This is a genomic window from Flavobacterium sp. (assembly GCF_043722275.1).
Taxonomy (GTDB): Bacteria; Bacteroidota; Bacteroidia; order Flavobacteriales; family Flavobacteriaceae; genus Flavobacterium.
Map to the genome: position 1 here is coordinate 1 of NZ_JAYSPC010000148.1, position 41,128 is coordinate 41,128.

The 41,128-nt window shown below is 33.1% G+C and carries 33 protein-coding genes; 26 read left to right on the forward strand and 7 right to left on the reverse strand.

From position 1 onward, the window contains the following. Nucleotides 1-436: 436 nt before the first annotated feature. The 19 genes from ACHZDT_RS17675 to ACHZDT_RS17765 all read left to right on the forward strand — a co-directional run bounded on the left by ACHZDT_RS17675 (nt 437) and on the right by ACHZDT_RS17765 (nt 24,261). On the forward strand, nt 437-625 hold the full coding sequence (locus tag ACHZDT_RS17675) for a hypothetical protein (protein ID WP_394775979.1): 189 nt from the start codon (nt 437-439) through the stop codon (nt 623-625). A gap of 771 nt (nt 626-1,396) precedes the next feature. Then, complete coding sequence (locus tag ACHZDT_RS17680; RefSeq protein ID WP_394775980.1) at nt 1,397-3,163, forward strand: Ig-like domain-containing protein; 1,767 nt, start codon at nt 1,397-1,399, stop codon at nt 3,161-3,163. 75 nt (nt 3,164-3,238) lie between these two features. Further along, complete coding sequence (locus tag ACHZDT_RS17685) at nt 3,239-4,030, forward strand: outer membrane beta-barrel protein (protein ID WP_394775981.1); 792 nt, start codon at nt 3,239-3,241, stop codon at nt 4,028-4,030. A gap of 777 nt (nt 4,031-4,807) precedes the next feature. Beyond that, nucleotides 4,808-6,361 (forward strand): sensor histidine kinase, encoded by a 1,554-nt coding sequence (locus ACHZDT_RS17690; protein WP_394775982.1) that lies wholly within the window; start codon nt 4,808-4,810, stop codon nt 6,359-6,361. Between the two features lies 1 nt (nt 6,362). Next, a complete protein-coding gene (locus ACHZDT_RS17695; RefSeq protein WP_394775983.1) occupies nt 6,363-8,312 on the forward strand; it encodes a sigma 54-interacting transcriptional regulator in 1,950 nt (649 codons plus the stop codon). A 178-nt stretch (nt 8,313-8,490) separates the two neighbouring features. Then, nucleotides 8,491-9,279: an alpha/beta hydrolase gene (locus ACHZDT_RS17700; RefSeq protein WP_394775984.1), complete on the forward strand. Its 789-nt coding sequence runs from the start codon at nt 8,491-8,493 to the stop codon at nt 9,277-9,279. 47 nt (nt 9,280-9,326) lie between these two features. Beyond that, a complete protein-coding gene (locus ACHZDT_RS17705; protein ID WP_394775985.1) occupies nt 9,327-10,331 on the forward strand; it encodes an alpha/beta fold hydrolase in 1,005 nt (334 codons plus the stop codon). Between the two features lie 33 nt (nt 10,332-10,364). Continuing rightward, a complete protein-coding gene (locus ACHZDT_RS17710; protein WP_394775986.1) occupies nt 10,365-12,134 on the forward strand; it encodes an amidohydrolase in 1,770 nt (589 codons plus the stop codon). Between the two features lie 247 nt (nt 12,135-12,381). Next, complete coding sequence (locus ACHZDT_RS17715; protein WP_394775987.1) at nt 12,382-13,401, forward strand: MBL fold metallo-hydrolase; 1,020 nt, start codon at nt 12,382-12,384, stop codon at nt 13,399-13,401. Between the two features lie 82 nt (nt 13,402-13,483). Next, nucleotides 13,484-14,857 (forward strand): alginate export family protein, encoded by a 1,374-nt coding sequence (locus tag ACHZDT_RS17720; protein ID WP_394775989.1) that lies wholly within the window; start codon nt 13,484-13,486, stop codon nt 14,855-14,857. Nucleotides 14,858-14,898: 41 nt separating this feature from the next. Beyond that, the gene (locus ACHZDT_RS17725) at nt 14,899-15,396 is read left to right on the forward strand and encodes a nuclear transport factor 2 family protein (RefSeq protein WP_394775990.1); all 498 of its coding nucleotides are present in this window, start codon (nt 14,899-14,901) and stop codon (nt 15,394-15,396) included. Between the two features lie 66 nt (nt 15,397-15,462). Continuing rightward, a complete protein-coding gene (locus ACHZDT_RS17730) occupies nt 15,463-16,143 on the forward strand; it encodes a hydrolase (RefSeq protein WP_394775992.1) in 681 nt (226 codons plus the stop codon). 52 nt (nt 16,144-16,195) lie between these two features. Next, nucleotides 16,196-17,152, forward strand: a complete 957-nt coding sequence (locus ACHZDT_RS17735) for a polysaccharide deacetylase family protein (RefSeq protein ID WP_394775994.1) — start codon at nt 16,196-16,198, stop codon at nt 17,150-17,152. 38 nt (nt 17,153-17,190) lie between these two features. After that, nucleotides 17,191-18,036: an oxidoreductase gene (locus ACHZDT_RS17740; protein WP_394775996.1), complete on the forward strand. Its 846-nt coding sequence runs from the start codon at nt 17,191-17,193 to the stop codon at nt 18,034-18,036. Between the two features lie 1,465 nt (nt 18,037-19,501). Next, nucleotides 19,502-20,248 (forward strand): hypothetical protein, encoded by a 747-nt coding sequence (locus ACHZDT_RS17745; RefSeq protein ID WP_394775997.1) that lies wholly within the window; start codon nt 19,502-19,504, stop codon nt 20,246-20,248. Between the two features lie 152 nt (nt 20,249-20,400). Beyond that, a complete protein-coding gene (locus tag ACHZDT_RS17750) occupies nt 20,401-20,796 on the forward strand; it encodes a DKNYY domain-containing protein (RefSeq protein ID WP_394775998.1) in 396 nt (131 codons plus the stop codon). A gap of 64 nt (nt 20,797-20,860) precedes the next feature. Next, nucleotides 20,861-21,952 (forward strand): hypothetical protein, encoded by a 1,092-nt coding sequence (locus tag ACHZDT_RS17755; RefSeq protein ID WP_394775999.1) that lies wholly within the window; start codon nt 20,861-20,863, stop codon nt 21,950-21,952. A gap of 800 nt (nt 21,953-22,752) precedes the next feature. Further along, the gene (locus ACHZDT_RS17760) at nt 22,753-23,592 is read left to right on the forward strand and encodes a DUF6585 family protein (RefSeq protein WP_394776000.1); all 840 of its coding nucleotides are present in this window, start codon (nt 22,753-22,755) and stop codon (nt 23,590-23,592) included. A gap of 333 nt (nt 23,593-23,925) precedes the next feature. After that, nucleotides 23,926-24,261, forward strand: a complete 336-nt coding sequence (locus ACHZDT_RS17765) for an SDR family NAD(P)-dependent oxidoreductase (RefSeq protein WP_394776002.1) — start codon at nt 23,926-23,928, stop codon at nt 24,259-24,261. Here the strand turns inward: ACHZDT_RS17765 and ACHZDT_RS17770 are convergent. Next, nucleotides 24,234-24,440, reverse strand: a complete 207-nt coding sequence (locus tag ACHZDT_RS17770; RefSeq protein WP_394776003.1) for a hypothetical protein — start codon at nt 24,438-24,440, stop codon at nt 24,234-24,236. The two genes, ACHZDT_RS17765 and ACHZDT_RS17770, sit on opposite strands and share 28 nt — an antisense overlap. 164 nt (nt 24,441-24,604) lie before the next feature. On the opposite strand from ACHZDT_RS17770, the gene ACHZDT_RS17775 reads away from it, so the two are divergent. The 4 genes from ACHZDT_RS17775 to ACHZDT_RS17790 all read left to right on the forward strand — a co-directional run bounded on the left by ACHZDT_RS17775 (nt 24,605) and on the right by ACHZDT_RS17790 (nt 27,506). Then, nucleotides 24,605-25,447 carry a DUF6892 domain-containing protein gene (locus ACHZDT_RS17775; RefSeq protein WP_394776004.1) on the forward strand — a complete coding sequence of 281 codons (843 nt, stop codon included), beginning with the start codon at nt 24,605-24,607 and terminating at the stop codon, nt 25,445-25,447. A gap of 443 nt (nt 25,448-25,890) precedes the next feature. Beyond that, entirely contained in the window at nt 25,891-26,601 is a 711-nt protein-coding gene (locus ACHZDT_RS17780; RefSeq protein ID WP_394776005.1) for a M949_RS01915 family surface polysaccharide biosynthesis protein, read from the forward strand. Nucleotides 26,602-27,036: 435 nt separating this feature from the next. Then, a complete protein-coding gene (locus ACHZDT_RS17785) occupies nt 27,037-27,267 on the forward strand; it encodes an ElyC/SanA/YdcF family protein (protein ID WP_394776006.1) in 231 nt (76 codons plus the stop codon). Nucleotides 27,268-27,269: 2 nt separating this feature from the next. Beyond that, on the forward strand, nt 27,270-27,506 hold the full coding sequence (locus ACHZDT_RS17790; protein ID WP_394776016.1) for an ElyC/SanA/YdcF family protein: 237 nt from the start codon (nt 27,270-27,272) through the stop codon (nt 27,504-27,506). A gap of 636 nt (nt 27,507-28,142) precedes the next feature. Here ACHZDT_RS17790 and ACHZDT_RS17795 read toward each other — a convergent pair. Next, complete coding sequence (locus ACHZDT_RS17795) at nt 28,143-28,367, reverse strand: hypothetical protein (RefSeq protein WP_394776007.1); 225 nt, start codon at nt 28,365-28,367, stop codon at nt 28,143-28,145. 663 nt (nt 28,368-29,030) lie between these two features. Here ACHZDT_RS17795 and ACHZDT_RS17800 point away from each other — a divergent pair. Next, nucleotides 29,031-29,234 (forward strand): hypothetical protein, encoded by a 204-nt coding sequence (locus tag ACHZDT_RS17800; protein ID WP_394776008.1) that lies wholly within the window; start codon nt 29,031-29,033, stop codon nt 29,232-29,234. A gap of 100 nt (nt 29,235-29,334) precedes the next feature. Here the strand turns inward: ACHZDT_RS17800 and ACHZDT_RS17805 are convergent, their stop codons facing one another. The 5 genes from ACHZDT_RS17805 to ACHZDT_RS17825 form a co-directional block, all read right to left on the reverse strand. Next, a complete protein-coding gene (locus ACHZDT_RS17805) occupies nt 29,335-29,820 on the reverse strand; it encodes a hypothetical protein (protein WP_394776009.1) in 486 nt (161 codons plus the stop codon). A 451-nt stretch (nt 29,821-30,271) separates the two neighbouring features. After that, on the reverse strand, nt 30,272-31,009 hold the full coding sequence (locus ACHZDT_RS17810; RefSeq protein WP_394776010.1) for a protein phosphatase 2C domain-containing protein: 738 nt from the start codon (nt 31,007-31,009) through the stop codon (nt 30,272-30,274). Between the two features lie 181 nt (nt 31,010-31,190). Further along, entirely contained in the window at nt 31,191-31,589 is a 399-nt protein-coding gene (locus ACHZDT_RS17815; RefSeq protein ID WP_394776011.1) for a DUF6896 domain-containing protein, read from the reverse strand. A gap of 6 nt (nt 31,590-31,595) precedes the next feature. Continuing rightward, nucleotides 31,596-38,225 (reverse strand): FG-GAP-like repeat-containing protein, encoded by a 6,630-nt coding sequence (locus ACHZDT_RS17820; protein WP_394776012.1) that lies wholly within the window; start codon nt 38,223-38,225, stop codon nt 31,596-31,598. A 3-nt stretch (nt 38,226-38,228) separates the two neighbouring features. Next, on the reverse strand, nt 38,229-38,681 hold the full coding sequence (locus tag ACHZDT_RS17825; RefSeq protein ID WP_394776013.1) for a T9SS type A sorting domain-containing protein: 453 nt from the start codon (nt 38,679-38,681) through the stop codon (nt 38,229-38,231). A gap of 850 nt (nt 38,682-39,531) precedes the next feature. Between ACHZDT_RS17825 and ACHZDT_RS17830 the strand changes: the two genes are divergently transcribed. Together ACHZDT_RS17830 and ACHZDT_RS17835 are read left to right on the forward strand one after the other, a co-directional pair. Then, the gene (locus ACHZDT_RS17830; RefSeq protein ID WP_394776014.1) at nt 39,532-40,044 is read left to right on the forward strand and encodes a hypothetical protein; all 513 of its coding nucleotides are present in this window, start codon (nt 39,532-39,534) and stop codon (nt 40,042-40,044) included. Between the two features lie 677 nt (nt 40,045-40,721). Then, the gene (locus tag ACHZDT_RS17835) at nt 40,722-41,003 is read left to right on the forward strand and encodes an RICIN domain-containing protein (RefSeq protein WP_394776015.1); all 282 of its coding nucleotides are present in this window, start codon (nt 40,722-40,724) and stop codon (nt 41,001-41,003) included. Nucleotides 41,004-41,128 lie beyond the last annotated feature (125 nt).

Sequence of the window (41,128 nt, forward strand, 5' to 3'; positions counted from 1 at the left end):
CACTTTTTAGCAGTAATACCTATCAAAAATCCGGAAGCTAAACTGTTCTATGCTAATCAGGTAAGCGACCAGTTAATAAGCGTTAGGGATTTGCGCAAGCAATAGCGGCAAAAACTTTTGAACGTACCGTAATAGCCAATATCAAACAACATCATCCCCCATATAATTTACAGTACTAATATAAAAATCCTCTTTTATTGGATTTTCTAAATTTAGGAAATGCCTATTTGGAAAAAGATTTAAAGCAGGCAATATCGCATGAGTTAGAAAAATTCATCTTGAGCTAGGGAAGGGATTGACATTTATGGAACGCCAAAAAAGAATGATTATAGATGGTGAAGATTTTAATTTATCATCGTATATTAAAAAGACTAGTCGCAATTGAACTTAAAATTAGGGAAATTCTAAGCTAACACAAAGGACAAATGGAGTTATATTGCGATGGTTGGACAAGTATGAAAAGCATGAAGATGAAAAAACACCAATTGGATTAATACTCTTCGCAGAAAGCAGTCGTGAACAAATAGAATTACTTGAAATGCACAAAGATGGGATAATAGTTACTGAATACTGGACCGATTTACCACCTAAAAAGCAGTTTGAAGAAAAATTCATTCATTACTAACTGACACAAGAAAAATAGAAAGAAAATACCTTTCGGAATAAATTTCAAATCCAATTATGCATTATAGTTGACACGATTGAAATTAAAGGACAATAAATTTTTAAATGACCTTTAAAATAAAAAAAACTATTGGTAAATTACTTTCATAATATTACCCTTTTAGTCGTCAACTGAGCATTCGAACCCTAATTTTGTCAGTACAGTTTTTTTTAGTAGCAGTTTCCGTTTCTTTTAGGTTTGCGTCAGCGAAAATACTCCCGACAGATATACCAGTGCAGCTAGAGTTAAGAACATTTTGTTTTTCATAATTTAAATTTTTATGTTAATACTTATAAAGACGTATCAACTTAAAAAATGATGGAATGTTATTAGCAATTTCCTCCGCTACAATTCTTTTTTGATATAACAGTCATTACTTTTCCACGGCAGTCCAATTCAATGCTACAGCAATCTATAAGCATTTCTTTTAACTGTATTCTCCTCTTTGAACACATAAACGGATAGAAGGGTAGGCAAGATTATATTTTTGTATAAGGTCTTTTTTTTCTAATACCATGTATTTCGCTATCTATAATATTATTACGGTATTCTTCGGATAGTCGTAGTATGAAATTTTGAAGACAACAAACTAAACCTTTCGTATCATCGAAATATTTTCATGACGGATTCATCCAAGATGTTAATCATACAACTATTTAGTCATAATAGTATAATGTTTAAGTACCATTCGGCATCACCTTTACCAAATCAAAATAACCTAATTTAAATAAAATGAAAATTAAAATTTTACTGTTAACCTTTGTAATAATATGTTTTGCATTAATTACAGGATGTCAAAATGATGACTTTGAAGAAGTAGTTGGAGTATGCCCTACAGTCGAGTCGACGACACCTTTGAGTAATGCGTTAAATGTCCCACTTGGACAGGTTATTTCAGCTACGTTTAATGAGGAGATGGATCAAAGTTCAATTACTTCCACTTCCTTTATTGTAGCCGGAACGTTGCCTATTGCTGGAACAATTACTTATTCTGGAAAAACAGCTTCATTCACTCCACAAACTTTGCTTGCAGAGAATACAACATATACAGCAAAAATTACAACAAAAGCAAAAGACCTTAAAGGTAATTTTTTGCAACTTGAATATGTATGGGTATTTTCAACAGGGACACTCTTAAGACCTGTAGTTATTACTGCAGATCCTATCAATAATGCTACTGCAGTGCCGTTAAATCAAAAAATTTCGGCAACATTTAATATGCCTATGAATTCAGCCACATTAAACAATGCCACTTTTAAGGTTAATCAGGGCGTTAATGCAGTAACCGGAACAATTTCATATATAGGATCAACAGTATCTTTTGTTCCTACAACTGCTTTATTAACTAATAAAGTTTATACTGTAACAATAACAACTGGTGCCAAAAATTCACTAGATACAGCAATGGTAACAGATTATACGTGGAGTTTTACAACAGATATGGTACCGACAGTGGCTACTACAGATCCTATGGATAATGCCATTAATGTAGCTTTGAATCAAACTGTAACCGCAAATTTCAGTATGGTAATGGACCCAGCATCAATTACTGCAGCTGCAACATTTACTTTAAAACAAGGCACAACAACAGTTCCAGGGACAGTTTCTTACTCTGGTACTACAGCTTCATTTAATCCGACAAATTCACTGGTATTAGGTAAAGTCTACACGGCAACAATAACTAAGGGGGCAAAAAGTGCATCAGGAACTCCATTAGCTAACGACTATGTTTGGAATTTCACTACTATACTGTTACCTCCTGCACCTATAATCGTAGATCTTGGTACTGCTGCTATGTTTGGAGCTTTTGGTGGAAATGCCGGAATCACCAACCAAGGATTAAATACAGTGATAAACAATGGAAGTATAAGTACCACTGCTGCCTCAACCCTTGTTACAGGATTTCATGATGACCTTATTGTATACACCGAAACACCTCTGAATGTTGGAAATGTTACAGGTGATATCTTTACTGCACCGCCAGTTCCTGGAACAGCCACTTCATTGGCAATTGCACAAAAAGGACTATTAGACGCAAATGCAGCATATTTAAGTATTTCACCAGCAGCAAAACCAGGTGGGTCAGATCCAAATGCTGGAGAATTAGGTGGCTTGACATTAGCTCCCGGTGTTTACAAATCAGCAAGCGGTACTTTCAAAATCAGCAATGGCAACCTAACGCTTGACGCTCAGGGTGATCCCAATGCGACCTGGATTTTTCAAACTGCTTCAGGACTAACGGTCGGAATTGCAGGACCAACAGGTGCCAAAAGTGTAATAATGATAAATGGCGGACTACCTAAAAACGTTTTTTGGTATGTAGGTAGTGCGGCTACTATTAACAGTGCCGGTGGCGGAACTATGGTGGGGACTATAATTGCTAATTCGGGGGTTACTTTTTCTACTGCAGGAAATACAAATCAAACAGTGCTAAACGGAAGAGCGATATCTTTAGTCGCATCTGTTACCATGGTCAATACAACTATTAATGTTCCATAAATAACATTTACTAATATTATATCCCGTTTTTGGACGGGATTTTTCTTCATAAAAACAATAACTAAATAAAAGTAAATGAAAACTAACATTAGTTTTAAAACAAAATTACATAAAACCAATACTTCCGATAAAACTTTATTAAATAAATTTTTGCTATTAACTTTATTATGTCTCGGTGTTCAAACAACGCTTCAGGCGCAAGAAGTCTATTATACTAAGCCTTCTTGGTTCTTTGGTGTTGCAGGCGCTACGAACTATAGTTTTTACCGTGGTTCCACCCATCAGCTTAACTCAAATATAACTCCTCCGGTCACCTTTCATAATGGCGAAGGTGCAGGTCTTTATTTGGCTCCACTTGTTGAATTTCACAAACCCGATATGAGGTTGGGATTCATGTTTCAGGCTGGTTATGATAGTAGGAAGGGTTCTTTTGATCAGAAAATGACTGCATGTAATTGCCCAGCAGATTTATCTACAGATTTGAGTTATATTACTGTAGAACCAAGCATTCGTTTTGCACCTTTTAAATCAAATTTTTATTTGTACGGAGGACCACGTCTGGCCTTTAATTTAGATAAAGCATTTAAATATTCATTAGCAACTAATACGGCTTATCCTGATCCAGAAGCAACTACTGATGTACGAGGTGATTTTGATGCCATAAACAAAACGATTATTTCGATGCAGATTGGAGCTGGTTTTGATATTCCATTATCATCACAATATCATAAAACGCAATTTATTTTATCTCCTTTTATAAATTTTCAGCCTTATTTTGGACAACATCCCCGATCAACCGAGACTTGGAGTGTAACGGCTCTTAGAGTTGGTATGGCTCTTAAATTTGGAAAAGGAAATGCAATTTAAACTCATGTTGGAGTTACAGCATCAAAAAGGTCTCTAAATGAACCTGAAAATTTCCCGCAACTTAGCCTACTTGAGGTATTTTCTTTAAGAATTATGTTTTTACGATCTTAATTTAAATAATTATAGTACTTGTAAAATAGGACTAAATTCGACAGTATAATAATTATTTTGTAAGTAAACATAAATTGAAGATTATGTTTATTATGGACGCCCGTTCACACTTAACAGCATGTGGCGGGTTTTTCCATTAAGGCCTGCCAAGGTTTAAAAGAAAGCATTTAATTTTATAAATTTAGAGTATTAACATCACTAAAAATCGGTTATTATTAATAGTTTATGACTTGAGCTCTAAATATTGATATTTTTAAGATCAATCTGTATTTGGAAAATTTTTTAAGCAAACGCGAACTTGTCACAAATTGAATATAGAGAAAAATCAATTAGATTTAAACTTTCAATCTTCTTAAAATACGCCATTTCGACGAACTATCGGATGAAATGGTCGACTTTATGCCTTCTATTTAACGGAATTTGTGAATTAAAACTTTATATCTGTTACTTTATAACGAAACAATCGTTATGTTATATTTTATTAAAATATAACACCAGCAAAGCAACGATATATCGTTGGCAGTCAATTATCAAATATTTTAAATTTAAATAAATAATTATCGATACCTTCGTTGAGTTTATTAAATTTCTAAGAAAATGCTCTCAAAGCACTACAGAATAATTCTGTTTCTCCTTGTGTGGTTTACATTTGGAGAGGTACATGCATTGGCTAATTTTAACAGCATAACGCAGGACGGAATAGCGGAAAAAAATATCTCCGTTCTCAAAAATGATTCAGATCAAGAACTCGCTTATAACGAACAGCAGGTAAAAAAAGCAGAGGAATTGCTTATTACAGTACCTGAAAGCATAAAGAAAGTCAAAATTTTATTAAAAGTAAGTGACTGGTATGAAGTGTCTTATAACAACCCTAAAACATTGCAAAAGGCATTTCAATATGCTGAGGAAGCCCTTCGTATAAGCCAGACTCTTCATTCTAATATATATTCTGGTAAATGTTATCTACAACTTTCCATGGTGCAGGAATTGAGAAATAACAATTCAATGATAGAAGTCAACGCCAGAAAAGCAATAGAAAAATTAGCCAAAACAAATCAAACAAAAGATTTGGGAGAAGCGTGGGTAATGGTCTGGTCAGCTAAAATGCGTACTAATGCACCAATAGCAGAGAGATTAGATCCAATTTTTAAAGCCGCATCTCTATTTGAAAAGTGCAGAAACAATAAGAGAAGCGGTGACTGCTACAAAGAAATCAGTGAATTGTATTTTTCAATCTCAGATTTTCACAACTCGCTAAATTCGTTAAAAAAAGCTATATTTTTCTATAAAGCAGCTAATCTTACAGAAAATGATATTTATCCTATTTCCTCCAGACTGAATATTATTTATGAAACAGAAAAGAAAAGCATGGATATTATCAAACTTAAAAATAAAACCTTGTTGCAGCAAAGCAAACTTAAAAACGAGGTATTTTTACGTAATTCCATGGTAACTTTTGTTGTCCTTTTGCTTATAATACTGGGGTTACTTTATAAAAGCTTTATGTTTAAGAAGAAAACAAACAGGCTTTTGGAAGTGAAACAAGAGGAGATCAATCAAAAAAATCTAACACTTCAAAATATGTTGATTGAAAAAGAATGGCTTTTGCGTGAAATTCATCACAGAGTAAAAAATAATTTACATATGGTGGTAGGTTTGCTTGCAAGTCAGGCTGAATTTTTAAAAAATGCAGAGGCTGTTGAGGCGATTAACAGTAGTCAGAACAGAATTCATGCAATGTCTTTAATTCATCAAAAATTATATCAGTCAGAGAATTTATCAATAATTGATATGCCATCTTACATATATGAATTAACAGAATACTTAAAAGATTCATTCGAAATCAGGAAATCAATCCGGTTTGTAATTGATATTGACAGTTTTAATCTGCCATTGTCTCATTCAATACCAATTGGACTAATTTTTAACGAAGCAGTTACAAATGCGATTAAATATGCTTTTCCAAATCATAAAAATGCAGTGATTACTATTTCGCTTAAAACAAATGACAATAAAAGTTATGTTTTAATCATTCAGGATAACGGTATAGGACTTCCGGGTGATTTTGATCCTTATGAAAGTCCTTCATTAGGCATAAAATTAATGTATGGACTTTCAGATGACATCAAAGGAAAGTTTCAAATCTCTAGTGAAAATGGCACCAAAATAACTTTGGAATTTACTATTAACGAAAACAACTTCATTAATTTAATTCTTTAAAATGGCAAAACCACTAAAAATACTTATTGTTGAAGATCAGTTTGTTGAGGCAAATCATTTGCGGCTAATGCTCAAAAAAGCCGGACATTCTGTTATAGGAATGGCGCGTTCAGTATCAGATGCCAAATATTATATTGCACAGGAAAAGCCGGAATTGGTATTGTTAGATATCTTCCTTTCGGGAAAAGAAACCGGTATTGATCTTGCTGAAATATTGAAAGAAGATGATATTCCATTTATTTATCTTTCTGCCAATTCTAATGAAGAAGTGCTGAATAAAGCTAAACTTACCCATCCTCATGGCTTTTTGGTTAAACCATTTCGAGAAAAAGATTTATTAATTACCATTGAAATTGCCGAATATCATCAGCATCACGGCATAGAATCTTCCATTAGAAAAGAGCTTTTGTTTCAGAAGCAATTAAAAGCTATAGTCACAAAAAGTGGTACTTGGGATGACCGGGTTCTAAACATTATTAGTGCATTGCAGTCCCTTATTTCTTTTGACCTGGTAATGGCAGTTTTTTATTTAGACAATAAATTATCCAGCAGAGTTTTGGGTTATGCAAGGACGGGCTTACACGAATACCAACGCATAGGAATTGAAGAATTACAAAATATTACAGGCTTAAAGCAGGCTGAAATTACCGAATTACGAAACAAAAGTAAGGTTGAGACCGAAGCCACTTTTTATAATGGAGAGGATTTTATAAAAATATGCCATAAAACTCCAATCAAAAAAATGATCGCTTCCTCAATGAATATGTATTCGAATCTCATGCTGCCCGTTCCTTTATCAATCAGTGATAATGGCGGACTATATTTGTCTTTTTTCAGTAGACAGGCAGACAATTATAACAAAAATCATTTAACGCTATGCGAAAGGCTTCAGGAACCTTTAATTTTTGCAATTGAAAACTTAATCAGTCATGACAAGAAATTAGACAAAATAAATACGTCTTCTGAAAATCCTGTTACCTCTAAGAATATTAAAAATTCAGGTTTTGAATCGATCGTTGGAAAAAGTCCGGTGCTGCTAAAAATATTTGATCATATTTTACAAGTGGCTCCCGCTGATACAACAGTTTTAATTACTGGAGAAAGCGGTACAGGAAAAGAGAGCATTGCGCATAGTATCAAGGAGCTTTCGAAAAGAAAGAATCAGCCTTTTGTTAAAATTAATTGTTCTGCGTTGCCGCCAAGCCTCATAGAATCGGAGTTATTCGGACATGAAAAAGGATCTTTTACAGGCGCAGCAGAAAGACGGATTGGCAAATTTGAACAAGCAGATAATGGTACTTTATTTCTGGACGAAATTGGTGATATGCCATTAGAAATGCAGGCAAAATTGCTGAGGGCCATTCAGGAAAAAGAAATTGAACGTGTTGGAGGAAATGTTTCCATAAAAGTAAATGTTAGAATTATTGCGGCTACAAATTGTAATCTCGAAAAAGAAGTTGCCGATGGACGTTTCAGACTTGATTTGTATTATCGGTTAAATGTATTTCCTATTCAGCTGCCGCCATTACGGGAGCGAAAAGAAGATATTGGTCTTCTTGCCCGTCATTTTATTGCTGTCTATAGTTCTAAAACGGGAAAAAATGTAACCGAAATAGCAGAAAGCGCTTTAAAAAGCCTTTTAGCGTATCAATGGCCGGGAAATATTCGTGAACTTGAAAATCTTATTGAAAGAAGTATTCTTTTAGCAAAAACAGATACCATTGAACATATCCCGCTTCCGGCTTTCGACGAAGTTAAAATAAATAACAAGTCAAATGAATGGTATTTTAAAACCATTCAGGAAAATGAAAGAGAACATATTATAAATGTTTTGGAAAAATGCAACGGAAGAATTAGAGGAACCGGCGGAGCATCAGAAATATTGGGACTTCCGCCAACAACACTGGCTTCAAGAATGCAGAAATTAGGCATAAAGAGAAGTCACTTCTAAAATGTTGATTATCAGCTTAAATGGTTGAACGAACGATATTAAGTTGCTTTATTTTCGTTTTCCGACGAAATATAGTCGTTCAAAATTTAAATTTTAAATATAAATAACTGATAATTAGTTAGTTGCAAAAAAGGTTCAGTTTTAGTTTACACTTTGGCATAACATTAAAATATGTATTATGCTAACTGAAAACCCTACTACAATACTTTTTATTACAGGTGCATTTGTAAGCAATAATTGCTGGGACGAATGGATCGTTTTTTTTGAAAGTAAAGGCTTTAAAACTCTTGCTCCGGCGTGGCCTTACAAAGACGCCCCAGCCGCTGTTTTACGCGATCGCCATCCGGATTCTCAGGTTGCAGGTCTGCGATTAACCCAATTAATCGAATACTTTGATGATGTGGCCAAAAACCTTCCTCAAAAACCTATTATTATCGGTCACTCTATTGGCGGACTTATCGCTCAGATACTTTTACAGCGTAATTTGGCATCAGCCGCAATTGCCATACATTCGGTTCCGCCACAGGGAATTATGACTTTTAAATTTTCATTTTTAAAAGCCGGCTGGGGACCACTTGGGTTTTTTACTTCTGCAAAAAAAACTTTCCTAATGAATTTTAGTCAGTGGCAGTATGCGTTTACTAACGGAATGCCCGAAGAATGGCAGGAAAAATCATATTTCGAATCTGTTATTCCGGAGTCTAAATTAATTGTTCGCGATACTATTACTTCAGTTGCAAAAGTAGATTTTCATGCTGCTCATAATCCATTACTACTAATTGCAGGATCAACGGATCATACTATTCCGGAATCGCTCAATTATTCGAACTACAAAAAATATACTCATAAAAATTCGATCACAGATTTTAAGGTTTTCCCCGACAGAAATCATTTTGTTTTAAACCAACCCGGCTGGCAGGAAATTGCAGTTTATATACATGAATGGATAATGAAACTGCCCGCATAAAAATTATAATAACCAATTTATTTAATAACCAATTTAAAATTTTAATTATGAAAACGAATTTATTAAACACCAAAAACAGAGCAGTCCAGCTTTTATCCTTCGGACTTTTATTATTGATTTTAATCTCCTGTAATAAAAAAACAGAAGAAACTCCGGTAACAGAAACAAAACCAGCGACCGCAACCGAAACGCCTCAGGCAGAACCTGCAAATCCACCTGCGAATTTTAAACATGCCACTGCGTTGGTAAATGGCGTAAACATTCATTACGTTATTGGCGGTAAAGGAGATCCACTTGTATTGGTTCATGGTTTTGGACAAAATTGGTATATGTGGAATCGCTTATTACCTGAATTGTCGAAACATTTTACAGTAATCGCGCCTGATTTAAGAGGAGTCGGCGAATCTGACAAACCTGAAGGCGGTTACGATAAAAAAACAATGGCAACAGATATTCACGAACTGGTAAAAAAATTGGGATACAATTCAGTTAATCTGGCTGGCCATGATATCGGACTTATGGTAGCTTATGCGTATGCAGCTCAATATGGCAGCGAAGTCAAAAAATTAGCACTGATGGATGCACTGCTTCCGGGTATTGAACCGGTTTGGTCTCAGGTTTCGGCTTCAGCATGGTGGTTTGGATTTTTTGCCTGGCCGGCTTCCGGAGATATTGTAAAAGGAAAAGAAAAAGAATTCCTAACTAATTTCTGGCCAATGGTAGGACATGTAAAAGATCCTTTTACGGCAGAAGAAACAGCTGAATTTGTTAGAGCATATTCGGTTAAAGATGCTGCAAAATCAAGTTTTAAATGGTTTGGGAATTTTCCGCAGGACGGAAAAGATAATCTGGTTTTTGCAAAAACAAAACTTAAAATGCCTTTACTGGCAATGGGCGGAGAATATTTTGCGGCAGCTTTCCTAAAAGAGCATTCTAAATTAGTTGCCGAAAATGTAACCGAATCAAAAATTGCAGGTTCCGGACACTGGCTGGTTCAGGAAAATACCGCTCAGGTACAAAAAGATTTGCTGGCTTTTTTCCTTGCAAAATAAAGTAACAGAAACTGACCAATTAAATCTAAAAAAATGAAACAACTATTTGTATTACTATTATTTTTCTTTGGTCTGTTGGTACAGTCTCAGGAAAAAGCAGATCTGATTATTTACAACGGAAAAATTGCCACGATGCAAAAATCCGGCAAATTTGTTCAGGCTCTGGCGGTAAAAGACGGAATTATTTTGGCAACGGGAACTTCAAAAAGCATTTTAGATAATTATAAAACAACAGCAACCAAAAGCATCGATGCAAAAGGCAAAACCGTTGTTCCGGGTTTAAACGACAGTCATATTCACGTGATTCGGGAAGGGCTGAATTACAACTCAGAATTGCGTTGGGATGGCGTAAAAACTTTAAAGAGAGCGATGGAAATGCTTAAAGAGCAAGCAGCCAGAACACCGCCCGGAGTTTGGATTAAAGTGATTGGAGGCTGGAATGAATTTGGTTTTGAAGAAAAAAGACAGCCAACGATTGATGAAATAAACGCGGCAGTTCCTGACAAACCTGTTTTTATTACCTATTTGTATGGTAAAGCATTTTTGAACAAAAAAGGAATCGAAGTTTTAGGTTATACCAAAGATACGCACTACGAAGGAAGCATTTTGGAACAAGACAAAAACGGAAATTTAACCGGATTAATGTTTGCAAAAGAAACACCAAAAGCCATTTATACCACATTGGGATTAACCACAAAACTAACTCCCGAAGAAAGAATCAACAGTTCGCTTCAGTTTAATCGTGAACTCAATCGTTTTGGATTAACATCCGTGATTGATGCTGCGGGAGGGTCTCAGAACTTCCCGGCAGATTATGAGACTTCGATGGAATTGGCGAAACAAGGAAAACTGAACCTGAGGATTTCCTATTATCTCTTTGCCCAGCAAAAAGGAAAAGAACTTCAGGATTACGAAAAATGGGTTGCTGAAACTGTTATCAATAAAAACGATAATCTTTTAGTAGCAAATGGTTATACCGAAGAAGGCGCCGGAGAAAATATTGTTGCTTCGGCTGCAGATTTTGAAAATTTTCTGGAACCAAGAATTGTCCTTTCGGATGAAATGGAAAAAGATCTTGAACCCATTATCCGACTGCTCGTAAAAAACAAATGGCCGTTTCGATTGCATGCAACTTATGGTGAATCGATTGACAGAATGCTGAATGTTTTTGAGAAAGTAAATAAAGAAATTCCGTTTAACGGATTGCGCTGGTTTTTTGATCATGCCGAAACCATTACGCCTCAGGAATTAGAAAGAGTGAAAGCGCTAAATGGCGGAATCGCAGTTCAATTCAGAATGTATTTTCAGGGCGAATTGTATGAAAAATTATATGGCGTTCCAAAAACACAATTGCCTCCCATCAAAAAAATTTTGGCAATGGGAATTCCTGTCGGCATGGGAACGGATGCGACCCGAATCTCAACCTACAATCCTTGGATGGCGCTGCATTGGCTCATTACAGGAAAAACATTGGGAGGAATGCAGTTTTGGACAAAAGATCAGGTTTTGGATAAATTCACAGCACTTCAATTGTATACTTCCGGAAGTGCGTGGTTTTCGGGAGAAGAAAAAGAAAAAGGAGAATTGATAAAAGGAATGTATGCTGATTTATCAATTTTATCAGAGGATTATTTTACAATTTCAGATGATAAAGTTCGAAATATCGAATCGGATTTAACGATTGTAAACGGAAAAATTGTGTATGGCGCGAGAGATTTTAAGTCACTCGATCCTGAAATTGCTCCGGTAATTCCGGATTGGTCGCCAGTGAAATACTTTGGCGGTTATGCTAAAAAACTTTAATCATAAATAAATTCGTTTGGTGTAATTAGTTTTAATATATAAAACGCAGACTTTAAAATAAATGCCACAGATTAAAGGATTAAATAGATTAAAAAAATCTGCTTAATCTGCCACCCGAGCGATAGCGAACAGGCGAAGTAAATCTGCGTGAAAAACTTTCTCATAGATTTTAAAATCAGCATTTATCTATGTGTTAAAATTATTTATATCGAAATGATTTAATAACAAAATATATAAAATTCAGATCATGAAAATTCAAAAAATAATTTCGGGATTGGCGATCATCATATGTTGTGTGTTCTCCAATACAGCAGTTTATGCACAATTTCCAATGCCCGATCATGTGCCCATTTGGGATGCTAACAAAGTGACTTTAAAATTGCATAAAATTTCAGATAATGTTTATGCTGTTTCACCAAGTACAACTGAAGCCGAAACCACAAAAGGTATTGCACAGGCAACTTCGGCAGGATTTATCGTGGGCGAAAAAGGCGTTTTACTCATTGAAACCATGCTGAGCAAAAGATTGTACGACCAGCTTTATAAATTGATACGATCTGTTACGCCAAAACCTATTGTTTACGCTATAAATACGAGCGATCACGGCGATCATTGTTTTGGGAATTATCTGCTTCCGAAAGAAACAATTGTAATTCAGAACGAATTCTGCAAAGAAAACCTTTCTAAAAATTACGATAATATCAAACAGTTTATGATTATGCTTTTTGGTAAAGGAAGAGGAATTGAAGAGAGCTTTTATCGTGCTGCCGACATTACAATAGCCATCAACCAAACCATGAAAATTGATATGGGAAAAGGCAATATTGTTGAGGTTATCAATGTAGGAACCGCGCAATCTCCGGCAGATCTTTTTGTATATCTCAAATCGCCTTCGGGAAATGTATTGTGGGCTGGAAATCCTTTTATTGCCGAAAGTCCAACGATTCCGTGGTTATTTGACGGTTATTTTTTAGAGCCGGTTCAGAACCTGAACAAAATTTACAACATGATTTCTGATAAGGATATTGTAGTTCCGGGACACGGACGCATTACCAATAAAGCCGGAATTAAATATACCATCGATTATGTGACCGCTTTGCAGACCAATGTTGAAAATGCCGTCAAAAAAGGGCTCACTTTAGAAGAAACCAAAGCTGCCGTAACCATGAAAGAATTTGATAAAGGGTATGAACTTTTTAACTGGCTTCATTTTAATTTCAATGTGCCAAATGCGTACAAGGATATTAAACAAAATGGAAGTAAGTAATTAAAAATTGAGAATTAAAAATTAAAAATATTTAGAAATCGCATACAATGTTTCTAGATGTTTAAAATTTAAAAATTGAATTATGAAAAACAAGATCCTATTAGTGGTTTTATTGCTTTCATTTTCTGGTTTTGCACAGCAGTATCCGGAGTTTAAATCCCTTCGGTTTGATGAGAATTACAGTGTTTTGGAAAATGATACCGTTACTAATAATTGGTATAAAAAAATGAAATTCCTTCCTCTTTCTTCTTCAAAAAAAACATATATCAGTTTTGGAGGCGATATACGGTTTCAGTACTTCTATGCTAAAAATGAAAATTGGGGCGATGGTCCTCAGGATAACGATGGTTATGTTTTAGGAAGATATTTGTTTCATGCTGATTTTCATGCCGGAAAGTACTTCAGAATCTTTGTTCAGGCGCAAAGCAGTATGGCTGACGGAAGAATTGATCCCAATCCTGTGGAACAAAATCCGCTTGAAGCACATCAGGCTTTTGGTGATTTAAATCTTATAAATGAAGGAAATAAAAGGCTGATTTTGAGAGTAGGAAGGCAGGAACTCAGCTATGGATCACAGCGTTTAGTTGCCGTTCGGGAAGGCCCTAATAACCGGCAATCTTTTGATGGTGTAAAGGCGATAATAGCAAAACAAGATTTTACAGCTGATTTATTTTACACTCATTATGTAGTGGCGCACGACGGTATATTTGACGATGCATCGAATAAAGGCAGACAGCTATGGGGAAGTTATCTGGTTTTTAATAAAATACCGATCATCAAAAATATTGATGTTTATTATTTGGGTTATCAAAGAGCAAATGCAGCATTTAATGATGCCGAAGGGAAAGAAAAACGACATTCAGTAGGAACGCGTATTTGGGGAAAAACGGGAAACTGGCGTTACGATGGCGAAGCGGTTTACCAGTTTGGTGATGTTGCCGAAAAAAGTATCAATGCGTGGACGGCTTCTATTAATGCCGGATATCGTTTTAATGAGGTAAAGTTTCGTCCGGAATTTGGCTTTAAAGCCGAAGTAATTAGCGGAGACAAAAATGTTGGCGACAATAGTTTGCAGACTTTCAATCCGCTTTTTCCAAGAGGCGCTTATTTTGGATTGGCTTCCGTAATCGGACCTTCTAATTTGATTGATTTTCATCCTTCACTAAGTTTGGAAATCGCCAAAAACATCGATTGGATTATTGATTATGATATGTTTTGGAGATACAGCGGCAACGACGGCATTTATGCGCCAAATACAACACTGATTTATCCCGGAGATACAACAACAGAAAAGAAAATTGGAAATCAGTTTGAAAGCGAAATCGTCTGGGAGCCCAATCAATATTTATATTTCAGGCTTGAAGCAACTTGGTTTGAAGCGGAAGATTATATAAAAGCATCCGGAACAGGTAAAAATATATTCTTTACAGGAATTACAATGCAGCTTCACTTTTAAATTTCAAACTAAAATCACAGGAAAAATTTAAAAAGATAATTATGGAAACAGTAATGCAATCAAAAATGAAAAATGTAAAATTAATAGCAATATTGCTGTTGGTTAGTTTTTCAATACAGGCACAGGTATATTCTGATGAAGAAACCAATACCAAACAAACTGTAGATAAATTCTTTGGATATGTTGGCGCCAAAAACCCCGAAAAAATTGCCTCGATGGTTTCTCAAAATGTCGACTGGTACATTTTCGAATCAAAATATATGCCCTGGACGGGACACCGTTCTAAGCGGGAAGAAATTTCAGAATTATTCAAAACCCTGTTCAGTTATTTTATTGATGGAAGCGAAAAGCTCGAAGCCCAATCCTTTTTGCTGCGTGGGAATGAAGTGGCGGTATTTGGAACTGTAGAACGAACGGTAAAGAAAACCGATAAACATTTCAAGATGCCTTTGGCGATACATATTACGGTGGAAAACAATTTGATAACCAAATTTTCCTTGTACGAAGAAACATTAATTATAGAAAAAGCGCTTCAATAAAAATAAAAATTGAAATTATTTTTCCATTCAAAAACCAAAATCAATACTAACTTTAATTTATTCACCATGAAAAATTTACTATCTGCAGTACTAATTTTAGTTACTGTTACAGGATTTTGCCAAAAACCGGGTCCTGCATTGTTAAACCCTACAAATCATGCATTAGTACTAATAGATTATGAAGGTCAGATGGCTTTTGCAACCAGCAGTATTAGTATAGACCAATTACGAAATCATGTTGCACTTGTGGCCGGAGCATCTAAAATATTTGATATTCCGACTGTGGTTACTACCGTTGCCGAAAAATCTTTCAGCGGACCAATGTTTCCTGAAATTCTGGAATTATACCCGGAATCTACCTATATCGATCGTACTACGATGAACACTTGGGAAGATGTAAACGCCTACAAAGCCATTGTGGGTAAAAACAAGAAAAAACTGGTTTTCGGCGGATTATGGACGAGCGTATGTATTGTTGGTCCTGCTTTGTCAGCCATTAGCGAAGGTTATGATGTTTATGTGATTACCGATGCATGCGGAGACGTAAGTAAGGAATCTCACGATCAGGCAATTACGCGCATGGTTCAGGCAGGCGCACACCCAATAACTTCTCTTCAGTATCTATTAGAACTTCAAAGAGACTGGTCAAGACAGGCAACTTATAAACCGGTAAATGATCTTGTGGTTAAATATGCGGGAGGTTATGGAGTAGGGGTACAATATGCTCGTCAGATGGTTAAACATTAATAACCGGGAGCAAAGATGTCGTAAATAATTTATAAATTCTAAAGAAACAACTATGAAGGACAGACGGACATTTCTTAAACAAGCAAGCCTTGTTGGGCTTGCAGGATTGCTGCCAACGAATACTTTACTTGCAGGCGATTTAGAAGCAAATGTACAAACCAATGAAGAAGTTTCTGCTACCAAATGGGCGGACGGATCGCGTTTGGTTGTATCTGTATCGATGCAGTTTGAAGCGGGCGGTCAGCCTGTAAATGCTGAAAGTCCATTTCCGCAAAACATGCAAAAAGGATTTATTGATCTTCCGGGTGATAGTTGGTATCAATATGGGTACAAAGAAGGAATTCCGAGGATGCTCGATAATTGGGATAAACTAGGAATCAAAGTTACCTCGCACATGGTGGGATCGGCGGTATTAAAGAATCCGGATCTTGCCAAAGAAATTGTAGCAAGAGGACATGAAGCCGCCGCTCACGGAATGGACTGGGCAACGCAATATTCTATGCCCTATGAAACTGAAAAAAAGTTCATTAAAGATGGTGCAGACGCTATTAAAAAAACAACCGGTTTTGAACCTGTTGGCTATAATGCAAATTGGTTAAGGCGTGGTACAAATACACTGGAAATTTTGCAGGAACTTGGTTTTAAGTACCATATTGACGACTTAAGCCGTGATGAGCCGTTTTTAGTAAAGGTAAAAGGAAATGATTTTGCAGTGGTTCCATACACAATTCGCTGTAACGATATTGTTTTGATAGAAGGAAAAAATTTTAGTTCAGATCAGTTTGTGCGTCAGGTTATACTGGAATTTGACCAGCTTTACAAAGAATCTGAAAACAAGCGCAGACAAATGTCAATAAGTTTTCATGATCGTATAGGAGGCACTCCGCAAATGGTTGCCGCAACTACAGAAATCATTAGTTATATTCAAAAACATAAAGGGGTTAGTTTTAAGCGAAAAGACGAAATTGCCCGAATGGCTTATGAAGATAAAAGCATCATACGTGAATAATTCAGCTTATTCTCAATATAAATTTTAAAAAAACAGCTATGAAAAATGAAAATAAAACCTGGTTTATTACAGGAACTTCCCAAGGAATTGGTCTTGTTTTAGTGAAACAATTATTGGCACAAGGATTTAATGTTGTTGCCACTGCCCGAAACAAAGAAACGCTTAAAACTGCAGTTGGCATTTCGTCTGATAAGTTCTTGCCTTTACAGGTAAATTTAATTGACGAAGAAAGTGTAAAAAACGCAGTAAGGAATGCTATAGAACATTTTGGTTCGATAGATTTTGTTGTTAATAACGCCGGTTATGGTTTAATTGGAGGAATTGAAGAAAGCTCTGATGCCGAAGTTCGTGCCAATTTTGATGTAAATGTATTTGGTTTATTGAATGTTACCAGAGCAGTTTTGCCTCATATGCGAGCGGCAAAATTTGGTCACATTATTAATCTTTCGTCAGTTTTTGGTTTAATTGCCGGAGCAGGTTGGGGAGTTTACTGTGGAACTAAATTTGCCGTCGAAGGGATTTCTGAAGCACTTGCACAAGAGGTAAAACCTTTCGGAATTAATGTTACTCTTATAGAACCAGGTTATGTACGTACAAACTTTTTAAATAGCTCATCCTTAATTGCTTCTAAAAACCCTATTGAAGATTATACAAGTATTCGTGAAGGTGTAAATGCACATCAAAATGATCTACCAGGTAAACAACTTGGCGATCCAGAGAAAGTAGCTGATTTAATTATAAAAGTTACTCAAAATCCCCAGCCGCCGCTTCGTTTACTTACAGGATCAGATGCTTATGGTTTCGCAAATTATAAGATTGATTCGCTAAAAACTGAAATGGAAGTCAATAAAGAACTTACTTTTTCAACCGATTTTGCATTGTGAAGGATTGTTTACTTACTATATTTTTACTTAAAAAAAGCTGATTTCAAAACAGTAATTGGAATGAGATTTTTTTTGCATTGCGACAAAAGAAAAGTCAATTGAAGTAATGCTTGCAAATTTTAAATATTAAATCTCAACGTATTTATTAAATAGGTTTAATGGGACATTCGCTTTGTATTTTAATATTTTATAAATCCGGGTGAACCTATCGATTGTCTGTTTTTTTTTTTGTTTAGAAAGTAAGATATTTATAAACAGCAGTTTATTGAATTTTATTCGCATTTGCTCATTTTTTATATTATTAGGTATATAATGATCTATAAATTTGTATCTTATATGTGCCTTAAATTCATATGTATTTACGGAATACTTTAGATCTAATTTCTGGAAGTGAAATTAGCATTTGGTGAGTAATTCATATTTTTATGTTTGATAGATAGTTTCTATTGATTCAAAAGAGAAAAGTTTAGGGTTTTAATATATTCGAACCTAAATCCGCTAACCATAGATCTTATGGGGCTTCTGTTTTTCTAAATTTCCATGTGCCACGATTCTGCCAAAACTTAGAAAGGTAAAATATCGTTACAGACCAAGCATGAACATAATATATAGATAGTTGGAAATTATATATTAATATACAACTTTCACGAGTAAAATCAGAGCTATTCTGTTCATTAGCTTTCAAAACATTGTTCAAATTCATGCTTTAATATTCATAATCAGGGTCTTGTTGTGCATTGCATTTTCCAAACCGGCGACACGTTTTTCTTCATCAGCTAGAATACAATTTAGCAAATTGTGATTTGATCTTTATTAAGTCCAAGGAATTGCCAACCATATGAATATTGATACGCAAGTACGCAAATGGCCCCTTACTTAATCAAACAATACTAAATCTTAACTTTGAAACTGATTTAGATTATATAAGACATCAGTTCAATAAAATCAATCTTCAAACGTTTTATTATTCAAAACAGCAGTTTATTGTAGATATAAAATAGATATATAAATGATTGTTGTAGATAGTTAGTATATATCATAAATTGATTTTTTACAGATTCTATGATTAGGTTTGGCTTTAATTTTAAAATCCAAAAACATTAGCAAAAAGGCCCTTTCAATTATTTCGTACATTAGATTATTTCAGCTTCAATAAATTAACAGTAAACATTCTTTCACCAGATTTCATTTAAACAAGGATTTGGAATCGCAATTTTTAGGAATTATAATTTCAGTTACATTAAAGATTGTCGCATTAGTACTACAAACTTTGGCAAACATTTTAGGTTTGGTAAATCTTCGGATTTAGGATTATGGGAATCATTAATACTAAAAGAACGAAATGTTGACTTGGTGTATTAAAGATGAAAATCATGAGAGTACATTTATAACCTGAATGATTGGTATAATATATAAATAAGCAGCTAAATAGTAAAAAAACACAAGTAAAAAATAAATCTATTTAATGAAAAATAAAACAATTTTAATCGTTGCAGTGCTTGCAGGAATTCTTTTAAGCGCAGGAATTTGTAAAATTTACTTTGCAAATAAAGACAGGGCTGTAAAAAATGAAAAGAGCAAAAATGCTGTTGTTGGCGATACAAAAAGCGCTCATGAAATAACGGATTCCAGGGAGTTAAAAACCAAAACAGGAAAAACAATTATTCTTACCGAAACGCATCCTACTGGGCCCATGATATCGACCATCACCATAATTACAAAAGGATTCAAAGACGACCAATCGATTGAATTAGAAGATATTGATCCAATTGAAAAAATACAGCTAAAAGATCTTGACAATGACGGTTTTGAGGAAATATATCTATTTACAAGATCCTCAGGATCTGGAGCCGGAGGTGATTTGTATGTATACGCCTCGGACAAAGATGAAAGACTGTTAAAATGTGAAAAAGAGGAATTATATAAAAAGGAATATTTACAAGGGGGATTGTTAGAAGGTTTCATGGGCGGTAATACTTATTCTTTTGATAAAAATATGATAGTAATGGAGTTTCCAATTTATTCAGATGATGATTTGGAAGAAATCCCTACCGTAGAGACAAAAAAAATATTTTATTCTTTAAATCAGTCAAAATTAGAAATTATTAAAATTGAGGCAAACGGTGCCATATATGTAAAAGATGAAGAGGGTGAATTTACTCGTAGTGACGAAAAAGAAGATAATCAAAACGTGATTTCAAAAGAAATTTAAAAACCAAAAGAGCAAAAAACAATTGTGGTTAACGAAACAATCCTTCAGGATCGATTGTATTTAACGCAACAAATAGATACTAGAGGATTTTATTGATTTAGAATTCGCTTAAGACTAGCTATTTATATTGTTACGCAGTCAAAAACTAAATAATGAAAAAAACACTATTTATTCTACTTGCATCATTATTTATCACCAGTTGCGGTGACGGTTACATTATAGATAAAAACAATGTTTATTATATAATAAAACCAACATCTTTTGCGGAACACGGCGGACATGGTTGTAAAATCTTACTTAAAAATGCTGATGCTGATAGTTTTGAAGAACTCGAGGTAGGTTACGGTAAAGATAAAAGCAATGTCTATTTAAAAGGTAAATTAATTAAGAATGCCGATCCTGAAACATTTGAAATTATAGATTTTGTAAACGAAAATTCATATGGAGACAAAAACTATTCAAAAGATAAAAATTATGTCTTTTTTTACGGGAAACAAATTCAAAATGCAAATGCAAAAACGTTTCAGATTCCAAAAGAAAAACAGTGATACTAAAGACAATAATATCTATATAGTTTTTTAATGAGTTTCCAACTTTAAATAATATATCCTGATGAAAAAAATCTTCTCTAATTTGTTTGGTGGAAATAATGATCCAAAATCAATTGTTTCTTTTGATGTTCTCGATTTAATTTATAAATATTTATACCGTGAATCGAATAGTATTGAATTTGAAATGAAAAATGTCCATAAACCTATTACTGTAAATTTATTAACTTTTCCGGATTCATTTGATAATTATGAGACAGCCCGGAAAGAGCTTGAGGAAAGTGGTTATAAAAACTCTTTTGAAATTTTGAATGAGCTTTATAAAAAGATCAATATTAACCCAATTACTCAGGATCAAATTAGTCAGGGTTTAGAATTTGATTATATTCATGTTCAATTTTATACCAAGCCACCTGAGAGGCTAAAAAAGAATTTCAAACACATTTTTCATAATTTCATGATCTTTTTTTGCTGTACTAACGGCCCGGTAGCCAATGATTTCAAGGTTTTATATACCAATAACTGGTTTTTAAATTATGTAAAGGGAGTCCTCGCTGCGGAAGCTGTTGAGTTTACTGATCCTAAAAACGATGTTCAGGAAATAGGGTTTGAAGAATTTAAAATAATTTTACAGGGAATTTGCCAATATCTGGATATTGAAATTCCTGAAGGAACAGAACTTCCTTGCGACGGAAATTTATTAGTCCAGGAAGAAGTTACTGCAGCAACTTTCGAAGAATTTATTAATCTGGTTTCAAGAGGAGATGTGGATGAAAAGTTCGTTAAGAAACAATCCAAAAAACTTTTAAAGAATTTTAAAAAAGGATTTGACAATTACGAGGAGGTGATTGAGGGGCATTGGGTTTTTTTTGAGAGTGTTGACAGCTGGCACAGTGACTGGAAATTTGATCCTGAAGATGCTGAGTATTTTATTTCACAGATGATTGGTCAAGATTTAAATTTTGAATATCCTCAGGAATCTTATAGTCATAATTTGTTTCCTTATATTCAATCGGCTTTAGAAAAATTGGATTTGGAATTAATGACTTATGATAGCCATGGAGATAGTTATTTGTTTTTTCTTGCCAATAAAAATGATGTTGCGAGGATTTTAGAATTATCAGAACTAACGAAGATTGAGGTTAACAAGTTGTAGCCCATGATCGTCATTGAGTGGTTTATATAGATTAAAAAGTGTATCAAAAAACACTGCGTAAGTCTAGGAAAAATGGTTGTTTTTATTCATTCATATTTCCCAGGAGTTCTTTCACAGCAAAAACACCAATAGAATTGTAACTAAAAAAGCATACTCTCAGTACACAACTGACGCTATGAATATTGAGATGGAAGACGGTCTTCCTTTAACGGTGTTTGAAAGAAATGGGATGGAAAATTTGACATCAAACCTTCCGGATTTAGTACATTTATATTTCAGGAGCAAGACTGTGGCTGCACAGGAGTAAATTCCAATATTCTTATAGTAACGGCAAGGATTTTGGATTTATTTGCAGAACTGTACGCAAAGATACCGCGCGTAAGCGTAGTTACAAAATGGATATTAAATTGATTTTATCTGGAAGATCTTTTTTGATAGCAGATGTACTTTTATAATTTGCTTACATTTAATATGGATAAATAATAAAGAAATAAATGACAGTAAAAATTAAATTTTTCTTTTTAACGATGCTGTTCACGTTGCTGCAGTCCTGCCATCGCTTGATTTATTTGAAATTGTAAAGAAAAATACAAAACTGATTACCTTAAAATAGCCGGATTAATGAAAAAAAGCACCGAGAGAAGAAATTGATAAAGCTCTTACTGAAAAGGAACAGACTACTTTTCCGGTTTTTGATAAGAAATATAAAAAATTGTGGAATCTTGCCAAGCCTTATGTCAAAAAGCACGGCATCGAAGTACAAACATTCTAAATACATTTATCCTTAAAAAAATTACATCATGAAATCAAATCCAGAGTTAGGTACATTTGTTAGAAAAAGTGCAGTATCAAAAGCATTTCTTTATTTTTCCTACGGGATACTTGTTTTATTTACCAGCTTAAGTATTTTTATTTATTTTAAACTAATTGTACCTGTTACTGAAGGCGCAATGAATTTTTCAGGTGATATTAGCATCGTATATTACTCCATAGTTTTTATTATGGGACTCGCTTTACTGATATTTGCTATAGCGCGTTATTTGTCAGGAGGACTAACTTTTTATCTGTACGAAAATGGTATAGTAACAGACAAGAAAGGCATTATGGAAACTTTATATTTTAAAGAGATTCAGGATGTTTATTTGTTTACTTCGGGCAAGCGCCTGTTCGGCGTTAATAATATTGCGGTTCGTAAAAACAGTACAGCTGACTGGTATCCAATTTCTGCAAGATATTCCGGTATTTTCAAGGTAATTGAATTTATACGCTCGAGGCATGTTGCTGTTTATGTACCCCTACTATTGAAAAAACTGGAAGAGGACCAGAGCGTAAATTTCAATTTTGTAGATTTTAAAAATTTAGCGATGAAACAATTTACCGCTATAAATACCAATTCTTATTTGAATGTAAGTACTAAAACCATGCAAGTATTCAAAGACAGGTTAGTGGTAGAATCACAGACTATTTATTTTAAAGAAGTCCTTAGTTTTTCTGTTACGGATTGGACCAATCAAATGCAACTTATGAATAAAGATGAAAAAATAGTTTTCAAGAAAGCATTTACTTCCGTTTTTAGCGGCGATATTTTTATAGCCTTGCTTGATGAACTAGTCAATAAGAATAAATTCCTAAATCAATAGAACTTACACATGTGTTTGTCTGTTGATTATCATAAACTAGCCTGAAAAAAATCATATGATATCGCAAATGATAAATTGAAAACATCATAGTTTTAGCCATATATTAAAACTAATATTATCAATGTTCCAGATTTTTTTAGGAACTAAATCAAATAATTAAATGAAAAAAATATCAAATTCAGTTGTGTTAAATGTTCATTGCAAATACAGGACGTCGATCCTCATAAACAATGCTGCGGTAGAACTAAAGTCATCATTTTTACAAGAAAGTGCCGCTCAAAAAGCCTTGTTTGAGATGAAGGTTAATTATATTGGCTTGATTAATATGATTAATTGTTTTGTTCCAATTCTGGAAAAAACACGAAACCTTTAATTGTTAATATTCTTTCAATTGGAAGCACTGCTTTTATTAAACGCTTGGGCACATATTGTGCGTCGAAAGCAGCTGCACATCTTTTAACTCAATCCATAAAACAAGATTTAGAAGAAAAAGGCATAAAAGTTATAGGCGTTTATCCCGGTTACGTAAATACTGAAATGTCACAAGATGTTACACATGTTGAAAAAGCATCTCCGGAATCCGTTGCAACTAGTATCTGCCAAGGCATTGAAGCGGGAGATCAAATATACCTTCATCAAAATCATATATTTGCTGGCCATAAGATATAATCCAAATCTCTTTTAATAGAAATGGAATAAAAATCAAAAGCAGCACTTACATTATTTTCCGGTAAATGGATTTTCGAATAATCTATGATACTAATTACGGGATTTTCAGGTAACGGAATTCCCGCTTGCCTGTGAAATTCCGTTATGGATTTTATGTGAAATAATTTTGACTGTGCCATCTTTTACAACTGTTTTCTTTTTGCCTAGTGTCAGAATTTCTTTGAGTAACGAAAAATTTCCGGGAAAATCTGTTAAGTAATTAATCCGAAAAAAAATCAAAAAAAATAAAAACCTCAATTCTCTAATTTTGAAAAAGATACTAATATTTTAATACTTTACTACATTGAAAAAACCTGAAAATTTAGAATTAGAAATAGATATTACAGATAAAGGAGTGAAAATTAATTCAGAACTATTTACATTTCCGATAGATTTAAGCAAATTAAATTTAATTTTTGGAGAGCCTTATTTTTTTAAAATGAAGTATAATAATATTTATACCTGGCATGAAATTGGAATTGTGGCGTATTCAAAAAAGAAGAAACAAATTGAAACACTTGAAATTTATTTATCAAATCAAAAAGATCTAAAATTTAGTCCTCGGAAATTATTTAATCAGGTACTTAAAATAAATGGGGAATCTTATCAGGAAATTAAATTTAAAAAAAATAAAAAATCAGACTTTGTTGAAAAACAAATAGGGAACAATTCTTTATATATGGAGTTCAACGAAAAGGATAATCAATACTCTACTATAAGTATCACTGACTTTAAAGAGCCTCCAATCTTACAAGATCCCGATAGATATGACTATAGACCTGTAGCAGGAGAAAAAATGGAGTTTGCTGATTTCAATTTTAAACTTACTATTATCCAGATTCTGATGTATGAAAAAGAATTGCTCCGGCCTAAATTTGATCTATATGAATTTGTAGAGCGTCATAAAGACAGAGAAATTGATGTTGACGAAGAAGGATATGATTTAATAGCAGAAGTAACAGCTTATTTTGAAAAACTGGAAATCGATAAAAAATTTGCCATCGAAATAACAGAAATTTACCAGGACGGCGGTGATGATATATACCTGAATATGCTGTGTTTTTGGGACGGAGAAGATGATGTTTTCAATATAAATACATTTACAGATGTAGAAGTTTTCCAATTTAAAAACGTTGTCTTTATTTAGTGACACTCAGTTTAAAGAAATGGAATACCTGAAAAGTAAGGGAATAGGAGTACAACATATTACATACGATAGAAAAGAGTTATAATTTTTTGAGGAAATGTTTTTACAGAATTTAAATCCTTTTAAAGATAGAGGTTGTCAGAAAAGTAAATAATAAATAAAATCGATGATAGCGGAGAGTCATTCAAAAAAGAAGTGCTGTTGTATTCCAGAGTCTGAGCATGCATATATTTAATATCTACAACTGTGATTCGAATATCTATTTTATATCTACACTTTTTATGACGGTACTTATGAGTATTTTTTTTGTTTGTGTAAAATGATGATTTTTAATATTTTACACCCTTATGATGTGTAAATGTTTCATAATCACACAAAAGTCAGCAATTCTAAATTAAAAAGAAATAAGTATGTTTGCAGACTAAAATATACCTTAAACTAATATGAAAAATATTGCCGTTTTTCTCTTATCTGCTGTTCTTTTATCTGCCTGTAAACAAGAAAAAAGCAAAGGTTCAGATGATGGAGCTAAAGTTTTAAGTGCAACAAAAGATCTTTCTTTTAAAGTAAATAAAATTGATACTACAAATTTACCTGCCGCCTTAAAATATGAAGGCAATATTAAAAATGCTGTTCGTTGGCAAGATAATACGGGTGACAATATTGTAATCACAACCGAGACAGGTCATTATATCAATCCAAAATTTAAGCATGAAAATGAAGATAGTTCTGATGCAGAATTGTTTGCGTATCATTATATAATTTCAGGTGATGAGGCTAAACAAACATGGAAAGTTTATGATTATATCTCGGATTGCCCTGTTGAAATTGCAGCATATTTTGTTAAAAACACTTTTAATATTACAGATTTGAATAAAAATGGAATTGCAGAGATATGGTTAATGTACAAAACCACTTGTCATGGAGATGTAAGTCCGTTGCAAATGAAAGTTATTATGTACGAAGGCAAAGAAAAATATGCTATGAGAGGTGAAAATAAAGTATTGTTAGAAACTTCGGAAGGAAAAGAAAAATTTATAGGTGGCGAATTTAAATTTGACGCAAATTTTGAAAAGGCGCCAAAAATTTTTAAAGATTTTGCTCTGAATTTATGGAACAAAAATATAATACAAAAATGGGGTGATGATCACTAAAGACAACTCTGTAATAAAGAAAAAAAGAAGTATGATATAATAAAACCATAAAGTAAAGTTTTAATTAAAAAGAATTGCATTGTCAAGTGATGTTTTTTTTTGGAATATCAATCACATTGCTTGTAGACAATGAGTAAAATCTTTCAATTGTACAATTGATATGAATATATTCTTAACTTTTGATTTCTATTACAAAAAGGATACAAGTTAAATCCATTTGTACTAATTGTCGACATAAATTGTTATAATAAAATGCCATACAGTTCACGATTGCGTTTTATTGCAAATGAAGATGTAATAAGCTATTGGGATTTAGAGAATCTTAAATTAATATAAATTAAAAAGTATGTCTAATTTAAAGGCTTTATTAAAATCTCTTATAATCCTGCTTATAATGTTGTTTTTGGACATGTCCTGTATATAGTCATTGATGGATTGACTGATACGTTAAAAAAAGCAGATATTGCAGTTATTCTTGGCAACAAAGTAAACGACGACGGAACGCTCTCGGAACGTCTGGAAAAACGTTTGGAATGTGGGTTGAAGTTATACCGAGATAACCGAATAAAAAAAATTTTAGTAAGTGGTGGATTAGGCAGCGAAGGTTATTATGAAGGAGACAAGATGAAGGAGTATTTAATTTCAATAAAGTTCCTGACTCTGTAATAATCGTTGATAATTTTGGAAATAATACGCGCGCAACTGTCGATAATACTCTCAAATTAAAAGATAGCCTCCACTTTGTAAGCGTAATTGTGGTATCACAATATTTCCACGTCACGCGTACAAAAATGTTATTTAAAAAACGTGGCTTTCCGAATGTCACTAGTGTAAGTCCAAAATATTTTGAATTTAGAGATCTTTATTCAATATTTAGAGAATTTATAGGTTATTATACACAATGAAATTGTTTTCCCAATTTCACCTCTATTTAATCAGATTTTGAAATATTCATTACTTTAAATTAATGTCATATATATTAGTCGTCTGCTATAAATATCGCTAATGCATCAGTTGCTGGTGACTAATTAATTGATCTAAAAGTTACCCAAATTTGGGCAGCGTTGGGTGCTTATCACACATATAAATAAGGAACCTAAAGTTGAAGAAAAGAAAAAGTTTTTTACTTTAGTCAGAATCACCATTGCTTAATGGCATAAAGTGATTTGTAGAAATACCGTCCGGAGACCTTCAGCAGGCCCCTGATGGTCCTTTGATAATTGAACTTTTTATTTTCAAACCGGCAGGTGAATTTGGCACCTCGTGGTGAGTACGAGCCAATTATTCTCCGCCATGTCTTTAATGTCAAATTTTTTCATATCTAATGCCCTCCCAAACCTGCCATGGCAGCTTTAAATCTAATGTGAAAGGCAAAATTAGCGGTTTTATTTTTACCCTGCACGCTTTCAAGTTAAGTTAGCGAACTGCACGGGTAGTTACGCGTTAAAAACAAGAAAAAATAAGATACAAAAAAAAGGCTTTTAAATGGCTGCATTTAAAAGTCTTTTCTATTTTGATTATATGCGGTATGATCAAATCCCTTAATCCTTGTCATCTTCATCGGCCTGAGACTCATCCAGGGTCCTTCTGTCGGCATCGTCATGGTTCAGTTCGGTGGGCTGGTGGTCTACAGCTCTTTCATCATCATAGTGCTGGTTCACTACCGGATCGGTGTGCTCCATAGTCTCGGACTGGATAGCTTCTTCCCTTGTGTGATACATGCTGTCGTGCTGACGGTAGGTATCGTGGTTTTCTTGTGGTATCATACTTTTTAATTTATATTGTTTATAATCTGTAAAGACTTTCTTCCTGTTTTCGGGCTTATTGCCGCTTAGTGGAAGAAGGTAGAATAAATTAAAAATTAGGGGATGGATTAAATTACAGCCTGATTGTGTTTAATTGTATTATTTTCAGCTGGTTATGAGATGTTATATCGTTTATTAGGACTATTCCCGCTATTCGTTCCAATCTTTTGTGCCCAGCCTCGGCACAAAAGGATTTCCACTGCTATCGGGGCTGATAAGGTAGGACCAGTACTATTTCAATCTCTGAAGATGGCTACCAGTATTTGGAATGCTAAATAATGGACTAGTTTATACGCAAGTGATATTGAAGACACTTTTAATAAGGGAGCGTACCTCTACATACAAAAGCCAAGTTCGCTTACCAGTTATGTTCTCATCCTCAAAAAGTATTCATTCTTCACTGTACGAAAGCTTTACTGAATCCAGTTAAAAATATAATTTTTGTTTCTGAAAAGAATGTATTTCCGAAAGATTAAATAACTTGGAGTTTCAAACATCAAATTAGTGATTTAGCTTTTTCGTATTGTAAAGCTATGGGATTTAACTGCTATAAGGGAATGCACTTTCAAAAATCTGAAATTGATTGTTTTTCATGACTTAAAACTTAAAACTAAAATTGTAAATTTGAAAAAAAATAAAAAAATTATGAAAATTGGCACATTTTTAAAATACGGAGTCATTACGGCTTCTTTAATAATATTTATTTCAAGCTGTAGTGTTCATACGTCGTCTTCAAATTCAGGGAAAATACCTCCAGGGCAGGCAAAAAAGATGTCAGGAAGTAAGAGTGCGAAAGCTTATGCACCGGGGCAGCAGAAAAAGAGATAATATTAAAAATAACTAATATTTTGGTTCTCCATTATTTAGCTTCGGTGTATAGAAAGTAGTTTAAAAGTAAAAAAGGGCGTCAAGCCCTTTTTATTTACATCTAATGTTTTCCGTTTCCTTTGCCATTTCCGTTTCCTTTGCCATTTCCGTTTCCATGGCCATGATTTCCATTATCTTTTCCATCTTTATTATTGCCTTTACCGGGTTTTTGCCCTATATTTTTTTGCGGTTTTCCTTTGTAACCTTTACCATATTTTACTTTATGGTCTTTAAAATTATCGTAAGGCCTGTCCCCTCTGTAATCAGTAAGTACTACTTTGTACTCATTATAAAGATCGTAGTTTCTATAAGCTGACGGTAGTGATCTGGTTCTTACCCATCTTCCGTTATTCAAATAAACATAATTTGATGTGCTTACATCATAATAGGTTTCAAGGTCCGGCAGGTAGTAATAACGAGCGTCTGAATAACCGGCAGGTCCCCATGCAGGTGGTGTTCCTATATTTACATTAACCGATACCTGAGCCTGTGTATAACTAAAAGAAAGGAATAATATTCCAATCAAAAAATATTTTAAAGTTTTCATAATTTTACATTTTAGTTGATTAATACATTTCGACAAACAAGAAACGTGCCCAAATTTTATCCTATTCACCGGAATTTCAAGATCGGCTGTTTGATAGAAGTTTCAAACCTAACCTTCTTAGACCTTGATTTTGCTTAGGTTGTACTTTTTCAAAATGTATTCTGCCACGATTCTGCCATAAAACTTAATTTACAAATTTTAAACATCTTAGAAGTATAATTTGGCAGCGGGAAGTCAATTATCTAACCAATTTATTTAAGGTTATAATGGTATTATTGGATATACTTCGTAAACTTTTGCAAGTGAGATTTACTTTTATGAAATTGCAAATTCTTAGAATTACTAATGTTAATTGAATTCCAAAAAAAGCTTTAGATTTATCTTAAAGTTTCAATTAGCTTAGATATAATAATCTACATCTGTCTTAAATGTCCATAATTCAATTTATACTTTATTTCATTATTCTAATAATAGAAAAATCATCAGTAGGTTTTAACCCAAAGTCATTTTCTAATATTTTTAATTTTAAATTAAGCATTTCGTCTTTTTCAGAATTTGTATTATCTTTTGTCAAAAAATCAATAACATCAATCTCTTTATTAGTTTTTTTTGCAAATAATCTCTCAAAAGTAAATATTCCATCAGTTGAAATACTTATATCTATTATTCCGTTAAATTCAATTTTTTGTTTTTGAGAATTATAAAATTTGTCGAAATCTTCTGATATATGAAATCCTAAATAATCAGGTTTATTATCTTGTTCAAATTCTGTTGTTTCTCCATTAATCCTGACAAAACCATCACCAATTGCAAGGACAATACCTTGTTCACTTTTTTTGTCTAATACTACTATTATCAAAGTGGTCAATAATTCTTTGGTATCAATCATCAATTGATTTTTCACAATTTTAAGCTCATTTAATAAATCCCGTAAAATATATTTTAAGTTTTCTTCAATATTTAATGATTCTCCATCATGTGCAATAAATTCTTTGTATCCTTTCTCTAAACATATTTTTTTTAGAATTTTTCCAACTAAAATTGAAGCAAAATGACTTTCTAATGCAGTGGTACAACCATCCATTACTGCACAAAGAATTTTATTTTTGCCATATTCGCCAACGTACAAATGGTCCTCACAATTATTTTGATGATAATCACCGATTTTTATTGCTGAATATATTTTCATTTATCGATTTCTAACTTCTTATTAATATATTGATACACGGGCTAAAAATTAGTTCGTAAATAGATGGCTATATATAAATATGACCTTTTTTAGAAGTTTGTAAAAGAAAAATAAATTTTAGAAAGCTAAATTTCACAAACATCTACAATCATTTTATGAGTATAAAATATTACATGTACTTTTAAAGAACTCTATATCTCATAAAAATCCGCCCCATAATAATTAGCCAAGCTAAAACTCCTTTATCAATAAGTTTACCCAATTCAACTTCTATATTTTCTGGAGTATAATTTAATTTACTATACTTCGGATGAGTTCTAATAAATTCAGAAAATTTATAAAGAGAAAAATTAATTTCATTATCTATAAAAATTGAAATATCATAGTCATAAATAACCCCATCCTTTTCGGCTGTACACCCGGTTCCATGAAACCAATAAGAAACTTCATTAATAGTTCCTTTTCGTTCAAAAAGAGATCCAGCTATCTCACATGGATTTCTTGTTGTATTGTATTTAAATTTTAAAGAATTTTCAAAAATTCTTATAAAATTAATATATTCGTTTAAAATTTTTTCCATACATAATTATAAATGTGCCCCTGCCCAAATTTCCTCTATTTTATCTGCAAATTTTGTATAGAATTTCGTTCCGGTAAATTCTATAGCTTCTATAGTTTTTCCTGATCTTATAGCGGCTTCTATTCTGTGATGTCCATCTAAGATATATCGTTCTCCTTTGTAAAGATATATATAAATACCATCTTTGTAAACAGAAGGATCGCCGATTTTCATTCTTGTTACATACTTTGCAATGGCTGCTTCACTTTGAGCCATAACCTCTGTACTTTTTAGAAGTTTAAGACCTTCACCAGAATATTGAACAAATTTCATTGCACCGCCTCCAGATATAAATTCTAAACCTCCACTACTTGCATATATTGGGTATGGTCGTGGTCTGGTCGAAATCAATTTTTCGAGAAATGATTTATTTCCCCATTCTTGGATATTTTTTTTATAATCGGTCATATAGGAAGTTTCTCGAATTGTATTTACGTTTCCTGCGAGACTTACATAACTACTCATGTTAGGAGCAGGGGGGGGAGGAGAATTTTTACCTCCACCAAATAAATTTTTAAAACTTACTTTATTTTTCCACCATTCACTCAACTTGTCTCCATTAATATTTCTATTAGCCCAATCTTTAATTCTCCAATTATCCCAATTTTGGCCTATAGTAGCAATAGTACCACCAATTGCTGCTCCCCAACCACAATCTACACAATCTTTGCCAGGTCCGCTTCCTTGTGCGATATTACCACTAGGGTCTATATAGACCAATGGATTATTTAATACATAACCATATTGGTTGTAATTTTGTGTATTAGTAGGATCTTGTATATAATTGTCAATCTGCAAAAATCGACGAATTATGGGATCGTACAATCTTGCATTCATATTTATAAGGCCAATACTTTGTAAATGTTCGTGTCCTGTATAACCTCTATCTAAAATTGTTAATCCCGCAAGAGTATTTCCTGCTCCATCCTGTACCTTTATTATACTTCCCCATGCATCAAACAAACGTTTTTCTACAATTGATCCGTTTGAATCTGTAACTGCTAATATACTGCCTTGGTAATCCCGATGTAAATATAAATAATTTTGATTATTTATACCATCACTCTTAACTGCAATTGGAGCATCATATCCATCACCGCCAATGTATGTTATAAATTCAAAATCTCCGGTGGCAACATTCTGCTTAATTTCCATGCTCCCATCTGCAGAATAGTATTTTCGTAATGGCCTGTCCATTTTTTCAACCTGCATACCTCCATAGTACATAATGCTTCGCTGATTATCGTCATTGTAAATAAAATTTATTTTATCTACATCAGTTTCTTCAATTTCTATTGGACATTTAAAACCATTATATATTATATTGAGTTTTCTGTCTGCAGTCATGAGGTCGTATCCCCTGCTAATTATAATATCATCGTACCATATATTTCCTATACCATTATTATCTAAACGTATACGAATTTGTTTTGTATTTGCAGGAATATTGACGTAGCCACTCAACTGGCTCCAGCCACCGGTAAAATTATTTGCAATATTGGCAAAAGTTTCATTTCCGGAGGCGTCTTTCATAAACAGAAACATTTGCGCTTGTGGACCATCGCTAAAAAACCATGCAGAATACTCATAAAGTGTAGGGGATGCGTTATTAATATCTATCCACTTATCTGCATATAGATATTGTTCCGTTGTCAATGTATTTGCAAGTTTTAGTGTGCTCTTCCCTTTTAAATGTGGTACTTTTATGGTATCATAGCTAAAAAAGTTTGTGTTTGGATATCGTTCTTTTCCCCAGTCCCTTTTATCTTCTAAAGCGTCGCTATAAATTCCTTTCCTAGTAGCATAATATCCTACAGCTTCTGGTGTAAGTTTAATTGAGGTATTTTGGTAAGGTTTTGTTGGATCATAATCATATGTACCTAAATTGTTGCTAATTATTTTTCCAGAAGAGTCATAATTTTGAGTTTCTTCTACTCCTAATTTATTGGTAAACTTTTTTAATCTATTAATCCCATCATATTTAAATGTTTCGGAGTAATTCCCAAATGCACTATTAACACGGTTGTCCAAATTATCTGTATTTTTATCAAATAGTGTTGTAAGAGTTAAAATATTTCCGGTTGGGGCTGTCGTTTTATCGTGCTGAATTTTTGACAAATATCCATTAGAATCATAAGTGCTGGTCATTGTAATGCCATTACCTATTACACTTTCTAAAACCTGTCCTTTAGCACTTACGGTATTGGTTTGCCAAAGTATGTTATTATTTTCATCTAGAATTTTATGTAAATATCCATTTGTATATTCATTTTTAGTTACAACCTTACTGGTTTTACCTCCTACTTGGGCAATTTTTGTTTCTACGGAAACTCTCCCCATCACATCATATTCAAATAACCTGGTGAATTTTGAAATTCCTACTTTTTCTTCTATGATGGTCGTTGCCCTTTTAAAGGTATTATCGTAAATAATTGTTGTTGAGATTATATTAGATCCAATTGGTTCATTATTATCTTTATAAGTGATAATTATTGGTAATTTTGATGCATCGTAAGTGTATGTAGTTTCACTGTTTGTTCCGCCTCCATTAATTGTTTTTATTAGTGGCCTGCCACTTAAATCACGAACAATATTAGTTACTACATTTCCATTTTGGGATTTTTCTTCAATGAGCTCATTAAAATCATTATACTTGTAGTTGAACACACCCGCAGAAGGATCGGTAAGTTTTGTTTTTCGACCCCAACCATCCTGCTCTACATCAATATTTACTCCATTGTAATTAGTTTGCCTTAAATTTCCATTAGCAAAATATGAACTTGCTACAGTTCCGCCTAATGTTTGATTTGATGATATTATGTTACCCAAAGCATTTTTAGTTAGTATCTTGGTTTGTGAGCCGTCAGTTAATGTTGTAGTAAGTCCTTGATAATAAGCTGTTGTTGTTTTTAAATTAAATAATTTATTCTCGATAGGTCTGCTGTAAATATCATATTTAGTTTCATTCCACTGAGTTGGTGTAGAACCGAAATAAGGTTCACTCACTTTATAATTTCTATTATACAAATCGTATAAATATGATGTATATGAAAATGCTCCATTAATATCTTTTATGCCAGATTTAATTTTTCTATTTAAATCATCGTATATTTCCTCAGAAAAACTGCCGTCCGATAAGTCTATATTTGTAATATTTGTTTGTGATCCGTTCTGGGCATTATAAGTATTTAGATATGTAGTTACAACCGTTTTGTCAAGTAATTCATCTTTGGCAGTTAATTTTTTAAACCATGAATCATAAGTGTACGATATTGATTGTGCATATTTATTTATTTCTTTCTTTAATAATCCATTGTTCAAATCATATTCAAATGTTGCTATTAATGCGTCATTATCAGTTATTTTTGTTAAATATCTTCCTGATGAATCGTAATCATAGCTAGTTATCCTTGGAGTTGTTAAACCAGAAGCTGGAGTAATCGTTTTTTTTGTTAAATTACCAAAGTTGTCATATTTGTAACTCTCACTTATCGATTCTGAGTTGTTTGCTTGTGTACCAAAGACATAATTTTCACTATAAGCTAAAAGCTGATCGCTACCATATTCATAAATTTCTGAATATCCGGATAGATTGCCAGATATTTGCTTTGAAACAGCTTTTTGATACGGTCTGTCAATGATGTATGGGATGGTTGGAGATGGATTTTCATATTCTGTACTTTCAATTAATGTTTGTACGATATTGCCTGATTCTTTGCTGACAACAGTTGTAATTAATGGATTGCTATTTTCATTATAATTAATTGTAGTTTCCGTGCTGGTATTTTCTAGATCGTTGTATTGAATAATCCCGGTGTTTTGTATTTTAAAAACTTTGTTTTCCTGCAATGCAAGTTCATTGTTTGGAGGTGTATATGATAAAGTAGATTTTGTAGTATAACTTGATGGCGAAAAACCACGGTATGGATAGGCTAAGTAAGGCAGGAAGTAGCTATCAGTTTCTACACCCCTTAGATTAATATTTGAACTTGTGATACTAGAGGTGATTGGATTTAAATTATCATACCAGTTTGTTTCCATCATAGATCTAAATCCTTGAAAACCTAATCCTTCTAAATTTGTAACTGCACCATAATAACCGTAACGCTTCATTTTAGAAACTGAAGCACTCTTTTTTTCTAATAACGTTACAATCTGAAAATCAGGAGAAGAAACTATATCAAAATAAGGGTATTTTTCTGTTGTTAAACTTGAGTTATATATGGTGTTATAGCTGTATTCATAAATTGGATCTAAAGGCTGGTATGTAATAAATTCCTGAACGCCATTTCCATAAGTGATTGATTTTAATAAACGGTCTTTATTAGTGTTTTTAGGGGAATTAAAAAAATGAAGCTTATTATTGTTGATAAATGCAATTTCGAAATGAGGATTCTTTTTATCAGTTGACGGAAGAAATATTGGCAATGCATAAATGTCTATGCTTGACTGCGGGACAGTTATTGCACTTCGTGTAGTGTAGGTGTAAAGTTGAGTTTCAGATATGGCAGTAATTTTTATTGTACCTGTTCCTGTGCCGTTGTTTCGGCTGTTTTGCACTATTGTCAAGTCAGATTTTCCATCATTATCGTAATCTGATGCAAAGTAGTTGTATGAATTATATGGGTCGTTAAGCATGAAGTTTCCCATGCTTTTAAATTCTTTAATAAAAATAGAACCAGTAGATGTATACATGAGCCATCCATTGTTTGACACAACAGGAAGGGTGAAGTCAGATTTTCCATCTCCATTATAATCTCCAATAAGTATTGGTCTGCTTATATCAATAGAAGGATCATATAATTGAGCCTGAGCCATTATATTAAACTGGCTGTTAGAATCTAATGTATAAACATTTACAGATCCAGAATCGAAGACGTAAATATCTGATTTCCCATCTCCATTAAAGTCAGCAACAAAAATTTTGCTGCTAAAACTTAGATCTATGTTGCCCGCTGTATTTGTATAATTAGTAGTTATTCTTTTATCCAAATTTATAAAGAAAAGCTGTCCACCATGATAGGTATATTCATAAGTTGAACATCCTGATGTAAACGGATAGGTAAATGATCTTTCGACTGCGACAATATCTGTTAGGCCATCTCCATTAAAATCTCCACTTATGTAGGAGCGAGGAATATCGCTTTCATAATGATAGTGGATTGAACCCGCCCCGCTAATTGCTTGATTTATCTCTTGCCTTTTTGCGTTAGATGGTGAAACTAAATCTGGAGTTTCGCCTCCACATTCATTGTCATAATCTAGAATGAATCTTGGGAAAATGTAAGATTTTTGATCTTGCTGTACAACTACCGCTGAAGGCGAATAGGCATATGTTGTAAAGGTACTTCCCTGGACCACAGTCCAGCCTTGAAGGGGCATTAGATAATCCTGATAATTGATGTAGTTTACAGCAAAAATCTCATCAAATGTATTAGAAAAAGATAGCGGAACTCCGAAATTAGGTATAGTCTGAGCACTCGCATTAGGTGATATTCCTGAGAACAGCCACATTTTTTTCTTAGCTCCGGCACCTGTCAGCGGATACAATATGAAATCCATACTACCATCGCCATCAAAATCTCCTGTAACTGTAGAAGCATTGAGTGAAGAAACATTATCAACATTTAAAATTGTAGGATTTGAAATATAATTAAGTGCAGTATCAGTATTCTCATAAGTAAAAACAGTGGGATTTAAACTTTTAGTTTTATCGCCATTTTTCTCTGTTACCTTCCACAGGAGGTTGTAACTTTGTGATGTAGACTTATATTCTAAAAAGTAATTTCTAAATCCGATATTATTGCTTAGGGTGTTGATTTCAAGCAATCTTTTGTTTCTTGTAATATTCTGCCCGCCAATATAATAACTTTCAGGACGAGAGCTGGATTCATAAACAAATTTTATCTCATTTATTGGTACTGTTGAATCAGTAGAACCATATTTTATTGAAGAAATTTCTAACAGATTATTTGTGGAAGTATAATTATAAGTAATTTTAACGCCTTGAGCATTTTCCCAGGATGTGATCGACCATTCGGTTACAGATCTTGAATCGGTTGAATTACCATAATAGGCTTTTGAGCCATCAGGATATTCGACCAAGAAATAAGCTGGTCCATAATTTGCACCGTTTGGATGTGTTCCGTAAGAGCTTACTTTTAAATTAGAATAAATTTCTGTTTCATATGATGTGCCAGCAGTTCCATAGTTTTGAGAGGTATTTTTTAAAACAAGTCTTTGACCATCAATCGCAAAACGATCTAGTGCGTTAAAATCAACTCCATCAATTATTCCATCATGAAATTTTGTGGCTGGAATTCTAGATATAGAAGAGATGCCTGAAATATTCCAGCCATATCCGGCAGGTCCGACACTACCTTGACTATTATAAGATATGCTTATTTGCGGTTCCATACCATTTATTCCTGGTGGTACAAGAATTGGAATAGAATAAGATGCTCCTCCTGAAAGATTAACGGCGAGATTTCCTTCCGTGATCCCAGGATCAGCGGAATTTCCAGTTGGGCTTACCTGTGCTGAAACCAAAGAGCTTAAACTGATAAAAAATAAGATTGAAAAGTAGAACTTTTTCATATGCTATTGCTTAATAATTTTGATTGTTTTTTGTTCTCCATTATTGTATGTAAGAAATACGATGTAAATACCTGTTGGTAAATTTTGAAAGGGAATATTTTGATAATTAACTTCCTTTTTACTTTTGTATGACAGTAATGATTGGCCATTTATTCCAGTTACCAATATTGATGTAACGAAGTTTTCATTTGTTAAATCCCATTTTAAATAAAGCTCTTCCTTAACAGGATTTGGATAGTATGAAATAGCATCTGTGGGAGAAAATTTTAATAGGTCTTCTTCTTTGGGAGTTTCAATCTCATGTATGTTTTTTGATGGTTTTGCAGACGGGCAATTAATGCAAAGAGTTCTATTTATTTGATTTCCAGTCAAGGCATCATAAGAGAACTTTATTTTGTCCTGTGCGTGTGATAAAGAAATAAATCCTAATAGAAGGATTGGGAGAAAATTTTTCATATATAATTGATTAAACAATTAGTTGATTACAAATAAAGAGAAAAAATTAATGTAATATTATACTTGTTTATATTTTACTGAATCTTCAAATATATGGATTAGAAATAATATTATATTGCTATTTTGATTTTGGAAAATTATATAACTATCAATTTAATAAAATATTAACATTTTTGTTAAATTAATTATTTGTTTCAAGAGATGTATAAACTATTAGAAGATGAAATTACCTACTTGAATTATTTAATTTACAATTTGTAGCTATAAGACTAATGTACTTGTTTATCATTTTACAATAAATTTAATATTTGCTCTTAACGAAAGAATTTTACTACTTTTTATTAACCTTATAGTTATTGTATTTAGATTAATAATAAAAATAAATTCGTTTGGTTTAAGTCTCATTATTGTTACTCAAATTCCTTTAATAATTTGAGATGGAAGAGGACACGAACAATTAACAAAAAAAACGAAAAAATAAAACAGCATATCTAAAAAAGTTTCGAACCTAAACTTCTTAGACCTTGGTTTTGCTGGATTTCTATCATTCAAAAGCACGATGTGCCGCGATTCTGCCACAAAACTTTGAGTACTAAAATTTTTAAGCTTACTTTATAAAATTCTTTCGATTTACGACTCTAATTGTATTTCTTCAACTGGTATCTTAATTGTACCTCAAATGTATTTAGTGCACTTAAAAAATGGAAATTTAATTTCTGTACTTTATTAATAATATTGAATTTTCTTAATTCTAAGTTCCTTTCTAAATGGACTTTTTTATTTTTTTAGAAATCATGATGACTACGGCAAACTGGAATATATTACGTATTTCAGAAATCAGCTGAAAGAATTGCTTACTAATTATGGGGATGTATTCGAAATGTGGTTTGACGGCGCAAATGGCGGAGAAGGCTACTATGGCGGAGCAAATGAAATCCGAAAAATAAACACCATTGACTATTATAATTGGGATGAAACGTATAAGCTAATTTACCAAACAGCACCCAAAACTTTGGTATTGGAAGTTGGCCTTTCAGAAGCCAGATGGATTGGGAATGAAGAAGGTCGGGCCGGAAAAACAAATTGGAGTCTTTTATGTCCGAAAGATGAATTGGCAGGAAAAGTTCATTATACAGAGTTTATGTCAGGACATGAAGATGGAGAAAAATGGGTTCCGGGAGAAGCAGATGTGTCCATTAGGCCAGGATGGTTTTACCATGCTGTTGCCCTTAATCCGGTTATACACGCCGGTGAAGTTGGGGGATCTGATCATGTTTCGTTTTATAAATGTTCTATCACAGCCGTAGGTTTTCATACAGGAGGACACCCGGATATCATAAACCCGAAGAGGATATTGATTTGATAAATATAGAAGGAGGCGCTTTGTTATCTCAATATATTTATGATGCTTTAATAGCAATTGTAATGATAATCAACAACTGTATTTTATTAATCAGGATTGATTATTGTATTTTCGATTTGAAGCAATATTTTTTTATAATTTATAAAAAAACACTGATATTTTGTTTTAAGTTGTATATTAATGTTAAAAAATTTTAGTATTACTATTTCATTTGCCTTAAAAATAGCAACTTTATCTATACTTTCTCTTGATTTTCATTTATTAAAATAATGTGTAAGTAATTGTATATTAGTTTATTGAGTGCAATTTCACGTTATTTAAATCTTGATTCTTAATCTACCTTTTTTTTAGTTTTTCTTTTAGGTCTAGTTTTGTTATTGTTCTTTAGATAACGGACTGATTTTCAAACACAAAATTTCAATTTACCATTTTTTATTCAAATAAATAAAGATGAAGTGTCTGTTAATTATCTGGTTATTCTTTAAGGAATGATTTTAGAAAAAAGAAATAAGCTTGAATAAGATTATTAACCCCAAAACCAAAATTATGAGTAATCAATTACCTACTGTCATTTTTAAAAGACGCAAATATTATCATTTATTAATATTTTTTTTTTGCTTTTATAACCTCAAATATATATTCACAACGAGGCTATTATGATGCGGTTTATAAAAGGTATGAGGCCAAACATTGCACAATTATCAAATGGTGCCGTAAGAATCAGAAACAGATGGCAAACAGATTCTATCATTCATGTTGAAAACCAAACGGGTTCTGCTCAGTACAATGGAGGTCAGAACAATTGGGATAGCACCCAATGGCAATTTCAATCGACTACAACGGCGAAAATTGATGGTAGCAAAACAGAAATAAATACCGAAAATAATGCTACAATTGGTATTTATCCAAACCCTGCAATTAACTGTTACGGATATCAATGGAAGAAAGGTTTTGGTTAACAAACTGAATTCTTCTGGAAAGATCAATCTGGATATTCTGGATAAAGTGAGCACCTAATTCTGGATAAAAGTGAGCAGTATAAATGAACTCAAAAAGGTGTCTAAAAAGTAGTTTAAAAATATAA

Excerpts from the sequence above, each read along its gene's own strand:
- ACHZDT_RS17680 (WP_394775980.1), top strand. The coding sequence starts at position 1,397 with ATGAAAATTAAAATTTTACTGTTAACCTTTGTAATAATATGTTTTGCA.
- ACHZDT_RS17685 (WP_394775981.1), top strand. The coding sequence starts at position 3,239 with ATGAAAACTAACATTAGTTTTAAAACAAAATTACATAAAACCAATACT.
- ACHZDT_RS17695 (WP_394775983.1), top strand. The coding sequence starts at position 6,363 with ATGGCAAAACCACTAAAAATACTTATTGTTGAAGATCAGTTTGTTGAG.
- ACHZDT_RS17700 (WP_394775984.1), top strand. The coding sequence starts at position 8,491 with ATGCTAACTGAAAACCCTACTACAATACTTTTTATTACAGGTGCATTT.
- ACHZDT_RS17705 (WP_394775985.1), top strand. The coding sequence starts at position 9,327 with ATGAAAACGAATTTATTAAACACCAAAAACAGAGCAGTCCAGCTTTTA.
- ACHZDT_RS17710 (WP_394775986.1), top strand. The coding sequence starts at position 10,365 with ATGAAACAACTATTTGTATTACTATTATTTTTCTTTGGTCTGTTGGTA.
- ACHZDT_RS17715 (WP_394775987.1), top strand. The coding sequence starts at position 12,382 with ATGAAAATTCAAAAAATAATTTCGGGATTGGCGATCATCATATGTTGT.
- ACHZDT_RS17720 (WP_394775989.1), top strand. The coding sequence starts at position 13,484 with ATGAAAAACAAGATCCTATTAGTGGTTTTATTGCTTTCATTTTCTGGT.
- ACHZDT_RS17725 (WP_394775990.1), top strand. The coding sequence starts at position 14,899 with ATGGAAACAGTAATGCAATCAAAAATGAAAAATGTAAAATTAATAGCA.
- ACHZDT_RS17730 (WP_394775992.1), top strand. The coding sequence starts at position 15,463 with ATGAAAAATTTACTATCTGCAGTACTAATTTTAGTTACTGTTACAGGA.
- ACHZDT_RS17735 (WP_394775994.1), top strand. The coding sequence starts at position 16,196 with ATGAAGGACAGACGGACATTTCTTAAACAAGCAAGCCTTGTTGGGCTT.
- ACHZDT_RS17740 (WP_394775996.1), top strand. The coding sequence starts at position 17,191 with ATGAAAAATGAAAATAAAACCTGGTTTATTACAGGAACTTCCCAAGGA.
- ACHZDT_RS17745 (WP_394775997.1), top strand. The coding sequence starts at position 19,502 with ATGAAAAATAAAACAATTTTAATCGTTGCAGTGCTTGCAGGAATTCTT.
- ACHZDT_RS17750 (WP_394775998.1), top strand. The coding sequence starts at position 20,401 with ATGAAAAAAACACTATTTATTCTACTTGCATCATTATTTATCACCAGT.
- ACHZDT_RS17755 (WP_394775999.1), top strand. The coding sequence starts at position 20,861 with ATGAAAAAAATCTTCTCTAATTTGTTTGGTGGAAATAATGATCCAAAA.
- ACHZDT_RS17760 (WP_394776000.1), top strand. The coding sequence starts at position 22,753 with ATGAAATCAAATCCAGAGTTAGGTACATTTGTTAGAAAAAGTGCAGTA.
- ACHZDT_RS17770 (WP_394776003.1), bottom strand. The coding sequence starts at position 24,440 with ATGGCACAGTCAAAATTATTTCACATAAAATCCATAACGGAATTTCAC.
- ACHZDT_RS17780 (WP_394776005.1), top strand. The coding sequence starts at position 25,891 with ATGAAAAATATTGCCGTTTTTCTCTTATCTGCTGTTCTTTTATCTGCC.
- ACHZDT_RS17795 (WP_394776007.1), bottom strand. The coding sequence starts at position 28,367 with ATGATACCACAAGAAAACCACGATACCTACCGTCAGCACGACAGCATG.
- ACHZDT_RS17805 (WP_394776009.1), bottom strand. The coding sequence starts at position 29,820 with ATGAAAACTTTAAAATATTTTTTGATTGGAATATTATTCCTTTCTTTT.
- ACHZDT_RS17810 (WP_394776010.1), bottom strand. The coding sequence starts at position 31,009 with ATGAAAATATATTCAGCAATAAAAATCGGTGATTATCATCAAAATAAT.
- ACHZDT_RS17815 (WP_394776011.1), bottom strand. The coding sequence starts at position 31,589 with ATGGAAAAAATTTTAAACGAATATATTAATTTTATAAGAATTTTTGAA.
- ACHZDT_RS17820 (WP_394776012.1), bottom strand. The coding sequence starts at position 38,225 with ATGAAAAAGTTCTACTTTTCAATCTTATTTTTTATCAGTTTAAGCTCT.
- ACHZDT_RS17825 (WP_394776013.1), bottom strand. The coding sequence starts at position 38,681 with ATGAAAAATTTTCTCCCAATCCTTCTATTAGGATTTATTTCTTTATCA.
- ACHZDT_RS17835 (WP_394776015.1), top strand. The coding sequence starts at position 40,722 with ATGAGGCCAAACATTGCACAATTATCAAATGGTGCCGTAAGAATCAGA.